General features: G+C 37.2%; 50 protein-coding genes, 8 tRNA genes, 2 other RNA genes, 2 pseudogenes and 1 riboswitch (1 of these 63 running past the window's edge). Of the genes and pseudogenes, 20 read left to right on the top strand and 42 right to left on the bottom strand.

The genetic code is table 11. The annotated features are described in order from the left end of the window. A protein-coding gene (locus AC6CHJ_RS00310) for an ABC transporter ATP-binding protein (protein WP_498286960.1) crosses the window boundary here: on the bottom strand, window positions 1-343 show its start. Its footprint begins 1,388 nt before the window's first position; only the first 343 of its 1,731 coding nucleotides appear in the window; the start codon lies at window positions 341-343; its stop codon lies beyond the left edge, outside the window. Window positions 344-696: 353 nt separating this feature from the next. Here AC6CHJ_RS00310 and AC6CHJ_RS00305 point away from each other — a divergent pair, with 353 nt between their 5' ends. Further along, on the top strand, window positions 697-2,703 hold the full coding sequence (locus tag AC6CHJ_RS00305) for a sensor domain-containing protein (protein WP_147195603.1): 2,007 nt from the start codon (window positions 697-699) through the stop codon (window positions 2,701-2,703). 98 nt (window positions 2,704-2,801) lie between these two features. Here AC6CHJ_RS00305 and AC6CHJ_RS00300 read toward each other — a convergent pair whose 3' ends face one another. Beyond that, complete coding sequence (locus tag AC6CHJ_RS00300; RefSeq protein WP_147195605.1) at window positions 2,802-3,263, bottom strand: threonine/serine exporter family protein; 462 nt, start codon at window positions 3,261-3,263, stop codon at window positions 2,802-2,804. A gap of 12 nt (window positions 3,264-3,275) precedes the next feature. Beyond that, the gene (locus AC6CHJ_RS00295; RefSeq protein WP_066792061.1) at window positions 3,276-4,016 is read right to left on the bottom strand and encodes a threonine/serine exporter family protein; all 741 of its coding nucleotides are present in this window, start codon (window positions 4,014-4,016) and stop codon (window positions 3,276-3,278) included. Window positions 4,017-4,150: 134 nt separating this feature from the next. On the opposite strand from AC6CHJ_RS00295, the gene AC6CHJ_RS00290 reads away from it, so the two are divergent. Beyond that, complete coding sequence (locus tag AC6CHJ_RS00290) at window positions 4,151-5,497, top strand: polysaccharide deacetylase family protein (RefSeq protein WP_498286959.1); 1,347 nt, start codon at window positions 4,151-4,153, stop codon at window positions 5,495-5,497. Between the two features lie 163 nt (window positions 5,498-5,660). Here the strand turns inward: AC6CHJ_RS00290 and AC6CHJ_RS00285 are convergent, their stop codons facing one another. Continuing rightward, window positions 5,661-6,833, bottom strand: a complete 1,173-nt coding sequence (locus AC6CHJ_RS00285) for a saccharopine dehydrogenase family protein (protein WP_249775203.1) — start codon at window positions 6,831-6,833, stop codon at window positions 5,661-5,663. A gap of 15 nt (window positions 6,834-6,848) precedes the next feature. Further along, on the bottom strand, window positions 6,849-8,327 hold the full coding sequence (locus AC6CHJ_RS00280; RefSeq protein ID WP_249775961.1) for an aldehyde dehydrogenase family protein: 1,479 nt from the start codon (window positions 8,325-8,327) through the stop codon (window positions 6,849-6,851). Between the two features lie 179 nt (window positions 8,328-8,506). Between AC6CHJ_RS00280 and AC6CHJ_RS00275 the strand changes: the two genes are divergently transcribed. Both AC6CHJ_RS00275 and AC6CHJ_RS00270 read left to right on the top strand, forming a co-directional pair. After that, complete coding sequence (locus tag AC6CHJ_RS00275; RefSeq protein ID WP_066791523.1) at window positions 8,507-9,301, top strand: TIGR00266 family protein; 795 nt, start codon at window positions 8,507-8,509, stop codon at window positions 9,299-9,301. Window positions 9,302-9,483: 182 nt separating this feature from the next. Further along, on the top strand, window positions 9,484-9,606 hold the full coding sequence (locus AC6CHJ_RS00270) for a hypothetical protein (RefSeq protein ID WP_256366249.1): 123 nt from the start codon (window positions 9,484-9,486) through the stop codon (window positions 9,604-9,606). Between the two features lie 104 nt (window positions 9,607-9,710). Here AC6CHJ_RS00270 and AC6CHJ_RS00265 read toward each other — a convergent pair whose 3' ends face one another. From AC6CHJ_RS00265 to AC6CHJ_RS00235, 7 genes are all read right to left on the bottom strand, one after another. Next, window positions 9,711-10,169 (bottom strand): VOC family protein, encoded by a 459-nt coding sequence (locus AC6CHJ_RS00265; protein ID WP_249775202.1) that lies wholly within the window; start codon window positions 10,167-10,169, stop codon window positions 9,711-9,713. Between the two features lie 270 nt (window positions 10,170-10,439). Beyond that, window positions 10,440-11,480: a ribonucleotide-diphosphate reductase subunit beta gene (locus AC6CHJ_RS00260; RefSeq protein WP_066791519.1), complete on the bottom strand. Its 1,041-nt coding sequence runs from the start codon at window positions 11,478-11,480 to the stop codon at window positions 10,440-10,442. 18 nt (window positions 11,481-11,498) lie between these two features. Continuing rightward, window positions 11,499-13,724, bottom strand: a complete 2,226-nt coding sequence (locus AC6CHJ_RS00255) for a ribonucleoside-diphosphate reductase subunit alpha (RefSeq protein WP_249775201.1) — start codon at window positions 13,722-13,724, stop codon at window positions 11,499-11,501. 457 nt (window positions 13,725-14,181) lie between these two features. Next, on the bottom strand, window positions 14,182-15,009 hold the full coding sequence (locus AC6CHJ_RS00250) for an undecaprenyl-diphosphate phosphatase (protein WP_249775200.1): 828 nt from the start codon (window positions 15,007-15,009) through the stop codon (window positions 14,182-14,184). Between the two features lie 99 nt (window positions 15,010-15,108). Further along, window positions 15,109-16,203, bottom strand: a complete 1,095-nt coding sequence (locus AC6CHJ_RS00245) for a metallophosphoesterase (RefSeq protein ID WP_249775199.1) — start codon at window positions 16,201-16,203, stop codon at window positions 15,109-15,111. Between the two features lie 114 nt (window positions 16,204-16,317). Continuing rightward, window positions 16,318-16,629: a hypothetical protein gene (locus AC6CHJ_RS00240; RefSeq protein WP_249775198.1), complete on the bottom strand. Its 312-nt coding sequence runs from the start codon at window positions 16,627-16,629 to the stop codon at window positions 16,318-16,320. A gap of 108 nt (window positions 16,630-16,737) precedes the next feature. Next, window positions 16,738-17,553: a lipid II flippase Amj family protein gene (locus AC6CHJ_RS00235; protein WP_249775960.1), complete on the bottom strand. Its 816-nt coding sequence runs from the start codon at window positions 17,551-17,553 to the stop codon at window positions 16,738-16,740. A gap of 276 nt (window positions 17,554-17,829) precedes the next feature. On the opposite strand from AC6CHJ_RS00235, the gene AC6CHJ_RS00230 reads away from it, so the two are divergent. Further along, entirely contained in the window at window positions 17,830-19,041 is a 1,212-nt protein-coding gene (locus AC6CHJ_RS00230) for an AI-2E family transporter (RefSeq protein ID WP_498286958.1), read from the top strand. A gap of 62 nt (window positions 19,042-19,103) precedes the next feature. On the opposite strand, the gene AC6CHJ_RS00225 is transcribed toward AC6CHJ_RS00230, so the two are convergent. The 5 genes from AC6CHJ_RS00225 to AC6CHJ_RS00205 all read right to left on the bottom strand — a co-directional run bounded on the left by AC6CHJ_RS00225 (window position 19,104) and on the right by AC6CHJ_RS00205 (window position 24,062). Beyond that, window positions 19,104-19,778 carry a nuclease-related domain-containing protein gene (locus AC6CHJ_RS00225; RefSeq protein WP_498288491.1) on the bottom strand — a complete coding sequence of 225 codons (675 nt, stop codon included), beginning with the start codon at window positions 19,776-19,778 and terminating at the stop codon, window positions 19,104-19,106. 168 nt (window positions 19,779-19,946) lie between these two features. Next, the gene (locus AC6CHJ_RS00220) at window positions 19,947-22,163 is read right to left on the bottom strand and encodes a sensor histidine kinase (protein ID WP_498286957.1); all 2,217 of its coding nucleotides are present in this window, start codon (window positions 22,161-22,163) and stop codon (window positions 19,947-19,949) included. Next, on the bottom strand, window positions 22,160-22,327 hold the full coding sequence (locus tag AC6CHJ_RS00215; RefSeq protein ID WP_249775195.1) for a hypothetical protein: 168 nt from the start codon (window positions 22,325-22,327) through the stop codon (window positions 22,160-22,162). Before AC6CHJ_RS00215 ends, AC6CHJ_RS00220 begins: the two co-directional genes overlap by 4 nt. Further along, the gene (locus AC6CHJ_RS00210; protein WP_066791496.1) at window positions 22,302-22,997 is read right to left on the bottom strand and encodes a response regulator transcription factor; all 696 of its coding nucleotides are present in this window, start codon (window positions 22,995-22,997) and stop codon (window positions 22,302-22,304) included. The genes AC6CHJ_RS00215 and AC6CHJ_RS00210 overlap by 26 nt, the downstream gene beginning before the upstream one ends. 276 nt (window positions 22,998-23,273) lie before the next feature. Further along, window positions 23,274-24,062: a hypothetical protein gene (locus AC6CHJ_RS00205; RefSeq protein ID WP_498286956.1), complete on the bottom strand. Its 789-nt coding sequence runs from the start codon at window positions 24,060-24,062 to the stop codon at window positions 23,274-23,276. Between the two features lie 167 nt (window positions 24,063-24,229). On the opposite strand from AC6CHJ_RS00205, the gene AC6CHJ_RS00200 reads away from it, so the two are divergent. Continuing rightward, window positions 24,230-24,460 carry a helix-turn-helix domain-containing protein gene (locus tag AC6CHJ_RS00200; protein WP_147195628.1) on the top strand — a complete coding sequence of 77 codons (231 nt, stop codon included), beginning with the start codon at window positions 24,230-24,232 and terminating at the stop codon, window positions 24,458-24,460. 148 nt (window positions 24,461-24,608) lie between these two features. Here the strand turns inward: AC6CHJ_RS00200 and tagD are convergent, their stop codons facing one another. Further along, window positions 24,609-25,013 carry a glycerol-3-phosphate cytidylyltransferase gene (gene tagD / locus AC6CHJ_RS00195; protein WP_498286955.1) on the bottom strand — a complete coding sequence of 135 codons (405 nt, stop codon included), beginning with the start codon at window positions 25,011-25,013 and terminating at the stop codon, window positions 24,609-24,611. Between the two features lie 400 nt (window positions 25,014-25,413). Between tagD and AC6CHJ_RS00190 the strand changes: the two are divergent. Further along, window positions 25,414-26,625 (top strand): annotated as a pseudogene (locus tag AC6CHJ_RS00190) (CDP-glycerol glycerophosphotransferase family protein); the annotation flags it as partial. Window positions 26,626-26,674: 49 nt separating this feature from the next. On the opposite strand, the gene AC6CHJ_RS00185 reads toward AC6CHJ_RS00190, so the two are convergent. Continuing rightward, complete coding sequence (locus AC6CHJ_RS00185) at window positions 26,675-28,969, bottom strand: CDP-glycerol glycerophosphotransferase family protein (RefSeq protein ID WP_498286954.1); 2,295 nt, start codon at window positions 28,967-28,969, stop codon at window positions 26,675-26,677. 257 nt (window positions 28,970-29,226) lie between these two features. Between AC6CHJ_RS00185 and AC6CHJ_RS00180 the strand changes: the two genes are divergently transcribed. Beyond that, window positions 29,227-29,784: a histidine phosphatase family protein gene (locus AC6CHJ_RS00180; RefSeq protein ID WP_498286953.1), complete on the top strand. Its 558-nt coding sequence runs from the start codon at window positions 29,227-29,229 to the stop codon at window positions 29,782-29,784. 317 nt (window positions 29,785-30,101) lie between these two features. Here the strand turns inward: AC6CHJ_RS00180 and AC6CHJ_RS00175 are convergent, their stop codons facing one another. Together AC6CHJ_RS00175 and AC6CHJ_RS00170 are read right to left on the bottom strand one after the other, a co-directional pair. After that, on the bottom strand, window positions 30,102-31,088 hold the full coding sequence (locus tag AC6CHJ_RS00175) for a homoserine dehydrogenase (RefSeq protein ID WP_249775189.1): 987 nt from the start codon (window positions 31,086-31,088) through the stop codon (window positions 30,102-30,104). A gap of 236 nt (window positions 31,089-31,324) precedes the next feature. Beyond that, a complete protein-coding gene (locus AC6CHJ_RS00170) occupies window positions 31,325-32,620 on the bottom strand; it encodes an O-acetylhomoserine aminocarboxypropyltransferase/cysteine synthase family protein (protein ID WP_498286952.1) in 1,296 nt (431 codons plus the stop codon). A gap of 108 nt (window positions 32,621-32,728) precedes the next feature. Continuing rightward, window positions 32,729-32,840: riboswitch (SAM riboswitch) on the bottom strand. Window positions 32,841-33,016: 176 nt separating this feature from the next. Between AC6CHJ_RS00170 and nfsA the strand changes: the two genes are divergently transcribed. Next, window positions 33,017-33,748 carry an oxygen-insensitive NADPH nitroreductase gene (gene nfsA / locus AC6CHJ_RS00165; RefSeq protein ID WP_147195638.1) on the top strand — a complete coding sequence of 244 codons (732 nt, stop codon included), beginning with the start codon at window positions 33,017-33,019 and terminating at the stop codon, window positions 33,746-33,748. 53 nt (window positions 33,749-33,801) lie between these two features. Here the strand turns inward: nfsA and AC6CHJ_RS00160 are convergent, their stop codons facing one another. After that, window positions 33,802-35,490 (bottom strand): hypothetical protein, encoded by a 1,689-nt coding sequence (locus tag AC6CHJ_RS00160; protein ID WP_498286951.1) that lies wholly within the window; start codon window positions 35,488-35,490, stop codon window positions 33,802-33,804. 172 nt (window positions 35,491-35,662) lie between these two features. Here AC6CHJ_RS00160 and AC6CHJ_RS00155 point away from each other — a divergent pair, with 172 nt between their 5' ends. From AC6CHJ_RS00155 to AC6CHJ_RS00135, 5 genes are all read left to right on the top strand, one after another. Continuing rightward, a complete protein-coding gene (locus AC6CHJ_RS00155; RefSeq protein ID WP_498286949.1) occupies window positions 35,663-37,231 on the top strand; it encodes an FAD-dependent oxidoreductase in 1,569 nt (522 codons plus the stop codon). A gap of 522 nt (window positions 37,232-37,753) precedes the next feature. Next, on the top strand, window positions 37,754-38,980 hold the full coding sequence (gene pepT / locus AC6CHJ_RS00150; RefSeq protein WP_249775183.1) for a peptidase T: 1,227 nt from the start codon (window positions 37,754-37,756) through the stop codon (window positions 38,978-38,980). An 18-nt stretch (window positions 38,981-38,998) separates the two neighbouring features. Beyond that, a complete protein-coding gene (locus AC6CHJ_RS00145; RefSeq protein WP_498286947.1) occupies window positions 38,999-39,994 on the top strand; it encodes a DMT family transporter in 996 nt (331 codons plus the stop codon). A 304-nt stretch (window positions 39,995-40,298) separates the two neighbouring features. Beyond that, on the top strand, window positions 40,299-41,549 hold the full coding sequence (locus AC6CHJ_RS00140) for an Nramp family divalent metal transporter (protein WP_249775959.1): 1,251 nt from the start codon (window positions 40,299-40,301) through the stop codon (window positions 41,547-41,549). Window positions 41,550-41,596: 47 nt separating this feature from the next. Next, entirely contained in the window at window positions 41,597-41,806 is a 210-nt protein-coding gene (locus AC6CHJ_RS00135; RefSeq protein WP_066791465.1) for a YczO family protein, read from the top strand. Between the two features lie 42 nt (window positions 41,807-41,848). On the opposite strand, the gene AC6CHJ_RS00130 is transcribed toward AC6CHJ_RS00135, so the two are convergent. Beyond that, entirely contained in the window at window positions 41,849-42,529 is a 681-nt protein-coding gene (locus AC6CHJ_RS00130; protein ID WP_184117535.1) for a GNAT family N-acetyltransferase, read from the bottom strand. Next, on the bottom strand, window positions 42,522-43,652 hold the full coding sequence (locus AC6CHJ_RS00125; RefSeq protein WP_147195657.1) for a mandelate racemase/muconate lactonizing enzyme family protein: 1,131 nt from the start codon (window positions 43,650-43,652) through the stop codon (window positions 42,522-42,524). The genes AC6CHJ_RS00130 and AC6CHJ_RS00125 overlap by 8 nt, the downstream gene beginning before the upstream one ends. Before the next feature lie 92 nt (window positions 43,653-43,744). On the opposite strand from AC6CHJ_RS00125, the gene AC6CHJ_RS00120 reads away from it, so the two are divergent. Beyond that, entirely contained in the window at window positions 43,745-44,989 is a 1,245-nt protein-coding gene (locus AC6CHJ_RS00120) for a hypothetical protein (protein ID WP_498286945.1), read from the top strand. 41 nt (window positions 44,990-45,030) lie between these two features. Here AC6CHJ_RS00120 and AC6CHJ_RS00115 read toward each other — a convergent pair whose 3' ends face one another. The 10 genes from AC6CHJ_RS00115 to AC6CHJ_RS00070 all read right to left on the bottom strand — a co-directional run bounded on the left by AC6CHJ_RS00115 (window position 45,031) and on the right by AC6CHJ_RS00070 (window position 54,252). After that, window positions 45,031-46,140: an amidohydrolase gene (locus tag AC6CHJ_RS00115; protein ID WP_147195661.1), complete on the bottom strand. Its 1,110-nt coding sequence runs from the start codon at window positions 46,138-46,140 to the stop codon at window positions 45,031-45,033. 126 nt (window positions 46,141-46,266) lie between these two features. Continuing rightward, on the bottom strand, window positions 46,267-46,401 hold the full coding sequence (locus tag AC6CHJ_RS00110) for a hypothetical protein (RefSeq protein ID WP_255475973.1): 135 nt from the start codon (window positions 46,399-46,401) through the stop codon (window positions 46,267-46,269). A gap of 117 nt (window positions 46,402-46,518) precedes the next feature. Further along, window positions 46,519-49,053 carry a bifunctional lysylphosphatidylglycerol flippase/synthetase MprF gene (gene mprF, locus AC6CHJ_RS00105; protein ID WP_280524620.1) on the bottom strand — a complete coding sequence of 845 codons (2,535 nt, stop codon included), beginning with the start codon at window positions 49,051-49,053 and terminating at the stop codon, window positions 46,519-46,521. Between the two features lie 153 nt (window positions 49,054-49,206). Further along, window positions 49,207-49,977 carry a 3D domain-containing protein gene (locus AC6CHJ_RS00100; protein ID WP_147195665.1) on the bottom strand — a complete coding sequence of 257 codons (771 nt, stop codon included), beginning with the start codon at window positions 49,975-49,977 and terminating at the stop codon, window positions 49,207-49,209. 509 nt (window positions 49,978-50,486) lie between these two features. Then, window positions 50,487-50,726, bottom strand: coding sequence for a cupin domain-containing protein (locus AC6CHJ_RS00095; protein ID WP_392995584.1), 240 nt, complete (start codon window positions 50,724-50,726; stop codon window positions 50,487-50,489). Window positions 50,727-50,934: 208 nt separating this feature from the next. Then, on the bottom strand, window positions 50,935-51,303 hold the full coding sequence (locus tag AC6CHJ_RS00090) for a helix-turn-helix domain-containing protein (RefSeq protein ID WP_066791447.1): 369 nt from the start codon (window positions 51,301-51,303) through the stop codon (window positions 50,935-50,937). 38 nt (window positions 51,304-51,341) lie between these two features. After that, on the bottom strand, window positions 51,342-51,830 hold the full coding sequence (locus AC6CHJ_RS00085; RefSeq protein ID WP_392995586.1) for a PaaI family thioesterase: 489 nt from the start codon (window positions 51,828-51,830) through the stop codon (window positions 51,342-51,344). A 196-nt stretch (window positions 51,831-52,026) separates the two neighbouring features. Then, a complete protein-coding gene (locus AC6CHJ_RS00080) occupies window positions 52,027-53,148 on the bottom strand; it encodes a sensor histidine kinase (RefSeq protein ID WP_244946669.1) in 1,122 nt (373 codons plus the stop codon). Window positions 53,149-53,246: 98 nt separating this feature from the next. After that, complete coding sequence (locus AC6CHJ_RS00075) at window positions 53,247-53,729, bottom strand: hypothetical protein (protein ID WP_498286942.1); 483 nt, start codon at window positions 53,727-53,729, stop codon at window positions 53,247-53,249. 85 nt (window positions 53,730-53,814) lie between these two features. Then, window positions 53,815-54,252: a hypothetical protein gene (locus tag AC6CHJ_RS00070; RefSeq protein ID WP_147195674.1), complete on the bottom strand. Its 438-nt coding sequence runs from the start codon at window positions 54,250-54,252 to the stop codon at window positions 53,815-53,817. Between the two features lie 346 nt (window positions 54,253-54,598). On the opposite strand from AC6CHJ_RS00070, the gene AC6CHJ_RS00065 reads away from it, so the two are divergent. The 5 genes and pseudogenes from AC6CHJ_RS00065 to AC6CHJ_RS00045 all read left to right on the top strand — a co-directional run bounded on the left by AC6CHJ_RS00065 (window position 54,599) and on the right by AC6CHJ_RS00045 (window position 56,797). Further along, complete coding sequence (locus AC6CHJ_RS00065; RefSeq protein WP_184117536.1) at window positions 54,599-55,237, top strand: YfbR-like 5'-deoxynucleotidase; 639 nt, start codon at window positions 54,599-54,601, stop codon at window positions 55,235-55,237. 126 nt (window positions 55,238-55,363) lie between these two features. Beyond that, window positions 55,364-55,556, top strand: a non-coding RNA gene (ssrS, locus tag AC6CHJ_RS00060) — 6S RNA. A gap of 53 nt (window positions 55,557-55,609) precedes the next feature. Then, a non-coding RNA gene (gene ssrS, locus AC6CHJ_RS00055) (6S RNA) lies at window positions 55,610-55,802 on the top strand. Between the two features lie 227 nt (window positions 55,803-56,029). Beyond that, window positions 56,030-56,359, top strand: a pseudogene (locus tag AC6CHJ_RS00050) (PAS domain-containing protein); the annotation flags it as partial. 93 nt (window positions 56,360-56,452) lie between these two features. Beyond that, window positions 56,453-56,797, top strand: coding sequence for a methyl-accepting chemotaxis protein (locus AC6CHJ_RS00045; protein ID WP_371859440.1), 345 nt, complete (start codon window positions 56,453-56,455; stop codon window positions 56,795-56,797). 124 nt (window positions 56,798-56,921) lie between these two features. On the opposite strand, the gene AC6CHJ_RS00040 is transcribed toward AC6CHJ_RS00045, so the two are convergent. From AC6CHJ_RS00040 to AC6CHJ_RS00005, 8 genes are all read right to left on the bottom strand, one after another. Beyond that, a tRNA-Glu gene (locus tag AC6CHJ_RS00040) sits at window positions 56,922-56,993 on the bottom strand. A 5-nt stretch (window positions 56,994-56,998) separates the two neighbouring features. Beyond that, a tRNA-Asn gene (locus AC6CHJ_RS00035) sits at window positions 56,999-57,075 on the bottom strand. Between the two features lie 14 nt (window positions 57,076-57,089). Then, window positions 57,090-57,166 (bottom strand) — tRNA-Ile (locus tag AC6CHJ_RS00030). A 5-nt stretch (window positions 57,167-57,171) separates the two neighbouring features. Then, window positions 57,172-57,255: transfer RNA gene (locus AC6CHJ_RS00025), tRNA-Tyr, on the bottom strand. A 6-nt stretch (window positions 57,256-57,261) separates the two neighbouring features. Beyond that, window positions 57,262-57,334 (bottom strand) — tRNA-Thr (locus AC6CHJ_RS00020). A 9-nt stretch (window positions 57,335-57,343) separates the two neighbouring features. Then, window positions 57,344-57,419, bottom strand: a tRNA-Phe gene (locus AC6CHJ_RS00015). 27 nt (window positions 57,420-57,446) lie between these two features. Beyond that, a tRNA-Asp gene (locus AC6CHJ_RS00010) sits at window positions 57,447-57,523 on the bottom strand. 41 nt (window positions 57,524-57,564) lie between these two features. Beyond that, window positions 57,565-57,657, bottom strand: a tRNA-Ser gene (locus AC6CHJ_RS00005). Window positions 57,658-57,671 lie beyond the last annotated feature (14 nt).

Raw genomic sequence — 57,671 nt, 5'->3', positions numbered from 1 at the left:
GAGTGATAAGGCTAGCAGTCGGAAACCGCAAAAACGTTGTCATGCTAAAGGATTGTACTTTACGGAACAAAGCTGTACGCAAATCAAATGCAAGATTCTGTGCAGCATACCCCGAGAAAAAGGAATTAATAATCCCAGCAAAAAAGGCAAGTAACGCAAGCAATAGCATAATGGTGCCCCAAAACCAAATGGTATGTATATCGCTCTCAACAATTCCTTCATCAATAATTTTCCGAATAAGCAGTGGCTGTGCCAACTCAACCATTAATTCAATGAGCATCAATAAAAGCGCGATGCTAGCCGGCACTTTATAAGCTTTAATGAAGCCAATAATAGTTTTCACTATTAATCTCCTCCCTTCTTTTCTAGAGTTTTTATTTATTATCACATAACTGTTCGATTTACGAAATAAAATTGATTTTACATTTTAAAGCGACACAATAAGCAATTTATTAATAATATATGTATAATGAGTAAGTTAAATATACCTATTCATAACTCTTCTTTATACCCCCTTATAACCAATCACTTACCTTTAAGTAAAACCAAATGTCTTACATTTCGGGATATATATTTTAATTCTCCTATGCGAAGGCACAAAAAAATACTTTTCTCTAAATACCCTGTTACTAATGACTTATACCTTTCAATTTACTATAATAGAAAATATAGAAATTCCAAGGAGAAATATAATTTATGAGAGAAACCCAGCATGTAAACCCTACTGTACATCCACTTACTCGTCAGACGCCCTGCCCTATGATGATCTTAAATTCAAAAGGAAATATCGTCTCTTGGAATCGTGGAGCTGAGATAGCATTTGGCTATACAGAAATAGAGCTGGAAGGCAATCCACCTCCATTTATAGTAAAAGATTATACCAATACATTTAAAGACCGATGGCTAAATATCCTTCAGTCAGAAGTCCCTATACAACTAAATAACATATTATTGCAAAAGAAAAAGGGAGACCCTATCCAAATCTCTCTTATTCTTAATACATTGTCGATTAACGATGAAAGCTTTGTGCATTGCCAATTCTTATTAGTCGAAGAAGAAGCCGTTGATTTTGTGCTTAATGAAATATCTAACATACATGAGTATTTAGATTCGACCTTTATGTTGGCTGCACTTGATCAAGAAGGGTTGATTACTTATGCGAACCCTTTATTTTTAAAGCAAAGCAAATGGACACCAAAAAGGATTCTCGGTAAATCATTTTGGCAGCTTTTCCCTTCTGATTCAAAAACAACGGAATTCGCCAATAATATTTGGAAGACACTAGAAACGGGAAATCAGTGGCATGGAGAGGCAGAAAAAATTACAAAGGATGGACAGCATTATTGGGTCGACTTAACCGCAATCCCACTAAAAAATGCAAAAGGCCCTTCACATTATATTTTGTTAGAAAATAATATTTCAGACAAAAAACAATTACAGGAACGTCTAGAGAAATTTGCTTATATTGATCAAGAGACTGGATTAATGAACCGCAATCGTCTTGAGCAAGTAGTTGAGTCGATGATAGAAGAAAGAAATCATTTTAGTCTCGTTTATTTTAGCATCGACAAATTCTACTCTTTGAAAGAAATTTATAATGACCAAGCAGACCGTATTGCCCTGCAGGAATTTACTCAACGTTTAAAAAAATATTTTCAAGACAGTGTCATTGCACGTGTCAGTATGGATGAGTTTGTCGTCCTAACACCGCTTGGTGAATGGTTCATTCAAGGGTTCCTGTCTTATTTAGAACAGCATCCGATTTATATCAATCATGGCGCATTCCCTATTTCAATTAGCGGCGGTATTTCAAAGTATCCAAATGACCAAATTTCATTTTCTCATTTGATGAAAGCATCCTATACTGCATTAAAGAAAATACAAGCGGAAGGGGGCGCACAGATTGGCAGCCTTTCAACAGCAGATCATAAGGCTTTATATACGAAGTCCATTATCGAGAAAAGGCTGCTCGTTGCGCTTAACCAACAAGATTTAAAAGTTTCTTATCAACCGCAGCTGGATTTAAATACAGGAGAAATCATAGCCGTGGAAGCTTTTGTGCGCTGGGATGATAAAGAAATAGGCACAGTAGCGCCAGATGTTCTAATCCCTATCGCGGAAGAGACAGGGTTGATTAATAATATTGGCACCTTTATGTTGGAGCAAGTGTGTATGCAAGCTGCACAATGGAAAGAATCTGGTCTAAACATTAAGGCCAGCATTAATTTATCTGTGCGCGAATTTCGAGATAAAAATATGGCCAAACAGATCAGTAGCATATTAGAACGCACAAATTGCCCTGCAGAATTGTTGCAAATAGAGATTACCGAAAAGTTTGCATTGGAAGCGGAAGCAGAAAAATCTATTATTAAACAAATGAAGCAGCTGCATAATGATGGTGTCCGTTTTGTTCTTGATGACTTTGGCACAGGTTATGCCTCGTTCCGCTACATGCAGATGTTGCCGCTCTCTCAATTCAAGATAGACCAAACCTTTATATCATCCATGCCTTATCAGCCAAAAACGCAAAAGCTTGTTAACGGCATGATACAATTCGGCAAATCCATTCATATGGGTGTCTTAGCCGAAGGTGTTGAGACAGAAGAACAAAAAGAGCTTCTTGCAGAATATGGTTGTGATGCGATTCAAGGCTACTTGGTCGGTTATCCAATGGATGCAGATGACATTGAAAAGTTGTTTTAAAAAAATAACAGCAATTGGACCATTTCAAATGGGCTCAATTGCTGTTTTATTATATGTGAAATATGAGTGATAGCTAAAGAACAAACAGATATGCGGAATTAACCTGCTTTGATCATCCTAGCCTTCCTTTTCCGAATGGCTCTGAAAACTAGCTGCATTAATACTTCTGCGAATACGAGCCCCATAACAATAGCGCCAGCAATAATAAACACTTTCGCTCCATATTGCGTGCTCTCGACGTAATCATTTTCAACAATCGAGCGCATTGCATTATAAGCAAGACCCCCTGGCACAAGAGGAATAATTCCCGCAACACTAAATACAATCATAGGTGTTTTAAATCGACGTGACAACAAATGGGCAGCAATCGCGATTAAGAAAGCACCCGCAAAAGAAGCAAACACAGCATCGACACCCTTTTGCATAAATGCAAAATAAATTAACCACCCGCACATGCCGACAAGCCCACAGTGAAACAGCGTTTTCTTAGGCGCATTAAAAATAACGCCAAAGCTAGCTGTCCCTATAAAACTTAGCACTCCTTGATATACCCAATCCATTCAAAACATCTCCTAAAATGACAATGTGAGCGCTATGCCGGCTCCGATTGCAAAGGCGGTCAAAAGAGCTTCCATCCCTTTTGCTACACCAGAAACAAAATGACCTGCCATTAGATCACGCACCGCATTGGTAATTGCTAACCCTGGAACTAGCGGCATGACCGAGCCGATAATAATCTTATCAAGCTGTGCTCCTAACCCTGCTTTTAACACAAGCATGGCTGCTACGCCGATAAACAAGGATGCTGTAAACTCTGCAAAGAACTTCACTCTTGTTAAAGAATGCATAGCCAAATAAATTAAATAGCCAAATGCACCGATTGCCATAGCTGATGGCACATCAACCCACTTACCATTGAATAAAATTAAAAAACATCCGCTAGATGTTGCTGCTGCTATCAGCTGCACCCAAACAGGGAAGAATAAATTCGTCCTCTCTAAACGTAAAAGTTCTTCATACGCGTCCCCAACAGTAATGGCACCGGAGGTCAATCTCCTTGAGATGGCATTGACTACTGCAATTTTCTCTAAGTCCGTTGTACGGCTTGCAATCTGTGCAATTCGAGTGGGTCTTTTGTGACCCGCTGAAAAAATGATACCCGTTGGTGTGACAAAGCTTTGAGCGTCTGTGAATCCTTGGGAACTGGCCATTCTTAGCATCGTATCTTCTGCTCGATACGTTTCAGCCCCGCTTTGGATTAACAAACGTCCAGCTAGCAAAAAACAATCAATAGCTAATTCTTCCTGTGCTATTTCGATCAATACCTTTCACCTCATACTTCAATTATCTTTTTTAAACAAAAATGTTAGATTTAACATTTTTCTGCTCACTTTTCCTGTCGAATAGGGTAGAATAAAACTATCACACCTAAGGAGGAAGTACGGGAGTGACTACTAATGATCACCCAAAAAAGTATTACCTTTCTATACTTATTTTGATGGGTATTGCAATCTTGGCACTTATATTTTTTGTATCTAAAACACTGATTAACCAGAAGCATGGAGCTCCTGCTAGCAATCCTAAAGATAAACTAAACATAGTATCCAACACAACGCAAAAACAAACAAAACATGAAGGCATTTATTTGGTGACTGAAAAAGCAAAAGCAGCCGATAAAGATGTTGCCTACACGATTCAGTTTCCTAAAACGCCTAATAAAGCATTTAATCAAAATGTTACCGACTCTGTTGATAAAATGCGAGACGATTATTTAATAAACCAGATGACAACAGATACTAAAGGGAAAAAGAGCAAATTAACGATATCTACTAAAATGATTATCTATAAAAAGAACTATTATTCATTTGTTTTAACACAAACTCTCAACAAGAAGAGGAAGTGTGTAAAAACATTTATGTATGATTATAAAAACAAAAAAGTCATCTTATTGCAAGATATTATTCAAACAAAGCAAAATCTTGGCGTTTTATCTAGGACTGTTAAAGGCGAAATCATGTCCGATTGCCTGATAAAATCGCATCGCGATGCTGCTTCTGTAACAAATATCACACGGCCAATATGGGGTAATTATCAAGAATTTGCTCTAACAAAAAACGCATTTATTATTTATTATAATCCAGGCGAGCTCTCTAAGAATATAACGGGCATAAAAAAATATGTTATCCCTTTAACATCTACCACCAACGCTATTCTCGCTCCACCTTTTAAGAAGAAACAACCAGCAAAGAAAATTGCTTTGACATTTGATGACGGGCCTAGCAATACGGTAACACCTAAAGTATTGCGCATATTAAGAAAGCATCACGCTAAGGCCACATTCTTTATGCTAGGACAACAAGTCCATAAGTATCCGAATGTAGCCAAAAAAGTGTACGCAGATGGCCACGAAATTGGCAGCCATTCTTATTCTCACCCTGATCTTAGAACATTGCCGATTAAAAAAGTTAAACGACAAATCAATCAAACGAATGCAGAGATAAAAAAAGCTACTGGTTGTATGCCTTTTGCTTTAAGACCGCCTTATGGAGCTTATAATAAACGAATTCAAGCCCAATCATCCCAACCTATTGTTTTATGGACAGTAGACACGCTGGATTGGAAATACCTTAATTCAAAGAAACTTTTATCTCAAGTGAAAAAGGATGTCTACCCTGGTGCCATCGTGTTGATGCACGATATACATCTATCCACTGCACAGGGACTAGATGCTGTCTTAACGTACCTTGAGAAAAGAGGCTATACATTTGTGACGGTACCCGAATTGCATTCTTAGAATGGTAGATAACTAGTTAAATAAGCAGAGCGTAGAAGCTAATAAAAAAACCGAACACTATGTGAAATTTACACTTTTTCACATTTGTTCGGTCTTTATTATTTTACTCATCCGTTCATTTGCATTTCGCTTTAGGCTTCCCTCAGGATTAGACCCATTCGTACTAGCCCTTTACAATACTTGTTGAGCGGTGCTTGATTTCAGTAATCTTTACCCCTCGATGCTCCATTTCTTTAATATACGCTTCACCTGGTACCACTTTTTCTGGCGGGTAGACTCCTCTTTTATCAATTGTGCCATCGCCAACTAGTTGGGCAACTACCGCAATAGTATTCGCGGTTGCTTGAGCCATAGCCGTTTCGTTATTCACCTGGTCTCTGTATGTTACCATTTCATATTCATAGGAAACAGCTTCTTCATTGCTTTCACCGCTAACAATTACACGCAATAGTACAGCATCTTGCTTATCGCCAAGACCAATCTTACTTTCCAGTACCTCGCGTAAAACATCCCTTGCCTTGACCTTCTGCCCATTCACTGTTACTTCTGTTTCTTTGTTTGTAAGGCCTAGATCAACGAGTAACTTGAATTTTTCGGCATGGCCTGTATAACGCACCGTCTTATATTCTAATGTTTGGATATCTGGATATGACTCCGGCAATGTTGATAAGCCGCCAGAAGTATGGAATGCCTCTAAGCCATTGAATCCTTTAAAATAGAAAGGCTCCACTTCGGATAGAGATGGAATCTCTTGTAAAACGCCATTACGCACAACATGAGATGGATCTGTATAGTGATCAAACACGCCTTCTAGTGAAAATACCACATTATACTCTAATGGTGGTTCCTTCTCTACAGGTATGCCGCCAACATAGATTTTTATAGATTTCACGTGATCTAGTTTAGAGGCACCAAAACCGGACAGGATATTAATCATGCCAGGTGCTACACCCAAATCGGGAATTAGCGTAACACCCTTCGCTTGGGCTTCACTGTTTAATTTTAAAATTTGGTCTGTCGCTCCGCCAATATGGCCGCCAAGATCTACACAATGGACCCCTACTTCAATGGCAGTCTTTGCAACACGCTCATTAAACGTGTAGAAAAGTGCATTAATGACTACATTCGCTTTTGACATAACCAACTTCAATTGCTCATCATTCGTTGCATCAAGCTGTAATACTTCTACTTTCTCTGACTGCAATGTATCAGCAAATTGCTTCGCTTGTTCTTTGTTTAAATCCGCTAAAAAGACTTTTTCTATATTTGGATTTCTCACTAAATCACGAGCTACTTCTTTCCCCATTAAACCAGCACCCAAAACGGCAATTTTCATCCTGTTTCCTCCTATCTATTCTGTATCAATTTGTGCACGTTGCAGCTTACCACTGTAATCAATGTAGACACTCTTCCATTCGGTATACACATCTAATGCAGCTACACCAGAATCTCTATGGCCATTGCCCGTTCCCTTCGTGCCACCGAAAGGCAGATGGATTTCAGCCCCTGTCGTCCCTGCATTGACATAGACAATACCAGTATCCAAGTCGCGCTGAGCTTTGAATGCACTGTTGATGTCTTGTGTGAAGATCGAGCTAGACAATCCATACTGAACGCTATTATTTACTTGGATTGCTTCTTCTAAATCAGCTACGGCAATTAGCGAAACAACAGGACCAAAAATTTCTTCCTGTGCAATGCGAGCATCCGGTGCAACATCAGTGAAAAGAGTCGGAGCATAAAAATGACCTTGGCTATAAGGTTGTTCTGTTAAAATATGTCCTCCGGCAAGCAACCTCGCTCCTTCTTTCTGTCCTTCTTCCACATAATAATGAATTTTTTCCAGAGCTTTTTGATTGATGACAGGGCCAACTTTGACCGATTCATCTAATCCATCCCCGATTGACAGCTGTTTCATCGCCTCAAGCAAACGCTGCTCTAATTCTTCCTTTACATCTTTATGCACAATAACACGGCTACATGCGGTGCAACGTTGCCCTGCTGTTCCAAATGCACTCCACAAAATCCCATCTACCGCTAGATCTAAATCAGCATCAGCCATGACAATGACCGCATTTTTCCCACCCATTTCAAGGGATACCTTTTTTAGATGCTGTCCGCCAAGACTAGCGACTTTCCTGCCTGTTTCGGTGGACCCTGTGAACGAGATGACTTTGACATCTGGATGTTCAATCAGCGCCGTTCCTACTTCGCCGCCAGAACCGAAAACAATATTGGCGACACCTTTTGGTAGGCCTACCTCATCAAAGATTTTGGCCATTTCATAGGCCATCATTGGTGTTTCAGTTGCTGGCTTCCATACAAATGTATTGCCTGCCACGATTGCAGGGAAGCTCTTCCACGTCGCAATGGCTACAGGGAAATTCCAAGGTGTGATTAAGCCGACAACACCAATTGGTGCTCGAACGCTCATGGCGAATTTATTCGAAAGTTCAGATGGGGTAGTTTCACCGAATAATCTTCTGCCTTCTCCAGCCATATAGAAAGCCATATCAATGCCTTCTTGTACTTCGCCTCGTCCCTCTTCAATCACTTTTCCCATTTCTTTGGTGAGGACAGTCGCGAGGTGTTCTTTCTTTTCCTGCATTTTCATGCCGATTGCATATAAATATTGCGCTCGTTTCGGTGCAGGCACTAAAGCCCATTCTTGCTGCGCCTGCTTTGCTTGCGCCACTGCTTCATTGACGATTGCTTCTGTGGCGAGTGGTACCTCAGCCAATACTTCTCCATTAGCTGGGTTTAACACACTTGTCCATTTTTCTTCCTCTGTTGCTAGAAATCTTCCTCCGATATAATGCTCTAATTGAATACTCATCATTATTCCCCCTTGTTGTATGATCGATCTGCAACCCTCTTGCTCTACTATTCTACATAAGAAGAGGAAATCCTTTGTATAATATTTTTATTATTCAAAATATTATATTGCGGAACTTTTTTATTCTCTCATACGTAACTTGTTATAGATTATACGATTCGGAGGGTTTGATTATGAATAACCATGAAATTGATTACAAATTATATGGCGATGATATGCAATTTGTTGAAGTGGAATTAGATCCAAATGAAACAGTGGTGGCTGAAGCAGGCGCACTTATGATGATGGAAGACGGCATTCGGATGGAAACTGTTTTTGGTGATGGTTCAAGTAGAGGTGGCGGCGGCTTAATGGGCAAATTGATGGGTGCCGGCAAACGCTTGATTACTGGAGAAAGCTTATTTATCACGACCTTCACAAATGAAGATATGGGAAAACGCCATGTTTCATTTGCTGCTCCTTATCCCGGCAAAATTATACCAATGGATTTAAGCATTTACGATGGCAAAATCATCTGCCAAAAAGATGCATTCTTAGCTGCTGCAAAAGGTGTGTCCATTGGCGTAGAATTTCAACGAAAACTAGGCACAGGCTTCTTTGGGGGCGAGGGTTTTATCATGCAAAAGCTAGAAGGCGACGGAATGGCATTTGTCCATGCCGGCGGAACGATTATCCGCAAAGATCTTCAAGCTGGTGAAAGACTACGAGTAGATACAGGATGCTTGGTTGCGATGACAAGCAACGTTGATTATAGCATTGAAGCTGTAGGCGGCGTTAAAACAGCTCTGTTTGGCGGAGAAGGCTTATTCTTTGCAACACTGCAAGGACCTGGCACTGTTTGGATTCAATCATTACCATTTAGCCGCTTAGCAAGTCGTGTATTTGCTGCTGCTCCTCAAACAGTTGGGGGTTCACAGGTTGGTGAACGCGGCATCGGCGGCGTATTTAACTTGTTTAGTGATGACTAGCTCTGTTTTTCGCCGGTTAAGTTATAAACGAACCATAACTCTTTTTATTCCATCTTTTTTAGAGGGAATAAAAAGAGTTTTTTCTTGTCCTCCCGCTCGATATTTTCTCATCTCTATGAATGCATTAATGCCTAAATGGGCACTCTGACAATAGAGAAAATCGGCCAGAGAGGAAGATCGCAATGAATGATAAAAAAGAGTCAGAAACAAGCCTTATTGGAACTTTCTTTTTTGTATTAGCCGTTGGATCTTTTATTGTGGCAGGATGGACTTTTTGCCTGAACTTTTACTTAGATCAATTTTGATATTTTCTATATATAAAAAGGATAGATGAACAGCATGGTTATAGCTGATTCATCTATCCTTTTTGTTGCCTTAAAAGTTGGACAACTGTAGTTATTTTATTTAATCACTCTCTACAACATAACGTTTCCCATTCTTTCCAGGGCATAATCTCTAATTCAGGTTTTGGCTGATCATCTAGCATAGCAATAAATTCAATTGAGTGACCATCTGGGTCTTCAAAGTAGATAGATACAGCTGGCATAAAAGGAAATACTAATAAATTATCAGCACTCTCTCCAAAAAAGTTTGTTGTCTCAATGTTCAAAGAGGTCAAATAATCTTTCGCTGAAGAAATATCATTTAAATCTACTCTGAAAGCAAAATGCTGTCTTTGAACTAAGGAACTTGGATAGTTCTCTCGTATACCTAGCATAGCCTCTCCAGGTTGTCCCACCCAATAAAACTTTAGTTTTCGTTCCGCATCTTCATATAATGGAATAATATTTAGCAGCTTCTCGTAAAACTCCGCAGATTTTTTATAATCACTGACATTTATATGTGTTTCAAAAATACCTTTTATCATGAATATGCTCCCCTTATTCCCTTGTGTGAAATTTTTGATAATTAATTACAAAGTTAATTTTAGTTTTCACTTTTATACTAATCAACTAATCTGTCCTATTTAGCATTAATTCCCCCATCACTTTTTTCTTACTAGGCTTTCAGCTCATGCAATCCAGCAAGGGTTTACTAAAAAGCAAAGGATATTTATCAATTTTCAGTAAAAACTGCAAACAAAAAGTACATCACTTTTGTAAGTGATGTACTCGTTTGGTATTTATAAAGTTATTTATTAAAGTTCATCAAAGCCATTGTCTTGGACATTAACTTTTGTATATTGACGTGAACGTTGTTCAAAGAAATCTGTCTTGCCAAGATCTACATCCTCATAAGCTTTAATCCATTTCATTGGGTTTTTGCGGTAACCTTCAAATGGACGTTCATAGCCTAATTGGTTGCAGCGGACATTAGTATAGAAGTACACGTAATCTTCCACATCTTCTACCTCTAGCCCTTCGATCTTGTCACCGATAATTTCGTGTGCCCATTCAATTTCTAACTGTGCTGCTTCTTTAAAGATCGCTTGCACATGTTTTTCACGCTCTGGTGTGTTGTACTCAGGGTATTCTTCCAACAATTCTTTATAAATCTTTACAAAGAGATCGACATGAAGCTGTTCATCACGATTAATATAATTAATCATCGTACTTGTTGCTACCATTTTTTGGTTGCGCGCAAGATGATAGAAGAACGAGAATCCTGAATAGAAGAACAGGCCTTCTAAAATCACATCATAAACAACGGAATCAAGCATATTTTCGATAGTTGGCTCCTCAGAAAATTGGCGATAGCCTTTAATCACGAAGTCATTACGTTTCTCTAGGATTGGCTCAGTGCGCCAAAAGTCGAAAATGCGATCTTGTTCATCTTTTGATACAAGGCTAGAAAGAATATAAGAGTATGAATGATTATGGATGACTTCTTGCTGTGCCAGAATAATCATCAAGGCATTAAGGCTTGAATCTGTTAAATAGTCAGCTACTTTGCCGGCATAATCTGTTTGGATACTATCTAGTAATGCTAGCAAACCGATAATTTTTTTGAATGATTCTTGTTCATCTGCTGTTAGTTGAGAAAATTGTTTGATGTCATTGCTCATATTAATTTCAAAAGGCGTCCAGAAATTACCGAGCATTTTTTTGTATTTAGGATAAGCCCAGCTAAAGCGTACATCATCCCAATTCAAAATGTTAGATGAACGGCCGTTGACAATTTTTGTCGAACGATTGGGTGCTTCTTTGTCCATAAGTACTCGTTTATTGACTGTTGTCATATTAAATCCCTCTCCTTTTTAGCTTTCACAAGACTCACATTCTAATAATTCAACTGAAGTAGAACGTACATAATAAGTTGTTTTAATGCCGCTATTCCATGCATTTAAATGAAGAGCCAGCAATTCTTTCGCTTTGACGGTATTTTGTACATATAAATTTAAGGATATACCTTGGTCAATATGACGAGAGCGCGCTGCATTTTGTTTAATCGTCCAATTTTGATCGATAAAGTAAGCAGATTTATAGTACCAAGTTGTTTTTTCATTCAAATCTGGTACTGTAACTGGGATTTTATAATCTTTTTTCTCTTCAGAATAGCTCTTCTGGAACACTGGGTCGATACTTGCTGTACTACCGGCAATAATAGAAGTCGTTGAGTTAGGAGCGACTGCCATTACATAGCCATTCCGCATTCCTTGCTCTGCAACTTGTTGACGCAATAGTTCCCATTTTTCTTTGCCGTCATAGCCATGGTTTGTGAAGTATTCACCTGTGTGCCAATCTGAGCCTTCAAATAGTGGGTATGATCCTTTTTCTTTCGCTAGCTCGGAAGATGCTTTAATAGTTAAGTAAGCGATTTGATCATATAGCTCGTCCGCGTAAGTAACTGCTTCATCTGATTCCCATGTGATGCCTTTTAATGCAAGCAAGTGGTGCCATCCGAATGTACCAAGGCCAATACCGCGATAGCGTGAATTTGTGATTTCAGCTTGTTTAACAGGGATATTATTCAACTCAATTACATTATCAAGCATACGCACTTGAATACCGATTAAACGTTCTAGCACATTCGCCGGTACTGCTCTACCAAGATTGATAGATGATAAATTACACACAACAAAATCACCAGGTTTACGGCGAGTGACAATTAAGTCATCTTCCACTGTAATAGTTTCAAACTCAGTTGCACTCATGTTTTGTGCAATTTCAGTACATAGGTTACTTGAGTAAATCATACCTGCATGTTTGTTTGCATTCATGCGGTTTACTTCATCTCTGTAGAACATGAATGGGACGCCTGTTTCAAGCTGTGAACGCATAATCCGTTTCATGATATCAATAGCAGGTACAACTTCAGAAGATAATTCAGGGTTTTCTACACAAGCTAAATATTTATCTCTGAAAGAACCTTGTCCTCTTGTTTCATCATAGTAGTCCTCTAAGTTGAAGCCCATAACTGTACGTACTTCATGCGGATCAAATAAATGCCATTCTTCACGATTTTCTACTGCTTCCATGAAAATATCTGGGAGACAAACACCTGTAAAGATATCATGTGCGCGCATACGCTCATCACCATTGTTCAATTTCAAATCAAGGAATGGGAAAATATCTTTATGCCAAACATCTAAGTAAACTGCAATTGCCCCTTGGCGTTGACCCAACTGATCAACTGATACAGCTGTGTTGTTTAGTTGTTTAATCCATGGAATCACACCGCTTGATGCGCCTTTAAATCCACGAATAGATGAACCACGGCTACGCACTTTACCCATATAAACGCCGATGCCGCCGCCAAATTTAGATAATGTCGCAACATCTGTGTTGGAATCGTAAATGCCCTGTAAACTGTCATCTACTGTGTCAATAAAGCAGCTAGAAAGCTGACCATGCGTTTTCCCAGCATTCGCAAGGGTCGGAGTAGCTGTTGTCATATAAAGATTGCTCATTGCCCAATAAGCTTCTTTTACTTTATCTAGTCGATTATCACTTTCGTTTTGCATCAATGTCATCGCAATGACCATCCAACGCTCTTGTGGTAATTCGATTGGCGTATTGTCGTGTTCACGAGTCACATAGCGGTCCATCAATGTTTTGAGGCCGATATATGTAAATAACTTATCGCGCTTCGGTTCCATCGCTGCCGCTAGCTGTTGTAATTCTTCAGGTGTATATGCTTCAGCTAGTGCCGGATCATATAACCCTTTTTCTACTAATTCTTGGACCTGTTTTGGAAAAGCTTGATAGACCTCTGTAGGTTGAACATGGCGAAGTGCTGCATATTCTTCGTAAATTTCCGCTAGCAACAATCGTGCTGCGACAAATGTCCAATAAGGTTCTAATTCATCTAACAGGCTTAATGCTTCAAGCGCTAAAGCACGTGTCCATTCAACAAGCGTATATTCCGGATGCTTATCTTCTAAACGTTCATGCTTCCGTCTAAGCAGCTCTAAATCCTCTTTTCCAAACTCTTCTTCTAGTTGCTGCATTACTTTTTCTTTTTCATCCAAACGAATTAGCATATTTTTGTCTCCTTTTTACAAAATCTATCCCAAAAGATAATCGTTTTGGCTCTTTCGTTAAAAAAGCGATTGTTTTAACCCAATGGCTGAACAATCGCAAGGCTTATAAAGGAATAAATTTATTGATTCCGAAGCCTACGAAATGAGACACAAAACGACATAATCTAGGTTGTATAATTAGTGCTGAAAAGCTACATCTTGTGTCTACAGAAAGAAAATTCACCTGTTGTTTATGTGCAATTTCCCCATTGCGGCTAGCTTTAACCGTCTAACTGCAGAAAAGATAAAAATGTGGCTTTCATACTATATATTGTGTTATATCACCAACACAATAAAGATATATTGTGTTTTTACTGTTTTTTATTATAGCACAAGACAAGTTTATTTGGCACTCTTTCACTTAAATAATATATTTCACATAATTAAAAAAAGATGTCGAAAACCGACATCTCTTTTTCTACATATATACGATAATTGCAAGTATAATCGCTAGAATAATACGATAGATGGCAAACGGAACTAATTTCACTTTCGAAATAAGCTTCAAGAAAAACTTAATAGAAATAAGAGCGAACACAAATGCGCTGATAAATCCAACGATATAGAAATTCATGTCGCCGAAATTAATTTCATTCCAATGTTTCAGCAGGGATACAAGACTGGCGCCCGCCATAATAGGAACCGCCATAATAAACGTAAAGTCGGATGCCGTACGATGGTCTAGCCCTAGCATAACACCGCCGGAAATCGTTGCTCCTGACCGAGAAAAACCTGGCCATAGGGATAAACATTGAATAAGCCCCACTTTAAATGCTTGCCCATATGATAAATCATCAAGTGAGTGCACTTTTGGTCTTTTTGGTCCCCATTTATCCGCGGCAATCATAAATAACGCTCCGAAAAACAGACTGAAAATAACAGTTTTAATACCAAATAAGTGCTTGTCAATAAAGTCTTCGAATAGAACACCTAATATACCAGCAGGGATAATACCCACGATGACATGCAACAAATTGAAATGATGATGAGGTCTTTGTCCCTTGATATGATATAAACCAACAAGGCTTAACATCCGCTTCCACATCACCACAACGACTGCTAGGATAGAACCCAGCTGAATCACAATTTTGAATGTATTGGCCGATGACTCGCCAAGAAACTCTTGCGTTTTCAACCACATATCATCGACGATAATCATATGGCCAGTAGAAGATACAGGGGCGAATTCAGTCATGCCTTCCACAAAACCTAAAATGATGGATTTTATTAATTCAATTATTTCCATAATAACTCCTTATCTTTTATTTGATGCTTCATTTGGCTATTGCCAGCAAAATTAATCATAACACATCGGGAATGGTAGCTATTTTATAATTCCATTACATTAATCCGTCAACTTCACGTCTACAATCCACATTTCACTCCGGCTATTAGTTCGAATCGGTGGCCCCCAAAATCCAAAACCAGATGATACGAGATAGTGCGTTGTATTTTTTAATAAATAACCATAGTCCAACTCAAATGTTTTTTTCGTTATCCACTGATTGGGCCACATCTGCCCGAGATGAGTATGGCCTGAGAGATGGATATCGACACCAAGTTCTGTAGGTGTGCTCAAATCTGATGGCGTATGGTCCATGACTATCCACGGATATTGCTGATCAACATGCTCAGCTAATTCTTTTAAAGACTTGCGAGTAGTATTCGTCTTATCTTCCCTTCCTGTTAAATAAAACGCATCGGCTATACATATTGTTTCATCTTGTAAGATGGTTACAGAAGATTTTTTCATTTCTTCTACAAATATAGGAATTTGGCGACCGTAATATTCGTGATTACCTAAAACTCCATATACACCATATGTAGAAGTTAACTTTTTCATGACCTCATCCATGTGATATGCCTTAAACCAATACGGGTGATCGTCTACAATATCACCCACTAATAATACGACGTCAGGCTTTGTCTCATTCGACATATTCACAAATTTTTGTAAAAGCTTTTTGTTAGACAAGATGCCTAGATGAAAATCTGACGCAATGACCATACGAAAATCTTTACCTTCAGGATGATTTTTTTTAACAGCTATCTCTTTTCTCCTAATGACCGGTGAATACGCCATATATGAGCCAATTCCTATGATCAATGCGAATATGCCAATAACAGCTACTCCTACCCATAAGACTGTTAGTGAGGGAATGAGCCATAGGGCTAAATCAGCGAGCGGGAACAAGAGAAGCCCATATTCGACCAACACCATCCAGTAGGCGCTCACCACTTTAGTTAGACGAAACTTTTCATTGAAATTGCTGATGACAATACTATATGCGATATAAAGCCAAACAATGGCAAATATAAGGCTAAAATGAGAGTGAAAAACGGTTGATAAAAAGTGGTACACATTCCATCCAAGGTAATAGACAATCAAATTATAAATGACAAGCAATAAAAGACCTTTGACTATTTTGCTAACTCCCATAGAACGCTCCTTTCCTCACCTTTTTAAACTGTATGTAAATATATTTCCATCAAATAACGAAGTAGAACAAGCCCAATTTCTTACTTTACTAAGGAAATCAGGCTTTTACTTATTTTAATATGGCGCAATCCAAATAAAGTAATGCATAAAAATAATGCAAGAATATACAGTTAGTACAGTAGTTAACAAAGCGCTTCTTTTTAAAATTACTTTATAGAAAATAGGCGCGTATCTCCTAACAACAACCATTAAAATACTAGTCAACAGGATCCCTATAAATAATTCTGGTAAAGCTAAATAAACAGTAATATCTCCTATCGCTAGCAATGCATCTAGCAAGACCGCATAGCCTAGTAATCTAAACTTACCCGCGTGTAATTGCAAGTTGAACAGAAGCCGGCTAATCATAAATTTTATATTATCCAAACTCTCCTCCCCCTTACCAGTAATTATATATATTTTTGGTTAATTACGGCAAATTAGAGGCGATTATCCATAGTATCTTTATAAGCAATTGGGTTACTTAACAGAAACTTAAATCCATTCAGCAAACCAAGCTACATAATATGCCGCAGGGACAAACAGTAGCTGAGCTAAAAGCGTGCCTAAAAATTTTGAACTAATCATGGTTAATGAATAACTTTTCAAATATACATAATCTACTTGTTTTTTTATCACTCGATCGGCTAATACAGACACTTTTGGATCGATGAATAGTGTTAATAGCAATGTCGCAATTCCATTGATAATTCCAGAAGACATCAATGCTGTCTGCGCATAATCGCTCGGTACTAGCATCGAGGCATAAATAGATGAGAGTACCCCTGTTGTAAATACAGCTGTGATAAGGATATTAATCATAAATAGACGCTTAGGGATGGTCTTGAATGTGATATCGTGCAAATAATGCCATTTTGGCAGTCTAAAACAACGCAAAATATTTTTCATACCCTTTAGATTGAACTGCTTCTTAAATAAGGTAAATAAAGAACCCTTTTCATTTGATAAGCCAATAATAGCTCTTGAAAAAATGTTAATAAAAGCAGGAAAAAGAAATATTCCGAGCAAAACCCCTAATGATGTCACAGCAATTAATATTCGATACTGATCCTCTATATAACTTAATTTGTCCATCTTCGGGGCTTCCACAATAAGCTTAGCCGTTAATGGCTGTTGAATCATTGTAGAGAATCTAGAAACAATCACAAGCGTACTAAACAAAGAAATTGCCGTAGCGATTAATTTCACTCTAACCCCCGATATTCTCGTAGAATAAGCCAATGTATCAATCATTGTGACAATCACTAGAAATAGCGAGATGATGATAAGTTTGGACGTAATAATCTGTATAACCTCCCATGATAGATATCTCATAAATATTCTTTAATCATTATGTAAATTTCATAAAGCATTTTGCTATTTTATGATGAGCAGCCTTCCACCGGACTTGCAAGCATCCGAGACATGAACCATTACAGTATAAGCAAGCAATTTAGTTAGAAACAGTCTTATAAAGGGTAAAGAATAGTTATCTAACTAGCAAGACGCTATTTTTTAAGCAAGGTTCAAAAATAAGCAGCATTTGTTGGATACATTCTAAAGAATGACCAGGGGTGGGTGAGTATAATGCAGATTAAAGATTCAAAAGGCACTATCTTCAAAAAGAAAATTTTAAACAGCAAATTTGTTATCTATACACTTATTGTCTTCATCTTGAGTATAACTCTTCTAGCGCTATCTAAAATCGGATTTGTTTTAATCCCTTTCGCTATCTTTATTAGAACTATCTTTTTGCCGATCATACTGGCAGGAATTTGCTTCTATTTATTCAATCCTTTGATTGATTTCTCCGAGCGAGCTGGGGTTAAGCGGACTATATCCATTTTATTATTATACGTATTGATTATCGGCATACTTACGGTCATTATTTCCTCTGTTCTGCCAATTTTAAAAGAACAGATTCAAAGTCTCATCATGAATATTCCAACTCTCACAAAAGAGGTGCAACATACGGTTTTACAATTGGCACATAATGATTTTGTTGAAAAATGGATGCAACCTCTAAATGCCGATATTGACCGGCTGTCTAAAAGTGTGTCAGGCTATCTCAGCAATAATGCAGCAGATTTTTCACATGGTATATTTTCGGTTGTAGGAACCATTACAGAAGTGATTATGGCTGTGGCAGTGCTTCCTTTTATTCTTTTCTATTTATTGAAGGACGGTGATAATCTGCCAACATATATTCTACAGTTTTTGCCAGATCAATCACGTTCAGAAACCAAGCGAATCTTAAGCGAAATGAACCATGCGTTAAGTTCATATATACGTGGTCAAATCTTCGTATCCTTATGTATCGGCACATTACTTTTAATTGGCTACCTTATTATCGGCTTAGATTACGCCTTAACGCTAGCAATCATTGCGATGGTAACGAATGTAGTGCCGTATCTAGGGCCTATTATTGCTATCACGCCAGCCATTATTCTTGCGCTGATTCATTCGCCATCTATGCTGGTGAAATTAGCCATCGTTTGGGTCATCGTTCAATTGCTTGAAGGAAAACTAATCTCTCCACAAATCATGGGCAAATCTCTGCGAGTCCATCCGATAACGGTTATTTTCGTTATTTTGACTGCTGGAAATCTATTTGGTTTGCCTGGGATTATTTTGGCGGTACCAGGCTATGCAGTACTAAAAGTAATCGTCACACATATTTATCAATTTATTCGATTACAGTCTAACATGTTTGCGGATAAAAAGATTATTACAGAAGAAGAAGAGGTTCCTACCGAGACCTCACCAATTATTGTAGGCCCAGAATCTCAAGATAAATAGTTGAATGTATAAAAGAGCTAGAGTTCAGTGTGTTCTGTACTCTAGCTCTTTCATTTTTTCGTTTAAGATGAGTGCTTCTTGCGAAGATCATTCATATGTTTCTCTTTCACTTGTTCTTCTACATTTGTATAAGGCAACAATTTATTGTAGATAAGATTAACTGGTATCGCATCAGGCCTATGAAGAGCGTTAATCTTCCTCACCACATGTAACCTATTACGATTGATAACTTCTATACACTCTGATTCAATATCAATTGATTTCAGAGTGCAACGGTTGCTAAAAACAATCAGAGAATAAAAAAACTTCTCATCTACACTTGAAAGTAAACGCTGCAAATGTTGTATATGTGATCGATTTTGCTTGATAGGATTGTAAAATTTATACTTCTTTTTATTTTGAAAAACCTGAGTCCATTTATAATCGCGTTCTCTACCATAAATCCATCCGCTATAATTTTTAGATTCAATCACATAAATCATACTTTCATGTATGAATATAACGTCGATTTCCGTTGTATCTCCATTTGGCTTAGGAATATAAAGATTGACTAGCGTTTTATGCTTGCCCGGCAACTTTTGCAACTCTTTTACAATTAAATATTCCCCATAGAGCCCCTTGTTAAAAAAGGTTTTCCCGAATGATGTGCCTGTCAGTTGTTTATATTCACTTTTTTCATAACCAATATATCGAACATATTGGATAGAAAGCAAAAAACAAATAAAGATGATTCCCATTATAATCAATGTATATCACTCACTTCTACCTTTTTATATTTTTACCAGTAAATACATTATTATTAATATCATTTTCCTATATTATATTGTTTTTAGCTACTGTTTTTTTGATGGAATTAAAAAAAGCCCAGAATTCAATATAGAATTCTGGAACCTATTTATATTTTTTCAATATAATCGCTCTAATGGCACAGAAACAACTACTTTAAATAAATCGCCATCAATTGTGATTTCCATGCTGCCTTGGTGGAGATCGACGATAGATTGAGCAATAGCTAGGCCAAGGCCTGACCCTTCTGTATGGCGAGCGGTATCAGCTCTTTTAAAACGTTCATAGAGCTCCTCAACATTTTGGTCGCCAAACTCATATTTCGTAATATTTTTGATAACAAACTGCGCCTTATCATTCACTCTCTCTAATGTGATATAGACACGTGTTCCTTCCATTGTATACTTTAATGCATTGATCAACAGGTTATCTAACACGCGCCACCACTTTTGCCCATCTACATATGCAAATAATGGCTCCTCTGACAATTGCACACGGAACGACATATTCGCTTTTTCAATTTCTTCCTCATGTTCGCCCACTGCTTGCTTGACTAGTTGATTTAAATCAACTCGCTGTTTGTGCAGTTCGATATTACCGGTCGCCATCTTGGACACCTCGAATAGATCCTCAATCAATGTTTTTAAGCGTTGTGATTTTTTATCTAATATCGCTATATAGCTATTACGCTCATCCTCTGTCAATGCAGGATTTTTCAATAAATCGGTGTACGTAATAATAGATGTTAATGGTGTTCTTAAATCATGGCTGACATTGGTAATTAGTTCCGTTTTTAACCTCTCACTTTTCGCTTGTTCGGTAATAGAAGAACGGACACCTTCACGTAAGGCGTTCAAATTTGCTGCATGCTGGGCAAAAGGTGATTTGCCGCGGACTGGAATATCACCGCTTAATCGCCCCTTAGCCATATCCTCTGTCTGTTTCATCATTCGATTTAAATAACCCATGCGACGCAGAAATACTAATGATGCTGGAGTTGCTACAAACATAAATAAAAACATGTAAAGTAAAAATGCCCCTCCACTACCATCCGATACAATGACTATGCCTACGCCTGCTAAAAAAACAGTAATTAGCAATGCGATAGATTGTAGACCAATGCTTCGAGATAAAAATAAATGTTGAATATCCTTTATTACATGAAGAAGGATAGATCCTTTAATAGCTTTCGCACGCTTCTCCCCTGTATCCAAGTCTTTCATCAACATCATCGATTGCCTGATGATTAAATGTACTAAAACAAACAATAGAGCAAATTCGAATATAAAAGTGAAAACAAACATCGCTTTATTAAAGAAAGTTCCATATATACGAGTGAATACAAAGTGTTCCGATAATAAAATAACGGCAAAGAGAGTCGCAAATAAATTTAAGGCAATAAATATCCCTCTTATATCAATAGGCCATTTGCGTATCCACTGGTAAAGTGCGTGGCCCTTCTGTATCTCTAATTGAAACGGACGTAATAAAAATAAGGCAATTATAGAAAATATACTAACTAACCAAATAAAATAAAGAAGTCGTTTGTGGAATTGAAAATTTTTATATTCCTCATAGTAGCTTGATTGTGTAAATAATTTTTCTGAAATAGATATACTTCCTGTATATCGATGTGTCTTCTGCTCCAATAAATTTGACACATCATAAGAGATTCCATCACTTCCTTCATAGACAATATCATCAGAAGATAATGATAAATCTAGGGTATCATCGGTACGGTTATACCGCTTTGTATAGGCTGTATCTCCCTGCACATTGCCCTTCACAAATGATTGGCCTGTCTCTAGATCAGTGAGGTTATATGAGTAATAAGAGAAATATTTGAAAAAGTCCTCTTTGTTATTCTCTCTGTCGCTTATATACTGATCAATATCTTTTTCTTTGATTTTTATAATCTTGTCGCGTACATATTGATCGTCTTCAAAGTTCTTTGTAATATCTTTTATTTTTTTCTCTCGCTCTTTGATTAGTGCCTCTTCGACGGTAGTAGCCTTGGCATCTTTTGCTTCTTGGATCCTATCTCTATACTGGTCTTTAATATTGGCTATTTGCTCTCCTAAGCTTCCATAATAATTTCGATAATCCTCTATTTCACTAGAAGAAACCTTGATTTTTTTCTTCGCTTCATCTCCATCGGCTGGATTTAATACAAGCGAGCCTAATTGGTGTGTAAAATCGTCATAATCTGATTGGAAAGTATCAGATTCAAAAAAGTTTTTCAGAAAGTATTGGTGGCCATATTCTAAAAATGAATATAGCCCAACCAATACAATAGAAATTAGAGACAACTGGGCAATATATTTATTTCGTTTCATGCGTTTCCTCCAATTGTACGTGTTAGCTGAGCTAGGGCTTTGGCAAAACTAAAATCAATAAAGTGCAAAATAAATGATAAGCAATATAAAAGACTAGCGAATGCAAGCAACAAAGCGATGATTGACCAAATCAATGCGCTATGCTCTTTCCATTTTGTAGCCAATTCCCCACACCACCTTTAAGTACTTTGGATTTTTTGGATCTACTTCTATTTTTTCACGTATTTTTCTTATATGAACTGCAACAATATTATCCGCATTGTAAGCCGCTTCTTTCCAAACACGCTCGTAAATTTCTTCTATTGAAAATACACGACCTGCATTGGTGATTAAGAGTTCTACGATGTTATATTCAATCTTTGTCAGTTTTATAGGCTCGCCATCCAGTGACAATTCCTTGGCTTCTGCATCTAATGCTAACCCGCCTAATACTACTTTCCCTTGCTGTTCTTGATAGGTCCCTAGTTTCACGTAGCGACGCAATTGAGATTTAACGCGAGCCATTAGTTCTAATGGGTGGAAGGGCTTTGTCACATAATCATCGGCACCAACTGATAATCCGTGAATTTTATCTCCATCCTCCGCTTTTGCGCTCAGCATAATAATCGGGATATTTTGTTCTTCTCGAATTTTAAAAGTTGCTTGTATGCCGTCCATTTCTGGCATCATAATATCCAATATGATTAAATGGACTTCATTTTCCATTAATTTTTCCAATGCCTCTAACCCATTCGCTGCTTTTAATACATGGTAACCTTCGTTTTTTAAGTAGATTTCAATGCCATCACGAATATCTTGGTCATCATCTGTGACTAATATCGTATAGGATGCCACTTCATGCACCTCATTTCACTGTTTTCTATATAGTTCATCTTACAGGTTAAATCTTAAAAAGAAGTGAGCCTAAAAATGAAGAAATTCTTAAGATTTAATCCTATTTTACAGGATTTCACAACCCTATCGAAGAGAACTTTCTAACACCAACAATAATAAACAACAAAAAACAAACTAAGATCACTTCATTCCTAAGTGATAATAGTTTGTTTTTGTAACTTGCCCACTCTACTTGATTCTAAAATGGAGTATGATACAGCTCTGGAAATAGAGTTACTACTTTAAAGAAATATCAAAGTTCTTTCCTGATCTTATCAATTCGTGCGTAACGCCATTACGTACATCGTCTGTAGAGAACTGAATGTCACCCATTTGTTTAGGACGCTTTTTCAGCAATAGGCCTATTCTTCCCTCTCTTTTTTCACCTTTACGATAGTCGACTCTTGAAGCGCTACTTTCGCCAACAAAGGTATCATCACTAAAGATAAAGTTTCTTCTTGGAACGAAAAAAATTTCTCCATCAAATTGAACATCTAGGAAGCTAAAGAACTGTACTTCCTCAGGATATTGATTAGTCACTTTATAGATAATTTCTATGTAATATGCATGGTCTTTAATCTTCCATCCGGATTTTTGAACAGCCTCATTTAATTCATTCCAATCAGCATCTTTGTATTTGTTTTTTTCTTTAAGTAAATCCTCTATCGACTTATTATTATAATTATTTAAATACTGTTTCTCTTCATCAACTATATCTGTCATTTTTATCAGTTTAACTTCCTTAACAAAGATATGCATCTCGCCAACATTATACTCTTTCCTTATATTGTAATGTTGAATTAACTCAAGTGTCGCTCTATCTTTTTCCCTCACTTTTTGCCCTTGCGTCTGTAAGAAATCGCCTCCACCACTTTCTACTATTTTCAAAGTCTTTGGTTTTTCATTTCTTAGGGGCGCTTCTTTCATCTCTTTTTTTGGAGCTAATTCATAAAATGCAATTAATAAAACACCAATCATCGCTAATATCACTAAAGTTGCCCATAGAAGCCTTTTATTATTCTTCAAAAAATAAACCTCATTTTATAAAATATGCTTCATCTTTGCTAGAATACTTCTTAGCAAAAAGTTAGCGAGAAACCATTAGCCTCTCGATCTTATATTGTAGCTAACAAACCAGCAGTTGAGCAACCCTACATCTACTAGTATAATGAAGCAAAAAGGGGGTTCTTTTGATGTACAAAAGTGTGGCAGATACAGCACAGGATCTCTCTATGCCGGAACATCAAGTGATGCGCTATGTCTTAGAAGGAAGGATACGCGCTGTACATGATGGCCAGCAATTCCTCGTTAATAGCGACCAATTTGAACGATATTTTGAACAATTGGAGAGAATAAAAGAAGAAATTGAAATATGGAAAAACACACCTATTCCAGAGGATATTGATATTAAGGATGAGGATTAAATAGTAAAAGCACCTATCTAAATGATGAGTGCTTTTTTTGATTGAAGTATTTTTATACATAAGATTTTAATTGTACAGAAAGAATAGGAATGGTATATAAAAAAGACGTTAGATATCTACGTCTTTTTCCCTTTAAACTATATTAAAACTACATTAAGTCATTTTTTACTTGCAGTAAGTCATTTTTTATTTTACTTGTAGAGATTCCGTCAGTTCTTGGGAGGTAAACTACTTCGCAGTATTCCTTAAGGTCATCGAATTTCCCTTCCCAATCATCTCCCATAACGAAAATATCAATATTTTCTCGGATGATATCTTCCTTTTTTTGCTCCCAGGTATTTTCTGGAATCACCTTATCGACATATTTGATTGATTCTAATATCGCCTTGCGATTTTCGAAGCTATGATAGGCCTTTTTGTCTTTAAGGGCATTGAATTCATCAGTAGAAATTGCTACAACTAGGTAATCACCAAGCGCTTTAGCTCTTTTTAATAAATTAATATGTCCCCAATGAAGTAAATCAAAGGTTCCATAAGTAATAATTTTTTTCACTTTTTTGCCTCCTACAACATATAAGGTACCAAAAATATCAAAAAAAGTATATAATTATTTTACTGTTAATGATAAAATTAATTACTTAACTTTTGTACACTAGCGCCGAGATAATACTTGCAATACTGGTTTTACAAAACTCAATTTTTTAATCATTTAACTTTTAAAATAATTATACTTGAATCAATTTTCAATTTAAATAAACATTTTCTATGAATGTTGAATATATCTATCGAATAAACACTATAATCATATGAAGTACTTGGTATATGGTAGATTTATAATACTATGGTTAGCAGATTTTATAAAATAAAAAGTTCGATAATCCTATATAGTTGGGTATAAAATAGAAGACTAATAGAAAGTTATTCCCTAAGGAGAAGAAGTGTAAGTGAGCCAGAAAAACAACAGACAATCATATGTTTCTACTTTAAAGAAGAAAAGCAAATCCTTATTAACAAGAATCTACAAAAAAATCTTTACTTTTTCCAGCCACTTGCCGGGAGATGAAAAGCTAATCATTTTTGAAAGCTTTTTAGGAAAGCAGTATAGCTGTAATCCAAGGGCTATATATGAATATTTGAGGGATACACAGTCAGACTATAAGATGTACTGGAGTGTAGATAAAAACTATACTGCTTATTTTCAACAAGAGGGTATTCCTTATTTGCGTCGTTTCTCTGTGAAATGGCTCATAAAGATGGCGAGAGCGGGCTATTGGGTTTCAAACAGCCGTTTGCCTCTTTGGATTCCAAAACCAAAACATACGACTTATTTGCAAACTTGGCATGGAACGCCGTTAAAGAAATTAGCAGCTGATATGAAAGAAGTCCATATGCCTGGAACAACAACGGAAAAATACAAAAAAAATTTTCACAGCGAAACCAGCAAGTGGGATTATCTAATCTCACCTAATACGTATTCGACCGAAATATTTTCAAGAGCCTTCAATGTTTCTAAAGAAAAAATTATTGAAAGCGGTTACCCAAGAAATGATATTCTTTATACCAGCCATAGCCATGAAAACATTCAACGACTGAAGGAAAGTTTAGAATTACCACATGATAAAAAGATTATTTTGTATGCGCCTACTTGGAGAGATGATGAATTTTATTCTGTTGGCAAATACAAATTTAATTTACAACTTGATTTGCATATGCTTCAAGCCGCTCTAGGTAAAGACTATGTCATATTATTAAGGCTGCATTACTTAATAGCTGAGAATTTGGACCTTACGGATTTTGAAGGGTTTGCCTATAATTTTTCAGATTTCGTCGACATTAGTCAGCTATATTTAGTTTCTGATATCCTAATAACCGACTATTCCTCTGTTTTCTTTGATTACGCAAATTTAAAGCGCCCAATGATTTTCTTTGCATATGACATCGATACTTATCGTGACAAACTCAGGGGTTTTTACTTCGATTTTGAAAACCTAGCACCTGGTCCGCTTGTGAAAACTACAGAAGCGGTAATTGAAGAGGTTAAGAAATTTGAGCAGACGAATGGATTCATGGATTCATCTTTTATGTCATTCTATGAAAAATTCTGTGGGCTTGAAGATGGGCATGCCTCATCCCAAGTAGTAGAAAAAGTATTCCGGAAAAAATGAAAAAAGTCCGAGCCTTAATACGGCTGGGACTTTTTTGTATTTCGGATGCTCAACTCTTTCTTGTACCTTCGTTAAATACTTTATATACAACACGTTCTGTAGCTTTTCCATCATCAAGGGAACAAAATGTTTCATAAAATCGATTATATCTTGTTTCGTAAATATTTTTAACCCTTTGGATATTTTTAATACTATCGATAACTTCTTCAGAATTATAAAGCAGTGGGCCAGGAAGCTCTTTTTCCATATCAATATAAAATCCTCTTAATACATCTTTGTATTTTTTTATATCATATGTGTAAAACAGTATTGGTTTACGTAAATTAGCATAATCAAAAAATACAGACGAATAGTCAGTTATGAGAAGATCACTAATTATATATAAATCATTTACATCATTATACCTGGATACATCATATGCAAAATTCTTACAGCCCTCTAAATTAAGATTATCCGAGATAAAATAGTGCATTCTTAATATGATGACATATTTATCTCCCAATTCTTCCTTAAGACGATTTAAATCTAATTGGAGGTTAAATTTATAATTCCCAGCTGAATGGTATTCATCATCTCTCCAAGTTGGTGCGTAAAGTATTACTTCTTTGTCTAACGGAATACCTAATTTATTTTTTATCATTGTTTTGTAGTCTGCTGTATAATTATATAAAATATCGTTTCTTGGATATCCATAAGTTAGCATACGCTCTTTAGGATACATAAATGCACTCGCAAAAATATTTTCGCTATATTTATTCGCTGCTATTAAGTAGTCCCACTTTCTGGATTGATTATAGAAGTCATTTTTATAATTTTTATTCGCAGAAGTCACATTTTCCATATCGAATACCAAACGTTTAAGCGGCGTCCCATGCCAAGTTGATAAAATAATTTGATCTTCTTTTTTAGCAAGCCATTTTGGTTGTCTCATATTTAGCACGAAGTATTTAGAAACTGTCGCGTAATAAAAATATTTCCATCCGAAGCGCTTAATCACTTTTACATTAGGATTTGTAAATTCTGTTTCATCTTTAATTATCTCTTCATTATTTAGCACCCAGATATGCTTCCAGTTATTTGGTTCTTTCTCTAATAAATATTTAAATATTGATTTAGGGCTATCTGAATAATTTCTGCCAAGGAAACTTTCATAAACAATCGTATTACTTTTAATCGGCAACCTTGCAAAAACAGTTTCTTGGATTTTTCTCTGTCTAAATCTTTTGTTTTTTGGTTTTAAAAATTGATAAGCTTTATATCCAAAAATCCGCGCCTTGCTAATTTTGTAAGCGGTTTTATAATTGCCTGCTTTAATTGGCAGGATTTCTGGTTTATGCCTTTTTCTTAATTTAATAGGATTAGAAGTTTTATTCAATAAATGATTTAAAGTTGAATAAACTGGTAACATTTCATGGAAAGATTCCCTAAACGATTTATTTGTATCAATTTGATATAAATAATAGTTAATAGCGGCTAATTTAACTTTCCGTGCCATTTCAAGGTCTTTACAATAATCAAGAGCTTCATCGAAAGCTTGACACCTTTTTAATAATCTATCATCTCTAATTTCTTGCGTTAATGATGGATAGTTTATAGAGTCATTATGAATATATTTAAAATACAATTTTGTCGTTGTTTGTTTAATTACATCGACATGGTTGTACAAGTCAACTAAAAATGGGATATCTCCATACAAGTCATTGGATGAATGGAAGTTTAACCCGCTTTCCTCTAGAAATGACTTTTTGAGGATGAAACTATGTGATCTAAAATGATAGTCAAGTTTCTTGAAATACTTTTTAGACTCTACACTAGTATACGTATGTTGGATTAGGTTACTTTCGTACATTCCGTTTATTACTTTAGCTATTTTTTCTTTGTCTGCATCTATATCACTGGCCTTTAAAACGGCTTGAAGGGTACCAAAAGAATCGTTATCGTATAAAGATTGTCCTCTTTCTCTGAAAGTCGTTTTCTTGTCCAACATAGTTTTTGTAATCCCATACTTTAAAACATTTGTTTGATCAGGATCTTCATCTATTATTTGTTTTGCATAAATTAAAGCATTAGGATGTAAGTAATCATCCGAATCTAGGAAAATGATATACTTTCCATTTGCATGCTTGATGCCCATATTTTTATATTCTTGTAAGTGGTTATTCCCAGACATGTTAATGTCGTTAACGTTCAATTTTGATTTCTTCAGCTTAGAAATCATTTTAGAATTGTTATGTAAAAAAACTATTTCAAAGTCCTTAAATGTTTGATTTTCTAAACTTTCTTTATAATTATAGAGAAATGTTTCGCTGCTTTCTTTATAAGATGTAACTATTGAAAAAAACACGGCAAATCCCCTCTCTCCAACTATTTGAAGTTATAAACAATTATACATTATTTTCCCTAATAATATAGTTAGAAACATCAAATTTTTGACATAGGAAGCCTTTAGTCTCCATATTTTTTACTTTTTTGGATTAGGTCGTATTAGATGGTCTGTGGTGATTAAGAACTTTTTGAAAGGCTAACTAACGCGACAAATAGATTAATAAGCATCGATACCCTGATGCTACAATTGGATCATTACTGTCAGGAGCTGATACAATGACTAATTTATATTTTGTTAGGCATGCACATTCTACCTATACACCTGATGAATTAAATAGACCTTTATCAGAAAAGGGATTTTCTGATGCCACTCTGGTTACAAGATTATTAAAAACAGAGGGAATTGATGTTGTTCTTTCAAGTCCTTATAAAAGAGCGGTTCAAACAGTAGAGGGCATAGCAGAATACATACATACAGATATAGGAATTATAGAAGGTTTTAAAGAACGGACTTTAACTGCAGTCCCTTCAAAAGATTTTGCTTTTGCAATAGCAAAAGTATGGGAAGACTACAACTTTTCATGGGAAGGTGGAGAGTCTAACGTTGTGGCTCAAAAAAGGGGTATTGAAGCTACATTTAAAATATTAGACAACTATAAAGATAAAAATGTAGTGATAGGAACACATGGAAATATCATGGTGCTAATCATGAATTTCTTTGACAGACAGTATAATTTTTCTTTTTGGCAGAATCTTGATATGCCAGATATATTTAAATTGACTTTTGACGGAAAAGTATTAAGAAACGTAGAAAGAATTTGGGATAGAGATTAATTCTTTTTTATTTAATTGGCGTGATTGTTATTAACACAATTGCTCCTGAACTCTCTATCAATTTATTCTGGAATTTTTTTCATATCATGAAAGAAACGTTATGGATTGCGACAATACCAGTTTATTCATGGAAAGATATGCCGATTAAGTAGACGATAAAAGTATGAAGTGTAAAGCCATGAAAAACTACTCTTCAACCTAAAAGACTAAGAAGAAAAGTTATATAATGCAAAAGGATAGATGTATACAGGCCCACACTCCTGTTCATCTATCCTTTCTTTTTAAACCAATATTATGATAAATATCTTTTAATTGAGTTAAATTGAAATAACAGTTTTAGTTTTTGTCAGCATATCGCCATAATCTTCCACCATCGCGCTCGCAGTCGGAAGCATTCCCGCTCCTGGGCCTACAAGTGTTACGGTGCCTAGCAGATCCGCCTCAATGGCAACAGCGTTGTTTACTTCCTCAATTGAATAGAGAGGGTGACTCTGATCTATGAGCTCAGGTCTAACTGTCGCATGCACCTCGCCTGTTTTATAATTTTTTTGGACTAGTGCAATATGTCGGTAGCGCATGCCTTTTTCAGTTGCTTCTTTTACTTGTTGGGATGTGATTTCATTAATACCTTGTACTTTTACATCCTTCCAATCTGGCTGCTCTTTAAATGCTAGTTCACTGAGGATCATTAGTTTTCGAAAAGCATCTTGGCCTGATATATCGTTATAAGGATCTGCTTCAGCGTAGCCTAATTTCTGTGCATCTTCTAAAGCATCCTCAAATGCCATTCCTCTTGCACGCATTTGGGTCAATATGTAATTGGATGTTCCATTTAATATACCTTGAATGCGCTGTACCTCATTGACACGAAGCAGATTTTGCATCGTTTTTATAACAGGAACGCCGCCTGCAACTGTTGCCTCAAAACCTACCTGCACTCCATGTTTCGCTGCTTTTTCCTGAAGTGATTTGCCATGCTTAGAAAACATCACTTTATTAGCGGTGATAACGTTGCATCCCTTTTCAATAAGGCGGTCAAGGTATTGATATGCAGGTTCCTCTCCTACAATTGCTTCGAAAACAACATCAAGATTCGAAATATCCAGGATTTCCTCTATTTGATTTGTCAGCATCTCTTTAGCAGCATGAGGACGTGGCTTATTCGGATTGCTGACGAGGACTTTTGCTACTTCTAGGTCGACATCTAGCATCTGTTTCAATTGACTGCGCTTTTCTGTTAATATGCGATAGACCCCCTGGCCAACTGTACCAAAACCTAATATAGCAACCTTTACCTTTTTCAAAAAACCGCCTCCATTGTCTTATACTGAATTAATCTACATACTGATGATTTTAGCTTACACAGAGTATGTTTACAAGATAAATCCTCCTACAAAAGACATGTGTGTACCTGGAGTGTTCATTTAAATCAAAATGAAAAGAGTGAAAAGACAATCCATCACTCTTTTCTTTATTTATTTAAAAAATTTTTTAGGAAATGCTGCTACTTCCCTGAGGCGAAGCGAAACTCATTAACAAATTATTTTGCTGCAACTTTTGGGCTTACCTTTGTGAATGCTTCTTCAAGTGCAGAGATGATATCATCGATTGCTTCTAACCCAATAGATAAGCGAATTAATTCCTCTTGCACGCCTGATTTTTTCAACTCTTCACTGTTTAATTGTTGATGAGTTGTTGAGGCCGGATGAATAATCAATGAGCGGGCATCTCCTACATTTGCCACGTGACAGAACAATTCGACATTGTCGATAAATTCGCGTCCAGCATCTCTGCCTCCTTTAATTCCAAATGTAAGAACAGAGCCATAGCCATTCTTTAGATACTTTTTAGCAAGAGGAGCGAATTCACTATCAGAGAAGCCATTGTATCCTACCCATTCCACCTGAGGATGCTGACGTAAGTATTCAGCTACCTTTCTAGCATTTTCATTATGATAAGGCACACGAAGATGCAGTGTTTCAAGACCTTGCAATAGTTGGAAGGCAGCATCTGGGCTAAGCGTTGGCCCAAAGTCGCGCAGCAATTGTACGCGCAGGCGTGTAGCGAAAGCTGCATTACTCACATCAATGCCATAGCGGATGCCATGATAGGATTCATCTCTTTCTGTATAGTCAGGGAATTTGCCTCGTGTCCAATCAAACTTGCCTGCATCCACCACCACGCCAGCGATTGTTGTACCGTGCCCGCCAATCCACTTAGTCGCAGAGTGAATCACAATATCAGCGCCATATTCAATAGGATTACATCCAATCGGTGAGGCAAATGTATTGTCGATGATTAGAGGGATTTCGTGTCGATGGGCAATATCCGCAATACTTTCGATATCTGCTACTGAAAGACTAGGATTACCAATCGTTTCAACATAAATCGCTTTTGTATTTTTTTGGATTGCCCCTTCAAAATCTTCAAGCTTCCGTTCATCTACAAATGTAGTATTGATTCCGTATCGCGGCAAAGTATTAGCAAATAAATTGTACGTTCCTCCATACACACTCGCAGCTGAAACTATATGATCACCAGCACGCGCTATATTTAAAATAGAAAATGAAATGGCCGCCATGCCTGATGATAAAGCAACCGCTGCTGTTCCACCTTCAAGCAAGGCTACTCGTTTTTCAAAGACATCAACAGTTGGATTCATGATTCGAGAATAAATATTGCCTGGCTCTTCCAAGGCGAATAATTTCCGTGCATGCTCTGTATCATTAAATCTATAGGCTGTTGTTCGGTATATTGGCACCCCAATTGCACCAGTTGTAGGATCAGGCGTTTGGCCACCACGTACTGCTAAAGTCTCTTTACGAAATTCTGTCATTCTAATTCCCCCTAATATAGTTTGAGATGGAAAGCTGAGGTGTGGCAAGGATTTTTCCAAAAGAAAAACCCTTCTTCACATAAGAAGAGGGTCATTAGCATTTTCCTCCCCTTATCTGTCAGATTCGCAATAAAGAATCTGTAGGAATTAGCACCATGTAAGATAACTTACTGGTTGCCGGGCATCGCAGGGCCTTTCCCTCCGCCACTCTTGATAAAGGTAATTTATTCTGTTCCATCTTGTTGTTGTAAGTATAGGTATTGCATTTTAAAAAGTCAATACTATTTTTTGATATTTCTAAATATTACATACAAGCGGATTCGTTTCGCTAGTCATTTCCTACAATTTCTCCTATAGTTAATTAGAGAAATCCACAAAATAGGAGTTGTTCTACAGATGGTTAAAGATTTATTGCGTAGCCATTCATCAGTTCGAAAATATACAGGTGAAGAGATACCAAAAGAGGTTGTACGAGATTTAATTGAAACAGCACAAATGGCTGCTACCTCACATTTCATCCAAGCATACAGTGTCATCTGGGTAACTGATGCCGACAAAAAGAAAAAATTAGGCGAGCTCTCTAACAATGAGTTCCAATTCAAAACAGCAGGTGCTTCTTTCTTATTCTGCGTTGACTTCAAGCGTTTGGAGGCTGCCGGCAAAAAGCAAGGTGTAGAAATTGTGGCTGATTCTGCTGAAAATCTTCTTGCAGGCGTAGCCGACGTAGCGCTATTTGCACAAAACTTTGTTATTGCCGCTGAATCAGAAGGATACGGCATTTGTTATATTGGCGGTGCACGCAATAACCCAGCTGATATCAGTGAATTATTCAATCTGCCTGAACACGTTTTTCCTATGTTCGCCATGACGATCGGAAAACCGACGAAAAGAAATGAAACAAAACCAAGACTTCCACTGGATGCCGTGCTACATGAAAATAGTTATGATGAAGAAAAATACGATACATTACTTGATGAATATGATGCGACATTAGAAGAATACTACCAACACCGTTCATCGAATCAAAAAATGTCGAATTGGACAAAACAAATGGCTGATTTCTTAGTTGAACAGCGTCGTCCATTTATCAAAGACTTCCTTGCATCCAAAGGATTTACTTGGAAATAGAAAAATGCTCTATAAGGTTTTTGGCTTTTGCCTGCCTTATAGAGCTTTTTTAATTATTTATCTTCGATTCCCTCTATAACCATTTCTTTTACTGGTAAAAAGACTTCGCTTGAATTCACATATTTCAGCTTCACCGTGTCGCCTTCTTTCAGATAGACTGCGAGAGGAGCCACTTCTGAACTCACAATATAATTTTCTTTATTATCTAGCAAGAAGGAAACAGTTGTGAAATCCCCATTCTTTTCCTTATAAACGCGGACTACTTTTCCTTGAGTTTCTTTTTCTTCTGCTGCAGATGTTCCTTTTAACGAACTGTTGCCAATTCGGGAGATAATGGTTTTATATTGCCGTAGTGCTTCATTGGGTGTTGCTGCAGATACTGAAAGTTCAGGCCTTGCTGCAGACACAATCGAGTAATTTTGTAGGAAGCCATTGGAATCTAATACTGGCACAAGCCAGCTAGCTTCACCGTAAAAATTGTAGATAATCGGCATAGAAGCACGCCATTTTTTCTCGATGAATTTTTTCTCAATGATTTGAATAGCACCCTGCGAATCCATATAGGATTCTTCTTTATTGCCTGTATAGTACGTTGCATGACCTGTACGCGCGTCTGTTAAAGAGTAGCCAAGCATAGAATCTACGCCTTTTTTCGGACTTCTAAAATCAGTGAAATAAAACATTGTTCCATTCTCATCAAAGACAGGGCTGACATTCGCTTCTGTCCCTTCATCTGATGGCAATTTCACATCTTTCTTGCCGACTAGACTATTCCAAAAACCATGCACATATTTGCCGAAATATTCATTTTGTCGGCTTACTGCTTCGGGAGAGATCGCTCCGTCAATAAAGGCAGGTATTTTATCTAATGTATACGTTTTAGAAGCGCCTGTTTTTACATCTACCATAACAATGCCCTTTGGATCAAAGCCATTACGCGCAGAAATGAATTTTCCATACGTTCTGATATAATACGGCTTGCCGTCATCGTCTACTTCCAATTGTGGATCGCCATAAAAAATTTCTTTTGGATTAGCAAGTCTCATATGGCGTTTGACATTATTGTTAAAATAGCCAGAAGCTGTATAAACCATTTCTGATTTAACGAACTTTGGATTGTTAGATGAATCGGTTGCACTCATGATGAGATACCCTGGCGAAACTTTCCCCTTCATCCATTTGAAAAAGTCAGAAAACTCAACGGGTGCAATATAAACATATTCGCCCGCTACTTTTTGGATCTGCAATTCTCCTAATTCATAATAGCTAGGATTTGGCACTTGGCTGAAGGCCTTCTTCATCTTATTTCGTGCGAATTTTGGTGGAACACTTGCAGGCGTTTTCGTGTCATCAAACGCTTTCATTTCCACTTTGTGATCCATCTCCGCCGACTCAAATTTTTGATTGGCGTTAAAAACGGGAGCAGCTAAAAGATAACCAAAATAAATTAAACTAGCAAAAGCGATTAAACCTTTTATTTTACGTTCCATTCCTGTAGATAATAAAAGACCAATGATAGCAAGAACTAAAATAACAGGCCATATTATAGACCAATTTTGATCTATTTTAGTTACATAGAAGACAATGCACGAAATTAATGTTCCTACAATAAAAATAAATAAGCCAAATTTTAATTTAAACGATGTTTTACGATCGCCCTCTGCTGTCTTACTTGCAAGCGGCGTTACCAAAACCATTGCGATCAAACCGATCAACGCTGACATCGTAAGAGTTAGTGTCATGTATTACTCATCCTTTCTTATCCTATAAATACGGTTGGAGTGAATGAAAGTTTCAAAGAATTTATATGCTTGAGGATATGGAGTTCCAGCATCATTAAATAGTTCAACTAGATTGGTATAATTATCCTCCAATTCGGGAATTCTTTTAAAAAAGGTAATTGGAGGATAAATAATGCCAGAAAAATATGGAAAGCTTCCAGAAAACACTCAATCTTATTGGATAGACTCTGTAAAGTTGCCCACATTTCCGCGTTTAGAAGAAGACATTAATGTTGATGTCGTTATAGTAGGTGGTGGTATCGCCGGGCTTACTTCTGCTTTTCTATTAGTTAACGAAGGTTTAAAGGTTGCTATAATCGAGGCAGACCATGTGCTCAATGGAACCACAGGGAATACAACTGCAAAAATCTCAGCTCAGCATGGTTTAATTTATGATGAATTTATCAGGAATATCGGTGAGAATAAGGCAAAGCTTTATTATGAAGCAAATGCAGAAGCACTGCATTTCATCGAAAATACAATTAGTGAGCATCGCATTGATTGTGATTTCTCTAAACAGGATGCCTACGTTTATGCGGTCACGGAAGAATATGCAATGAAAGTAAAGAAAGAAGCTGAGGCTTATGAAAAGCTTGGCATCAATGGCGAATTGGTGAATAGCATTCCTTTTAATATCGATATACAGAACGGGATTGTAATGAAAGACCAGGCACAATTTCATCCATTAAAGTACTTGGCACATCTTCTACAACACATTACAGAAAAAGGCGGCCAAATCTTTGAAAATACAACAGCTGTCAACATAGAGACAAAGGAACAGCCAAAGGTTTTAACCCGCGAGAATCATAGCATTACAGCTAAACATGTGCTTATTTGCACCCACTTCCCTTTTTATGAGGGCATGGGACTCTACTCAGCAAGAATGCATGCAAGTAGCTCGTATGTACTTGCTACAAAAGTAAAGAACAAGTATCCGGGCGGTATGTATATTAGCGCTGAGATGCCATCACGTTCTCTGCGCTCAGCAACCATTAACAAAGAGGAATACGTGCTTGTTCTTGGTGAGGACCATAAAACCGGTCAAGGCGGGGACATACTAGAACGCTACAAAGCATTAGAAGACTTTACGGAACATGCTCTTGGGCTTGAAAGTATCGCCTACCGATGGACTGCTCAGGACTTAATAACACTAGATAAGTTGCCTTATATCGGTAATCTCACAAGCAATGATCCTAATATATTAATTGCCACAGGTTTTAGAAAGTGGGGAATGACGAACGGAACAGCTGCTGCCCTTCTATTCCGTGATGTCATTGTAAATAAAGGAAGTAAGTATCAGGACTTATATTCACCATCACGGTTTTATGCAAATCCAAGCTTAAAAAATCTCTTAGCTCAAAATGTGAATGTTGCTGGGCAGTTTATGAAAGGGAAATTTGGCATAACTACTAAATCGTTAGAAGATATAAAGAAAAATGAAGGCGGCGTTATCACGATCAACGGCCAAAGAAAAGGCGCTTATAGGGATACAGAAGGAGAATTGCATATTGTTGATACAACCTGTACTCACTTAGGATGCGAGGTTGAATGGAACAACGGCCAACGATCTTGGGATTGCCCTTGCCATGGTTCCAGATTCACTTATACCGGCGAAGTAATTGAAGGGCCAGCTGAAAAACCATTGTCACGTGATGACCATACCTTTTTTGATAACTTCACCTCGAAGAATTCAGGTTACTAAAAGAAAAAATCGCAAACTACGAGTTTTATCTTCACACGAAATTTGTGAATTAAAAATGCAAGGGATAGCTGTTTGCTATCCCTTTTCCGTTTCATTATCGATATCCCTCAACACATTCTTTTGCCATGTATAAAATGAAATTGAAAAGGTGCTAACAAACAAAATCAAAAAAGTAATTCCTAAAGCTGTGGGAACAAAATTAAAAGCTTTGATAGCATTATTAGAAATTGACCATTCCATCACACCAGGTGGCCTAGAAAAAAACTCGGCAACCCTTCTCCATTAGCCCCTATTATGATAAATAAAAAACCTAATAATAAAAATCCAACTGGTATACCATATAATGCAATATGTTCATGAATCTATTTGTTAATTATTGTAACCTTCTATTAAGCTTATATAAAGTTAGTATAGCTAACTATTTCAATTATTTTCTCTCTCCTCTTTTCTGAAAATATTTCGCACAACTAAAGAAAGTGTTAGAATTATAGCAATGCTTAAAATTTAAGGAGGATTCACACAATGAAAGAAACAGTTATTGAGCGATTGATTCGCTATGCCAAAATTGATACACAATCAAACGAAGAAAGCCCAACTACACCATCTACTGAAAAACAGTGGGATTTACTTCGTGTATTAGAAAGCGAATTAAAGGAAATCGGTATGGAAGAAGTATCAGTGGATGAGTTTGGCTACTTGTTTGCTACATTGCCTGCCAACACAGAAAAAGAAATTCCCACCATCGGATTTTTAGCACATGTGGACACAGCGACAGATTATACAGGTACGAATGTGAATCCGCAACGTCATGACAACTATGATGGCGGCGATATTCAATTAAATGAAAAGGTTGTCCTTTCACCAAAAAATTCACCTGAGCTATCAAACTATGTTGGCCAAACATTAATTACAACAGACGGCACTACATTACTTGGTGCTGATGACAAAGCTGGTATTGTCGAAATCATGACAGCTATGGAATATCTCATTCAACATCCGGAAATCAAACATGGCAAGATCCGTGTCGGCTTTACACCTGACGAGGAAATTGGCCGTGGCCCGCATAAGTTTGACGTAGAACGCTTCAATGCGACTTACGCTTATACAATGGACGGCGGCCCATTAGGCGAGCTTCAATATGAAAGCTTCAATGCAGCAGGCGTTAAAGTTAAAACACGCGGTACAAGTGTACACCCAGGTTCAGCTAAAGATAAAATGGTCAACGCGATTACTATGGCGATTAAATTCCAAGAATTGATGCCAAAAGAGGCTGTTCCTGAAAAAACAGAGGATCGTGAAGGCTTTATTCATTTAATGCGTTTTGATGGAGATGTAGAAAATACTACTCTTTCATATATTATTCGAGACCATGACCGCGAAGCATTTGAAATGAAGAAAGCTTCTATGAAAGACGCGGAGAAGAAAATCCAAGCAGAATACGGCGAAGAAGCTATTACCGTAGAAATGAATGATCAATACTACAATATGGCAGAAAAAATCTTGCCTGTAAAAGAGATTGTAGATATCGCAGAGAAAGCAATGAAAAACTTGGACATCAAGCCATTAATCTCCCCTGTCCGTGGTGGTACTGATGGTTCTCAGTTATCATACATGGGACTCCCAACACCTAATATCTTTGCAGGTGGAGAAAATATGCACGGTAAATTTGAATATGTATCTGCAGAAACTATGGTCAAAGCAACAAATGTCATTATCGAGATTGTCCAATTATTTGAACAAAAAGCATAATTGAAAAGAGGTGGAGAGATGAAAGAAATAGCACTTGGTATTTTGGCTTCTTTATTTTTTGCCGTGACCTTTATATTAAATCATTCGATGGAATTAGAAGGCGGGAGTTTTCTGTGGAGTTCGTCTTTGCGCTATTTCTTCATGCTCCCTTTTCTCTTGATCATCGTGTCTGCTCGCAAAGGCATGCCCGTTCTTACGAAAGAAATGAAAGCAAAGCCCTTGCCATGGTTAGGCTGGAGCTTTGTCGGCTTTGTCCTTTTTTATGCTCCGCTTACATTCGCTGCGGCATATGGGCCAGGGTGGCTTGTGTCCGGTACATGGCAGTTTACAATCATAGCAGGGGTGCTGCTTGCGCCATTCTTTGTGAATTATATTGACGGGCGTCCCATACGTCAAAAGGTCCCCGTCACTTCACTTCTTATCTCAAGCATTATCGTGATAGGCATTATTTTAATTCAAATACCTAGTAGTCAAAATGTCTCTACATCACAGTTATTGTTGAGCATACTCCCGGTTATCGTTGCGGCATTTGCCTATCCACTTGGCAACCGTAAGATGATGGATCTTTGCCAGGGAAGACTAGATACGTTCCAACGTGTGCTGGGAATGACGATCGCTTCTATGCCCGCTTGGATTGTGATGGCCGTCTATGCACTATTTACAGTTGGCCTTCCATCTATGAGCCAATTGATTCAGTCATTGATTGTCGGCATCAGCTCAGGGGTTATTGCGACTGTGCTATTTTTTATTGCGACTGACCGCGTTCATCATGATCAAGGCAAGCTAGCGGCTGTCGAAGCTACTCAATCAACAGAGATTATATTCGTCATCATTGGAGAAATTTTGCTCTTAGGTATTCCGCTCCCCACCCCACTTGCGCTGTTTGGGATAATCGCCATTATCATTGGTATGTCACTGCATAGCTACTATACGATGCTATTAAAGAAAAAAGAAAATATTCTAGTACAGGCGGCAAATGCTAAACATGAGCAAAAACCAAAATTAAGAGCGTAATAGACTCAAGCCCAAAGGAAACAGGATTCCTTTGGGCTTTTTTATTGGTAACATGACAATGTTTATAATAATCAACAAGTGGCAATTGAATATTGTTTAGTGACCATTCAAAAAAATTCTATGAATCCAGGTAAATGCCTACACAGATTAAATGGAATCTTTCTAAAATAGAAAAGAATCCAGGCTTTACTTTTCATTAAATGTAAGGTACACTTTACACTATAAAATTTGCCTTAGGGAAACTTTATTTCTACAACAACAATTTTAAGTGAAGGGGAAAAATATGAGAAATAGAAAAACAAAAATGGCTTTCCCGACCGCCGATGATGTATTAAATGGCAAATCCCATGGCATCAGAAATATTTTGCCTTTTCTAGGGCCTGCTTTTATAGCGGCTGTCGCCTATATTGACCCAGGCAACTTCGCTACGAATATTACCGCAGGATCTGAATATGGCTATCTTCTTTTATGGGTCATTGCTTTTTCAAATCTAATGGCTGTCTTAATTCAATCTCTCTCAGCTAAATTAGGAATTGCTACAGGGAAAAACTTGCCGGAAATTGCACGGGAAAAATTTAAAAAATCTACTTCTATACTGTTATGGATTCAAGCTGAGCTTGTTATTATGGCTACTGACTTAGCAGAATTTATCGGGGCTGCGCTTGGCTTATATTTATTATTTGATATACCTATGTTGCCAGCTGCACTTATTACAGCAGTAGGTTCATTCGCCATCCTTGAATTACAACGACGCGGCGTAAGAGCTTTTGAAGCAGGTGTTTCAGCGATGGTCATGATGGTTGTATTGGCATTTGCCTTTCAAACATTCCTTGCCCATCCAAGTGGAGGAGCGTTAGCAGCAGGATTCATTCCTAAGTTTGACGGAGTTAATTCGATTCTTCTGGCTACTGGCATACTAGGCGCTACTGTTATGCCACATGCTATTTATTTACATTCGTCTCTAACACAGCATCGCGTGGTTGGAAAAGATGATGAACAAAAACGAAAGATCTTTAAATTTGAATTCATTGATATTGTGATCGCTATGATTATTGCCGGGGCAATTAATATGAGTATGCTTATCATTGCAGCAGCCGTATTCCATACTAAAGGAATGAATGTTGAAGACTTGGATGTAGCCTTCAACTCGCTCCATGACATGCTTGGGCCAACAGCTGCCATTTCATTCGGCTTAGGTTTATTAATCGCAGGGCTCGCTAGCTCCTCCGTCGGTACACTCTCTGGAGACGTGGTAATGCAAGGCTTTATTAAGAAGCATATACCAATTTATCTAAGACGCTTTATTACGATGTTGCCGCCATTATTAATTATTGGGTTCGGCGCAAACGCCACCAAGGCTTTAGTATGGAGCCAGGTTATCTTGTCCTTTGGTATTGCATTCGCACTTATACCACTCATTAAGTTCACAAGTGATAAAAAAATAATGGGTGGCCTTGTAAATCATAAAATCACTACTTTTATCGGTTGGATCGTTGCAGCCATTGTCGTATTATTAAACCTTTATCTACTTTATGAAACATTCATGGGTGCATAATAATATGCAACGCACACACACTAACCTACAAAAGGTAGGTGTGAGCAATGAAAAAGGATTCGTTACCTGAAAACAAAAAAATATTTGTTGATCTTCCCTATAAAGATCGGCCAGACATGCTGGATTCCGAGAACATTAGTATCTATGATTTGCATGAAGATATGCAGACAGTTGATCCTATTCCAGCAGAATCACAAGCACTTGAGTTAAAAGAAGAAGAGCTTGATGACAAATACAATGGATCCTGGACATCCTGAGAATAGAAGAGCAAGCAGAGAATAGTTCTCCGCTTGCTTTTTTTACTTTCTATAGACAACAATCCACTGACCGTCTCTTTGAAGCATATGTGTTCCAATAAATCCTGCCTTAATTAACCGCTGTTGTCCTAAAGTATCTGTCATCGCCGTTTCCTGTTCTTGAGTAAAGCTCGGAACATTTTCTTTTAGGTTTTTTAAAAAAATGTAGCGCAGTTTGCCACCGTACTTTTCCTTCAATCCAGCCACATGGAATCCCTGCGAGAATTTATCTTTTAAGCTAGGGATATTGAGAGGTTTGACTGTTGCACATACATAATCGTAAAGGCTTAAATCAATTTGATCCATAATAATAGACGCCATTTTCTTTTGTAGACCTAATCCACGATAGCGAGGTGAGACATTAGAAATTTCCTGATAAAGCACACGTGAAAGCTGTTCTTGTGGGATACCACAGTCTAGTCCTAAATGTTCCTCATCAACCTCCGGCAAAAGCACAGCACGAAAAGCGATTAATTCATCAGCAATAAAAATACCGATCATGAGGCCATTTCCGTTAAAAATGTGGATAATCTCTTCTTCGCTTAGTGGTTGCAGAGAATCACGATCTGTTAAGGCTCCAATTACTTCTTCTTGCAAAGCCATGATTGCCGGCAAATGGTCAGCAGTTAAAATGCTTGCATGATACACATTCCCGCCAATCGTTCCTTTTGCAATATCATTCATTGCCCTCTTCCTTTCCATCGACACTACATGAAAATTGGCAGAGCTCTTTGATGATGCTTTCATCTACATCTACACCTAAACCGCTTTTTTCATTTAAGGAAATGAATGGCACGTCATAGTGCAGGTTACCGATATCCTTTGAAAACTTAAGCGGACCTGTCAATTCCACGCTTTTAAAGACTTTCTTCGAAAAAGCAACATGGAAGCCAGCCGCAGAACCGACCGAAGATTCAACCATGGAGCCAATTTGGCACTCAATCCCCGCCATTTCTGCCATATGGGCAAGCTTCATAGCTGGATAGATGCCTCCACATTTCATCAACTTGATATTCACTTTGTCTGCTGCGCGTTTAGCTATAATTTCACGCATTTCTTTCATTCCATGCAAACCTTCATCAATCATCAAGGGAACATCGCTTTTTGCTTTTACCTCGACCATGGCATCTATATCATCTGCATCGACCGGTTGTTCAAGCCAATCTAAATTCATCTTGCGAAGCGCTCGTAATCCTTTAAGTGTTGTGGCCGCATTATGCCAGCCTTGGTTGACATCGACACGAATATCAATAGCATCGCCTACTCGCTCGCGAACCGCTTTAATGCGCTCTACATCCTTCATCACTTCCGTACCGACCTTCATTTTGAAGGAATGATAGCCCATTTCTACGCGTTCTGCTGCTTCTTGTGCCATTTTCTCAGGCGAGCCGATACTTAAAACGTGAGTGATAGGAAACTTCTCATGATAGCGTCCACCAATAAGTTGATAAACAGGCACTTGCAGTTTTTTTCCTGCAATATCAAAGCAAGCAATATCAATGGCAGCTTTAGCAGCAGGTGCAAGATATACCGTCTTGTCCATAAGATCATGGATCTTTTCAAAGCAAAGCGGATCTTGGCCTATGACAGCTGGTGCTAATTGATGTTTCAACATCATATAGGCACCTTCCCATGTTTCACCTGTTACATGCTCATCTGGCACTGCTTCTCCGTAACCGACAATCCCTTCATCAGTTGTGATTTTAGTGATAATGGATGGCATTGTATCGTATGTATCATAGCTGATAACAAATGGCTCGATTAACGGTAAATGTATAGCATAAATATCTATTTTCGTGATTTTCATTTTTTTCTCCCTTTCCCTTTACATTTATTTGACTCCTTGATATATTGTCGTTAAACTGTCGCTAAATAGGCAAAAAGAAAGGAACCGGTACAATGCCCATTAAAATTGCTGTGATTTGTTCCTCTGCCTTTCGTGAAAGGTTAGAATCGATTGCTCAAGAAGTATCTAATATCCAATTAGAATTTTACATCTATCAGGCGCCAAATGAAACACCCAATCTAATGAAACAAGTTAAACCTTGTGATGCCTTATTATTATCAGGCACTCTTCCTTACTTATATGCTAAACCATTGCTGCATGACTGGCCTATTCCCTGGACGTATTTAAAACAGGATGAAGCAGCTATTTCAACATCTCTTCTCTCTGTTCTGTCTAACTATAGGGTACCCATTTCTGATATTTCTATTGATGTCATGAATGCAAAAGATGTCCGCCATGTGTTAAATGATATTCATTATTCTGGCGAACCGCCTTTTATACAGGAAATTGAGCTGGAATCATCATTTGAACAAATTAAAGAAGCACATCAACAATTATGGCATAAAGGAAAAGCAAAATTCATTATTACAAGTATACATCAAATATATGATGATCTAGTTTCAGCAGGTATACCAGCCATCCGTATGCAGGATCCGAACAGTACAATCATCCAACATTTGAAACAAACCAAGTCACTTTCCAAAATGCTGAAATCTGAATCAGCAAAAGCTGTAGTGGGCATTATGGCATTCAAAGAGCAAGAAAAGGAAAATCAATTGCTCTTACAGCAAATCACATCTACTATTCATGCTACATACCAAAAGATTGATGACTATCATTTCGAAGTATTTACAACGTATGGACATCTTTACAACGCTCTTCAGTACAGCTTGCTTGAACAGGCATTCCATTCAAGCTCAACTACAGCAAAGCTTACCTTTGGCTATGGAACATCTATTCGAGAAGCAAAGCAAAATGCTAGGCAAGCACTACAATTTGCAGAGCATAATACCATACTAATCATGAATGAGGAAAAGGAACTTATTCAATATCCTCATCCTGAAATGATAAAGCTAGCACTCAAGACAAAGGATCCTTATGTGCTCCAAATGGCGAAAGAAACAAAGCTAAGTCCGCAAAACATTTCAAAAATCATGGCCTTCAGTACATCTAGGAAGTCCCTTCAGTTCACAGCACAGGATTTGACGGATTACCTGCAGGTCACACGAAGAACAACGGAAAGGATTTTAAAAAAGCTAGTGGACCATGGCTATGCTGTCGTGGTAGGTGAAGAAATGCTATATCAGCAAGGGAGACCGCGTGCTGTTTATGAACTTAATTTTTCTACGTATTCCTAATAAGATTAGACCGGTTTGGCATAATGTCAAACCGGTCTTTTTTATAAGTTAATGCTCTGAGTTTTTTTCTCTAATACAGTTGCGAGCACCTTCGCCCCGTCGAATAGAGCTTTATGATTAAACGACATGTGTGGATGGTGTAAACCTGGTGCAAGGTCAGCACCAATACCAATCATGGTTGCCTTTAATTCTGGTTTTTTAATCGTATAAAAGTGGAAATCATCACTGCCAGGTGTAATGACATGTGGTGCCAAATGTTCTGTACCCAATGCTTCGACAATTGCTGCTTCCGCCATATCTGCAGCTTCGTTAGACACTTCTGCGCCTGGCGTGAAGTCAATCCATTTCCAATTCAACGAAATGTTGAATTGCTTAGCTAAGCTAGCCAATCCATGCTCTACTTTTTCTTGGATTTCTTCCAGCACCGTATTCTTTTGTGCTCGAATATCCATTGAAAAACTTGCTGAACCAGGAATGATATTTATACTTCCGCCATCTGCTATCATTTTCGTCAGCTTTACAGAATGAGGTTCAAATGGCGATATGTAAATATTTTTTGCCATTTGATGAATCGCCATAATTACATCAATTGCATTATTTCCTTGATGTGGGCGAGCACCATGTGCATCAACCCCTCTTATTTCGCCTTCTAAAAAGATTGCAGAGCCATGGTGAATTGCAGGTGATGCCATACCTAATGCTAATTCTTCGATTGGGCGCAAATGTACGCCGAAGAGATGTGACACATCATCTACTGCGCCATGTTCATAAGCAGCAACCGCTCCGTTTCCCTGTTCTTCAGCAGGCTGGAAGATAAAACGTACTTTGTGCTGTAACGGGGCATCTTTTAAATGCAACAATGCACCGAGCACCATTGAGATATTGGCATCATGGCCGCAAGAGTGGTTTGCTCTCCATTCACCATCTACCTCTTGCCACAGTGCATCAATATCTGCACGTACTGCCACTACTTCGTCTCCTTCGCCTATCTCAGCTACAAGCCCAGGAATATCCTTAAATTCCCGGTAAGGGATATGTAATTCATCTAAAATACTACTAATTTTTCGGGTAGTTCCATGTTCCTTCCAACTCACCTCTGGATGTTCATGAAAGTAATGAAACCATTCTAAAATTTGTTCATCAATTGCCATTTATCCATCACCTCGTTTTTTCATCATACTGCATTAGCCAATGTTTTCAAAGCCATTATCCTTTTCGGATTAGATTACAAATAAAAAAACAGCCATAGATTTGGCTGCGTAGGCATGTTGTATTGATTATAATTCGCTGAAAAAACCTGCAGGAAACTGTGTTAGTTCTTCAAGAGGAATCATTTCTTCGTTTGTAGTACTTTCCATTGTCTCTTCCTTTTCTTCGTCTAATAAATACGTTTCAAATCTAGATGGGTTCATCTGTACACTCCTTATTTTAGTTGAATTTTCTGATTTTTTATATCTTACAATAGATACAATTTATAATCAAGTATTTAAAATAAGAAAATAAGAAAAAAGAGAACATAGCGCAAAATGCTATGTTCTCTTTCTTGATTGCTTCACTTCGGTTACTTGCATTCTCATATTTGAAAAATTATTATCACCTATCAACATCATGATTTGCAGAATAGTAAAAGGCAATGATGTCTTTTTGCGATAGGCAACATATTTAGTTTCCCACTCGTTAATATATGTCTCTTTAATACGCTGGATGGCAGGAGAACTATAATAGCCCTCACCTTCAACAACAATGCGCGTTGCGATTTTTTCGCTTATACCGGCAAATCGTGAAATTCCTACATGTGAAAGAGGTGTCATCCCCACATTTATACGCTTAAATTCTTGTTGTTCACTTGCCAGAAAGATATTTAAAAATAAGTAGTCTAAAATATGCTCAGGCAAAAAGTCTTTTTTAAAACGTATTAAGTCGATTGTAACTGTCTGCTCTTGGTCATAAAGCGGAATTAAATTTGCGAAGGCTACAATTTCATGTTGATTTCTTTTTACAACAGCAACCGGCGTATATTGGAGATACGATTCATTGAAATAGCCTAGCGAAAAGCCTTTTTCTTTACGATTATTTAACCATTCATCTGATATTTGGCGAAGCTGCTTCAGTTCATCCTCTGAATGAGGTGGAGGCCATATTTCAAAATGGCACCCCTTCTTCTTAAATGTGTCTTCTATCTTCCGCAACCCATTTGAGTCGGGTAATGGCGTTTTTAAATCAATATACCCTTCATCCCCGAACTTAAAGAAAAGATAGCCAAAACCATGCAAGTAAGGGACGAATGAATCACTTACTTCATAAAAAATGGGCGTATAACCATACCGGTCAGCAAACGTGATAAATTCTTCAATGGCTTCTCTGAAATCTGCTTTCTCTCCAACTAAATCGCCCAGCACAACTAGTTTATTTGCGACTACCTGATAAGGAAAGAGGACCGTCTTTTTCGAATTCCAATAGACATACTTATCATGCAAGAAAATAAGATGCGATAACTCTTTTCCTCCATATTTATTCAAATGGATAAAGATTTCTTCTTCATATTCGCGCGAAGATATTTTTTTAAACTGCGTTAATTTGCGCAATGACACTTCGCAGACTACTACAATAAGTACAACAATCAAACCCATAAAAGCACTTTTCCATAAATCGCTAGAATCTGTGATAAAAAATGGTTGTAGCTTTTGCGGCATTGAATATTTTATCGTTGGATATGCGAATAATCCAATAACAATATAAAGCAGTAAAATAGCCAAAATAATGAAAGTATTTAATATGCTTCTACCCCACGTTACAATGTAGCTCTCTCGATAGAAGCGGCCCCGTGACAAAAACAAAAGCCCAGCTACAAACAACATAAATAAGGCCTGCTTATACTGGATACCTTTCACAATAAAAAGTGCTGAAGCGAATAACAATACAAACACTGTCATGCGATATGAATTTTTGTCTTTATACGATATGCCGTTTGATAATGCCAGCAGCACAAAGCCTGTCGCCACCGCCAATTGGTGAGAAATATTGACTATTGGAAAAGACATTAGCTCCTTTGCATAGCGAATGCTTTCTATAGCTCTCGGCGCTACAGAAGATACCAGCAAAATAAGGCCAGCTAGGAATACAAACGCTGTGGCAAGTATATGGCTGGTTTTTTCAAGGAAAAACCTTGGAATGGCATTAAAGCTCACATTGAACTTTCCCCACAACTCTCGTACAAAGAGTAACAGCCCTGCCAAAAAAGGAATAACATAATAGCCTACTCGATAAAAGAGCAATAGGATTAGAATCGATTCTTCCGGTATTTGAAGAGCTTGGGCTCCCCATATAAAAACCAAATCAAATGAACCTAGCCCACCAGGAATCATACTGACAATGCCGGCACATGACGCAACAACAAAGATAGGAATAACAGATTCTATACTGATTGGTATTTTTAAAAGATGGATAAGCACGACAATAAAAGTAAAAGCACCGAGCCACTCTAAGGTTGAAACGCAAACCAGTAATACATCAGATAGTACGTGCTTTTTGGTTGTCTTCTTTGAAAGTAACTGTATGATAGCTTTAATAATGAGAAAAGGTAAATATAAACCAATTAAACCTGCTGCAAAAACAACGATTTTATGCTCTTTGAAAAGAGGAAAATCCCAGTAGAATAAAGGCAATATCCAAGTAAACAGGGAAAGGCCCGCCAAATAAAAGAGCGTGACCGAGGCAATCGTTTTAAAGAAAGAGGTGTTGTCAACTTCTTTCTTCTTGAAATAATGCGTACGCAGCAAAACGCCGACTAACCCACCAAATCCTATTAAATTCGAAAATGAATTAATAATTAGTGACTCTTTCATTAATTTTCGTAATGGTCTATTCAATTTTAACTTTTTAACAATAAAGTAATCATAAAAGAACATAGGAAAAACGAGCACTAGAGATAACAAGGCAGTAAAAGCAACTGTTCGAATATCTAAATTTTCTATTTGAACAGCTATTTCATGGCGATCTACATTCCCTATAATTTTAGCGATCTCATGAATGGCAAAAACCATTAATAATATTGGCAAAACCACTTTAACCCATTGGAGAAGTTTAGTCTTATTAATTTTGATCTACACCCATCCGTTTTTTGATACCCCTATTGTAAACCATCTAAAAAAAAAACGCTCATAATGCGGGTTGCATTACGAACGTTTTCTTTGATTACCTATTGTTGAATTTGAATACTAATTCAATACTTTTATTGTTACTGTACGTACGCCCCAGCTATTCGCTTGGCTATTGTTTGGCATTAATAGGTCAATTTTGTGTCCCTTAATTGCGCCACCTGTATCGGCTGCAATAGCTGTACCATATCCTTCAACCCACACTTTTGAACCAAGCGGAATGACACTTGGGTCAACTGCGATTAGTTTCATATGTGGATTTGCTTTTACATTAACGCCTGTGGCAGTTACACCAGAACAACCAGCACAATTAGGTGTATATGCTGTTGCTGTCACAGTCATTGTTTTACCTGATGATGGTTGTGTAGCTGGTTGTTGTTGGGCAGCAGGTTTTGCTGGAGCTGCTGCAACAGGGTTAGCTGCTTTTGGTTCTACTTGTTGTGTAGAGGCAGCTTCTACTTTTGCTTTTTCTCCAGTTAATGCAAGAGTTTGTCCCACATAAATAGTATCTCCGGCAAGTCCATTAATTGCTTTTAAATCTCCAACAGAAACACCTTTTTCAGTTGCGATTTTATATAATGTGTCGCCTTTTTTTATTTTATATGACTTTTCTTCATTCTTACCAGTATTTAATTTTTGTTTTGGAACAATAATATCAGAAGATAGATTGTTCAACTTTTTTAGATCCTTTACGGATACGTCTTCATCTTGTGAGATGCTCCAAAGTGTATCTCCTTTTTCCACTTTGTAACTAGCAGCTGACGCTTGAGTAGTTAAAGCTGCAGTTCCTAATGCGAATACACCTGCTAGTGCAATTAAATATTTTTTCATCGTTCAAAAACGACCTCCTTTGTACTAACACGAATAACTTTACCACGCCCATATGTCATAACTATTGCTAAAAGATGTTGGCGCTGTAACAATCGTGTTACATTCTTTCCCAATTATCTGACTATTTATACATGAACAATTTAATTTTTTTAAAATTATACGTCGAATAGTTGGCATGTATAGGATGAAAGATCATGGAAAAAAGAGGGTTAAAATACTGTTAATTCAACTTATAAAAATGAAGGAACAGATAAAAACATAGAAAAAATATAAAATATTATTTGAAATTGGGTTAAAATGAGGCAAAATTGATGAAAAACGAAGCATTTTACGCTGAAATATTACAAAGAAAGTCGAAGAATACATCCTTTTATATTTAAGGTGAAGTATTAATTTCTATAAATATCCAATAAACTACCCTTTTTCTTTTAAAATACAAAAGAAAAAGGAGTGGTAACTGCCACCCCTTCTTTACTCCCGCTCTTTTAAAATACTCGTCAGCTATCCTTCTATAGAGCTATTAATGATGAAATGTCTAATGCTTCACACTCTATCACGATAGCCGTTAATCCTGTTTCGGTTTTGGTTTCGTGCCATTCTCCCTTATTCCAAAAGACAGCATCTCCACTATTAACCCTTATCTCTTCCTCTGAATTCCCCCGAACAACACCTTCACCGTTTACAACTAAAAATAACTGAGGTACAACAGCTTGATGATATCCAATCTTACCATTCTTCTCAAGATACATACACACAATTTGAGATAAGCTCTGGGTTTATGCAACACATGACAGAATAAAATCTGAGTCGAATTTTGTGTTTTTTTTACCAATATCTTTTCTGAACTGGTATATTTCCATTCAAGCCCTCTAGAAATAGTTATATAAGAAGAAAGTTCTTTAATAGAAGATTCACAGGGACATAACTTAAACACAGCATTTTTAGAGTAAGATCAAGTTATAGTGTTACTTCTTTTTGCATAGCCTTTAACTCAGCTAGTGTATAGAGTTCCCACAGATCTTTTTTATCTAGCTCATGCAGCAATATATTCAAATCATTTAAAATGACGTTCCTCTTTTTAGGAAATGGCTTATCTGCTTTAGGTGCATGTTCCTCAAGCATATTTAACAACAATTCATCTGCTGATACTTGCAATATATTGCTCAGCTTCACAATCCAGCTTGCGGAAGGTACACTTTCACCCATCTCCCAGCTTTTAATACGGCTTGCAGATGTGCCGATTGCTTTTCCTAACGACAGCATGGAGTACCCATTATGAATACGCAATTCTTTTAATTTTTCTCCGAAGTCTTGTGGATTAAACATTTTTCTCTTCCCCTCTATTATGAAGTTTTCTTTTTATATTAATCTTTATCTTTTATAAAAGTATCTGGCATTACGACTGCTACTACTTCTCCGTTCGCCACATGTTGGTCGCCTGCGTGAATTTGGGTTTTCACCCTGAATTTTTTCGGATGGATTTCTTCCACTTCTGAAGTTGCCTTTAAGGTAATACCTTGAGGTGTGGGTTTGAAATAATCAACATGCAAAGAAGCTGTGACAAAACGAGGCGCTTCGACACCGTCGCCCGGTTGATGGCCTTTTTTTCGATGCAACGCTAATGATGCCGAACCAGTGCCATGGCAGTCCACAAATGAAGCTAAAAAACCCCCGTACACAAAGCCTGGTAAAGCTGTATACTTTTTATCCGGAAGAACAGAAGAAACCGTTTGGTCACCCTCCCAATATGTCTTTACATGAATTCCTTCATTATTATTACGTCCGCATCCATAGCACCAAGCAAAGTCATCTGGGTAATCATCTTGTATCGCTCTTTGATTTTCTTGATTCATTTCCACCCAACCCCTTTATATTTTTTAATTTTCTTACTATTTACAATTCGACATTAAAACAATATATCCTTTTCTTTTTCATGAATTTTATCTTTAAAAAGAAAATTTTTAATGTTTTTGACTAGTTGAATAAATAAAACTCACATTTCAGTCATATGTATGTTAAATAGCTCAAGTATCTCATGTGATACTTGAGCTATTCTGTTGGCGGCCTAACAATAGGCACAGTGATTTTTATAAATGTACCATCATTATCTTTGACCTCTAACTCGCCATTCACAAACTCCACACGTTCCTTTAAACCGTTTAACCCATTACCTGTATTTCTCTTTACACCTTTTTTAATGCCAATTCCATTATCTTTTACAACCAACTCAATCATATCTGAAGTTTGACTAATAGCGACTGAGCACTCTGTTGCTTGACTATGTCGTACAATATTATTTACTGCTTCCTTCAGACACATGCTTAACGAATTGCTTAACATCGTTGGTATAGCATCAAACTGAGGATTACCTTCCACTTTTAGTCTAATATCCGCAGCTTTTAAGATTTGCTGGACGTGTTGCATTTCCTCCTGCAGTTTTACATTTTTCATGTTGGAGACCATTTCACGAACCTCTTTCAATGCAATAGAGGATGTTTGACGTATATCATTCAATTCCTGAATCGCCGCATTGGGATCCTTTTGCACTAAACGTACAGCCAAATCGCTTTTCAAACCAATCATAGATAGTTTTTGTCCTAATGTATCATGCAGGTCTCTTGCAATCCGCTGCCTCTCTTCATATATACTCAACTCAGAAATCCTAGCATTAGCCGTCTGTAGCGCACCTTGGAGCCTCTTGCTTTTACTTTCGCTATATAAATAGAAGGGACCCATTATTGCACTAAACAAGATAACGACAATAAGAGGAAGTTCTTGAATGAATACATCTGTTTCTATAAAGAAGCCGCCAATAACAGAGCCTACCGTCAACGCAATATGCAAACCATACATGATATAAAATCCTACCGTATGATGAATTTTGCCGATTGAAAACGCCGTGAAGAATGCAAAATAGATATATCCAAATAAAACGGTCATTACCGCATTAATGGCCATGCCAAAAGCTATCCACAAATAAAGAAGTCCATTCGTCGCAGTATAGGCAAACCGAAAACAGATAAGATATAAAAGTAGAATAGCAATTGCAATAGAGCTTTCTAGCTTTTGTGATGTATCAAAAATCATATAGAATGGAATAAAACAAAGGCAGAGCCACGCCAATCCGCTAAGAATTGGATTTTTAGGGAAAACACTATACCACTTTGTCACAGGAACACTCCTTGTCTTAAACTCCTTCTATTATAACATTTACTCATATGGATTATTTCTTGGGCAATTATTTATCTTACAATGCATCTACTAAGCATTTACTTTTTCTGAATACGTTCAAGCAATTTTTGTGTATTAGACGATTGCTCGAATACTTTTTGCTGTTCTGCCCAATAAATAATATATTCTTCATCATTCGCATGGAATATAAAAGAATTCATTTCTTTGCTAACTTTATTATTATCTAAAAGATGAAGGATCTCCACCTTGTATAGTTCTTTGCCTTTTGCTTTATAAATAATAGTATAATCCGGTTTTTCAGCAAATTGATTTCGATTTTCTTTTTTGAGGTTTTCAATATGGCTTAAAGGGTATTGCTCTTTGAATTGGTTTGCTTCAGACTTTGTGGTCCAAATGATTTTACCTTTGTTAGGATCTTTTACTTCTATTTCATTAACATATTGCTGTTTATTAATAATTTCATTGATGCGCTCCTTCTGTCCTTTTTCTTTATATGCTGTCCATCCGAAGAAGATCAGAATAACAGCAAGCAGGATCAGAGCGATTCTCATTAATCTCATATTTTTCACCTATTTTCATTAATCTCACATTATAGAAGTAGGATTATTAGTAATTCTTCTATTGATTCATCGAGCCATCGATGAATCACCATAAAACAGGTTTTGTCACCATGAACCATAGCATTAAGGTTAATAGAATTACGTAGATCCATGTAGCTCTTTTTAGCTTACCAACAAATTGTTGTTGGTCATATTCTGGAGTATTAAATGTGCGCATTGTCGGTTTGAATGCTTTCGCTAGAAAAAAGAGCGATACAACCAAAAGTCCAATTGTAGCGGCTATAAATGGCGTTGCAATCGAATAACCACTACGCCAGAGCAAGTATATTCCTGATATGATTAAAACATGGCCCGCATGCTTAACGACACGAATGGCTATCTGGAACGTTGCTACATAGGCAACCATTTCTTCATGTATTAGAGCAGTCTTCATTTTCTTAAGCATAGGTAAAAGGACAAAGAATGGGCCGATTGATAATATTGCACTTAATACATGGATAAAAACGCCAGTTGAATACAGCATATCTTCTGCTTCCTTTTCTATCTATTTATTACTTTTACCTTAATAGAAATTGACTAGACATGCAATCAACAAAAAGGTGAAACTTCTTTATTGTAATAGTTTTCAAATGGATAAATATGAGTTCATTCATAATGAAATATATGAATAACAGCGAATATGTAAATACAAAATAAAGATCTGTTTACGTTTCCGTAAATAACCGGATAACTTTTATTTTTCCGACTATAATAAGGGTGAAACTACAAAATTTTTCTCTGATGTGCTTTATTGCACTGATTGTTGTAAACCCTGATACGCATTTTTATGTTCACATTTTTTCAGCAAGGCATATACTATTTTCAAGGAAGTGATTAATATAGGCATTCATAGATTTTTTACAAGTTTAACGGATTTAGAAAGAATTATTCGGTGTCCAGGACGTTTTAAGTTTGAAGAGCATAACGTGGCAGCACATTCCTGGAAAGTATCCCAATACGCCATGTTTTTCGGTACCCTAGAGGAAATGGAGGGGGCTACAGTTGATTGGAAGTCACTTTATGAAAAAACGATTAACCATGACTTTGCGGAAGTCTTCATTGGTGATATTAAGACCCCTGTCAAACACGCATCACCAGAATTAAAACAGATGATTTCACATGTAGAAGAAAAAATGATGGAAAAATTCATTCTTCACGAAATCCCTGAGGAATTCCAAGAAATATTCTTTGATCGCATGAAAGAAGGAAAAGATTCAACGCTTGAAGGACTATTGCTAGAATTTGCGGATAAGCTCGATCTCTTCTATGAAGCTTTCTCTGAGTTGAAAAGAGGAAACACCGATAAGGAATTTGTCAGCATGTATGAGGAAGCATTAACAAAGTTATTGAAAATTCCTCTTCCTACATGTGTAAAGTACTTTAAAAATGTCATCTTGGCAGACGTAGTTTCTGAGAAGACGCCAATCGATATTACTACGCTTACCCAACATGTTCTTTCTGAAGCTTAGGCCTGAATCATAGGCATATGCTTTTTTATTTTCTTCTATACAATGAAGAAAAATAAGATTTATTTTCCCAAAAATTTCATAGGTGTTCTCTCTTGCAGATTGCCTTCAAGGGGAGTATTATATGAATACAAGCTGCGTTGTACGTAATAATATGAAGTTTTAACCTTTAAGCTGTAATAGGGAGTTTTAATTGAGTACGGACTGGTATGCCGCATCCATTTTGAAGTGGACGAACATGAAATGCTCTGCGAACACCCACTTTGAGGAGTGGTGGTTTAAAACTTTCGATATTTAAAATTACGGCAAAGGCGGCTTATTAATTACTCAAGCTTTCTTTCTTGAATTCAAATTTAATTAGTAGTAATATATCAATACAAGCTACATTGTACGTAATAATATGAAGTTTTAACCTTTAAGCTGTAATAGGGAGTTTTAATTGAGTACGGACTGGTATGCCGCATCCATTTTGATGTGGACGAACATGAAATGCTCTGCGAACACCCACTTTGAGGAGTGGTGGTTTAAAACTTTCGATATTTAAAATTACGGCAAAAGTGGCTTACCTATTGAATTTCCAGCATCCCTTTTATAAGGGATGCTTTTTTATTGGTTCTTTAATTATTATTACCTTTTTCTACAAAGAAATATATATCAAAGGAATTAGTCTAATGGTATAATTACACTTAATTCTTTTTAAAATAGGAAAAAGGAAATACATATAATGAGAGGAAAAAGAACATTAAAACTAACCTTATAACAGGCAGCTCTCAAATATTAAATGAGGAATTTGTATTGTTGGCGCTTGAAAAAAATTTAGCAATGGTGGAATTTAACCTGAATCGAGAAGTCATCTGGGCAAATGAAAACTTTGCAAACACACTGAATTATACAGCTAATGAAATGTTAAACATGAAACACGAACAATTCTGTACACATGAATTTTCAAGCAGCAAAGAATACATTGTATTATGGGAAAATCTAAAGCAAGGTGTTCGATTTCAAGAAAAAATTGAACGTATTAATAAATATGGAAAAACTGTATGGCTTGAAGCTACCTATATTCCTGTCCTAAACAAGGCCGTTGAAATAGAAGGTATCTTAAAGATTGCAACTGATATTACAGAACGGGAAAATAAAACTATCTCTACCACCCGCCAATTAAAAGAGATTCCAACTAACTTAGTAAAAGCTGTTACGGAAAACACTGAATCCAAGATGGATGCTTTGCAATCACTAACTAAACAGACTCAATTAATAAGTGAAGTATCTCAATTAATGAGAAGCATAGCCACGAAAACAAACATATTAGCATTAAATGCAGCCATTGAAGCTGCACGTGCAGGAGACCAAGGAAAGGGTTTTAGTATTGTGGCAGAAGAGGTACGCAAGCTAGCGAATAATGTAGCAGAATTTATAAATCAAGTTAATATGAATGTGGATCATATTAGAATTGAAACAAAACAGGTAAACAATATCACAAAAGATTTGCAACATATCATTCTAGATGCAGAGCTTCAATTTAAAAAAGTTTTAATAGAATTGGAAGCACTAAACAAGTAAATGAGCACTTCACTATAGAACTACGATAACACGTATATAAAGCCCGCCTAGGATTAAGGAATACCTTATGCTTAAAAAGTGCAAAATAAAAACTCTTGGAAATTTTCCAAGAGTTTTTTTATTATGACCCCTACGGGATTCGAACCCGTGTTACCGCCGTGAAAGGGCGGTGTCTTAACCGCTTGACCAAGGGGCCTTCTATGGCTCCGAAGGCAGGACTCGAACCTGCGACCCTCTGATTAACAGTCAGATGCTGCTACCAACTGAGCTACTTCGGAATCACATAATGTAATGGTGGGCCTAAATGGACTCGAACCATCGACCTCACGCTTATCAGGCGTGCGCTCTAACCAGCTGAGCTATAGGCCCATATATGGTGGAGGGGGGCAGATTCGAACTGCCGAACCCGAAGGAGCGGATTTACAGTCCGCCGCGTTTAGCCTCTTCGCTACCCCTCCAAAAAATGCCGGCGAAAGGAGTCGAACCCTCGACCTACTGATTACAAGTCAGTTGCTCTACCAACTGAGCTACACCGGCGTATTGTTATGGTGGGTCGGGACAGAATCGAACTGCCGACACTTAGAGCTTCAATCTAATGCTCTACCAACTGAGCTACCGACCCATAACAAATAATTATTCATTTAAAAAGTGGCGGTCCGGACGGGACTCGAACCCGCGACCTCCTGCGTGACAGGCAGGCATTCTAACCAGCTGAACTACCGGACCATATAATTTTTTATTTTCTATGTATCAATGAAAATTTAAAATGGAGGAGGAAGAGGGATTCGAACCCCCGCGCGGTTTGACCCGCCTGTCGGTTTTCAAGACCGATCCCTTCAGCCAGACTTGGGTATTCCTCCGATATTATTGAAAA

This window comes from Rummeliibacillus sp. GQ308 (genome assembly GCF_059759115.1).
This window is presented reverse-complemented; position numbering and strand designations above follow the sequence as displayed.

What these genes read in the sequence shown, in the direction of transcription:
- AC6CHJ_RS00305 (WP_147195603.1), top strand. Translation starts at nt 697, where the DNA reads ATGAGAGAAACCCAGCATGTAAACCCTACTGTACATCCACTTACTCGT.
- AC6CHJ_RS00300 (WP_147195605.1), bottom strand. Translation starts at nt 3,263, where the DNA reads ATGGATTGGGTATATCAAGGAGTGCTAAGTTTTATAGGGACAGCTAGC.
- AC6CHJ_RS00285 (WP_249775203.1), bottom strand. Translation starts at nt 6,833, where the DNA reads ATGAAAATTGCCGTTTTGGGTGCTGGTTTAATGGGGAAAGAAGTAGCT.
- AC6CHJ_RS00275 (WP_066791523.1), top strand. Translation starts at nt 8,507, where the DNA reads ATGAATAACCATGAAATTGATTACAAATTATATGGCGATGATATGCAA.
- AC6CHJ_RS00270 (WP_256366249.1), top strand. Translation starts at nt 9,484, where the DNA reads ATGAATGATAAAAAAGAGTCAGAAACAAGCCTTATTGGAACTTTCTTT.
- AC6CHJ_RS00265 (WP_249775202.1), bottom strand. Translation starts at nt 10,169, where the DNA reads ATGATAAAAGGTATTTTTGAAACACATATAAATGTCAGTGATTATAAA.
- AC6CHJ_RS00260 (WP_066791519.1), bottom strand. Translation starts at nt 11,480, where the DNA reads ATGACAACAGTCAATAAACGAGTACTTATGGACAAAGAAGCACCCAAT.
- AC6CHJ_RS00255 (WP_249775201.1), bottom strand. Translation starts at nt 13,724, where the DNA reads ATGCTAATTCGTTTGGATGAAAAAGAAAAAGTAATGCAGCAACTAGAA.
- AC6CHJ_RS00250 (WP_249775200.1), bottom strand. Translation starts at nt 15,009, where the DNA reads ATGGAAATAATTGAATTAATAAAATCCATCATTTTAGGTTTTGTGGAA.
- AC6CHJ_RS00245 (WP_249775199.1), bottom strand. Translation starts at nt 16,203, where the DNA reads ATGGGAGTTAGCAAAATAGTCAAAGGTCTTTTATTGCTTGTCATTTAT.
- AC6CHJ_RS00230 (WP_498286958.1), top strand. Translation starts at nt 17,830, where the DNA reads ATGCAGATTAAAGATTCAAAAGGCACTATCTTCAAAAAGAAAATTTTA.
- AC6CHJ_RS00225 (WP_498288491.1), bottom strand. Translation starts at nt 19,778, where the DNA reads ATGGGAATCATCTTTATTTGTTTTTTGCTTTCTATCCAATATGTTCGA.
- AC6CHJ_RS00220 (WP_498286957.1), bottom strand. Translation starts at nt 22,163, where the DNA reads ATGAAACGAAATAAATATATTGCCCAGTTGTCTCTAATTTCTATTGTA.
- AC6CHJ_RS00200 (WP_147195628.1), top strand. Translation starts at nt 24,230, where the DNA reads ATGTACAAAAGTGTGGCAGATACAGCACAGGATCTCTCTATGCCGGAA.
- AC6CHJ_RS00180 (WP_498286953.1), top strand. Translation starts at nt 29,227, where the DNA reads ATGACTAATTTATATTTTGTTAGGCATGCACATTCTACCTATACACCT.
- AC6CHJ_RS00170 (WP_498286952.1), bottom strand. Translation starts at nt 32,620, where the DNA reads ATGACAGAATTTCGTAAAGAGACTTTAGCAGTACGTGGTGGCCAAACG.
- nfsA (WP_147195638.1), top strand. Translation starts at nt 33,017, where the DNA reads ATGGTTAAAGATTTATTGCGTAGCCATTCATCAGTTCGAAAATATACA.
- AC6CHJ_RS00160 (WP_498286951.1), bottom strand. Translation starts at nt 35,490, where the DNA reads ATGACACTAACTCTTACGATGTCAGCGTTGATCGGTTTGATCGCAATG.
- AC6CHJ_RS00155 (WP_498286949.1), top strand. Translation starts at nt 35,663, where the DNA reads ATGCCAGAAAAATATGGAAAGCTTCCAGAAAACACTCAATCTTATTGG.
- pepT (WP_249775183.1), top strand. Translation starts at nt 37,754, where the DNA reads ATGAAAGAAACAGTTATTGAGCGATTGATTCGCTATGCCAAAATTGAT.
- AC6CHJ_RS00145 (WP_498286947.1), top strand. Translation starts at nt 38,999, where the DNA reads ATGAAAGAAATAGCACTTGGTATTTTGGCTTCTTTATTTTTTGCCGTG.
- AC6CHJ_RS00140 (WP_249775959.1), top strand. Translation starts at nt 40,299, where the DNA reads ATGGCTTTCCCGACCGCCGATGATGTATTAAATGGCAAATCCCATGGC.
- AC6CHJ_RS00135 (WP_066791465.1), top strand. Translation starts at nt 41,597, where the DNA reads ATGAAAAAGGATTCGTTACCTGAAAACAAAAAAATATTTGTTGATCTT.
- AC6CHJ_RS00130 (WP_184117535.1), bottom strand. Translation starts at nt 42,529, where the DNA reads ATGAATGATATTGCAAAAGGAACGATTGGCGGGAATGTGTATCATGCA.
- AC6CHJ_RS00125 (WP_147195657.1), bottom strand. Translation starts at nt 43,652, where the DNA reads ATGAAAATCACGAAAATAGATATTTATGCTATACATTTACCGTTAATC.
- AC6CHJ_RS00120 (WP_498286945.1), top strand. Translation starts at nt 43,745, where the DNA reads ATGCCCATTAAAATTGCTGTGATTTGTTCCTCTGCCTTTCGTGAAAGG.
- AC6CHJ_RS00115 (WP_147195661.1), bottom strand. Translation starts at nt 46,140, where the DNA reads ATGGCAATTGATGAACAAATTTTAGAATGGTTTCATTACTTTCATGAA.
- AC6CHJ_RS00110 (WP_255475973.1), bottom strand. Translation starts at nt 46,401, where the DNA reads ATGAACCCATCTAGATTTGAAACGTATTTATTAGACGAAGAAAAGGAA.
- AC6CHJ_RS00100 (WP_147195665.1), bottom strand. Translation starts at nt 49,977, where the DNA reads ATGAAAAAATATTTAATTGCACTAGCAGGTGTATTCGCATTAGGAACT.
- AC6CHJ_RS00095 (WP_392995584.1), bottom strand. Translation starts at nt 50,726, where the DNA reads ATGTATCTTGAGAAGAATGGTAAGATTGGATATCATCAAGCTGTTGTA.
- AC6CHJ_RS00090 (WP_066791447.1), bottom strand. Translation starts at nt 51,303, where the DNA reads ATGTTTAATCCACAAGACTTCGGAGAAAAATTAAAAGAATTGCGTATT.
- AC6CHJ_RS00085 (WP_392995586.1), bottom strand. Translation starts at nt 51,830, where the DNA reads ATGAATCAAGAAAATCAAAGAGCGATACAAGATGATTACCCAGATGAC.
- AC6CHJ_RS00075 (WP_498286942.1), bottom strand. Translation starts at nt 53,729, where the DNA reads ATGAGATTAATGAGAATCGCTCTGATCCTGCTTGCTGTTATTCTGATC.
- AC6CHJ_RS00070 (WP_147195674.1), bottom strand. Translation starts at nt 54,252, where the DNA reads ATGCTGTATTCAACTGGCGTTTTTATCCATGTATTAAGTGCAATATTA.
- AC6CHJ_RS00045 (WP_371859440.1), top strand. Translation starts at nt 56,453, where the DNA reads ATGGATGCTTTGCAATCACTAACTAAACAGACTCAATTAATAAGTGAA.